The sequence below is a fragment of the Allobosea sp. Root381 genome, from assembly GCF_001429395.1.
In the GTDB taxonomy this organism is placed as follows: Bacteria; Pseudomonadota; Alphaproteobacteria; order Rhizobiales; family Beijerinckiaceae; genus Allobosea.
This window is the reverse complement of the sequence record NZ_LMJT01000001.1, coordinates 558,330-614,242: the sequence shown is the minus strand read 5'-3', so window position 1 is coordinate 614,242 and position 55,913 is coordinate 558,330. Positions and strand designations below refer to the sequence as shown.

Annotated in this window: 52 protein-coding genes (2 of these 52 cut by a window edge); 32 read left to right on the top strand and 20 right to left on the bottom strand. The window is 67.6% G+C overall.

What is annotated here, in order from left to right; translation table 11 throughout:
- On the top strand, positions 1-640 hold the 3' portion of the coding sequence (locus tag ASE63_RS02880; protein WP_056796116.1) for a TetR/AcrR family transcriptional regulator. Its footprint begins 8 nt before the window's first position; the window shows 640 of its 648 coding nt (coding positions 9-648); its start codon lies beyond the left edge, outside the window; its stop codon occupies positions 638-640.
- Between the two features lie 61 nt (positions 641-701).
- On the top strand, positions 702-1,745 hold the full coding sequence (locus tag ASE63_RS02875; RefSeq protein ID WP_056796113.1) for a histone deacetylase family protein: 1,044 nt from the start codon (positions 702-704) through the stop codon (positions 1,743-1,745).
- A 158-nt stretch (positions 1,746-1,903) separates the two neighbouring features.
- On the opposite strand, the gene ASE63_RS02870 is transcribed toward ASE63_RS02875, so the two are convergent.
- Positions 1,904-3,460 (bottom strand): acetolactate synthase large subunit, encoded by a 1,557-nt coding sequence (locus tag ASE63_RS02870; RefSeq protein ID WP_056796110.1) that lies wholly within the window; start codon positions 3,458-3,460, stop codon positions 1,904-1,906.
- 257 nt (positions 3,461-3,717) lie between these two features.
- Here ASE63_RS02870 and ASE63_RS02865 point away from each other — a divergent pair, with 257 nt between their 5' ends.
- From ASE63_RS02865 to ASE63_RS02825, 9 genes are all read left to right on the top strand, one after another.
- Positions 3,718-4,653 carry an ABC transporter substrate-binding protein gene (locus ASE63_RS02865; RefSeq protein WP_056796107.1) on the top strand — a complete coding sequence of 312 codons (936 nt, stop codon included), beginning with the start codon at positions 3,718-3,720 and terminating at the stop codon, positions 4,651-4,653.
- 87 nt (positions 4,654-4,740) lie between these two features.
- On the top strand, positions 4,741-5,274 hold the full coding sequence (locus ASE63_RS02860) for a mismatch-specific DNA-glycosylase (protein WP_244491247.1): 534 nt from the start codon (positions 4,741-4,743) through the stop codon (positions 5,272-5,274).
- Positions 5,271-6,044, top strand: a complete 774-nt coding sequence (locus ASE63_RS02855) for an ABC transporter permease (protein ID WP_056796100.1) — start codon at positions 5,271-5,273, stop codon at positions 6,042-6,044. The genes ASE63_RS02860 and ASE63_RS02855 overlap by 4 nt, the downstream gene beginning before the upstream one ends.
- A complete protein-coding gene (locus ASE63_RS02850) occupies positions 6,041-6,820 on the top strand; it encodes an ABC transporter ATP-binding protein (protein ID WP_056796630.1) in 780 nt (259 codons plus the stop codon). The genes ASE63_RS02855 and ASE63_RS02850 overlap by 4 nt, the downstream gene beginning before the upstream one ends.
- 190 nt (positions 6,821-7,010) lie before the next feature.
- Positions 7,011-7,805, top strand: a complete 795-nt coding sequence (locus ASE63_RS02845) for a FadR/GntR family transcriptional regulator (RefSeq protein WP_056796097.1) — start codon at positions 7,011-7,013, stop codon at positions 7,803-7,805.
- A 62-nt stretch (positions 7,806-7,867) separates the two neighbouring features.
- Positions 7,868-8,854, top strand: coding sequence for a sialic acid TRAP transporter substrate-binding protein SiaP (locus ASE63_RS02840; protein WP_056796094.1), 987 nt, complete (start codon positions 7,868-7,870; stop codon positions 8,852-8,854).
- 142 nt (positions 8,855-8,996) lie between these two features.
- Entirely contained in the window at positions 8,997-9,575 is a 579-nt protein-coding gene (locus ASE63_RS02835; RefSeq protein WP_056796091.1) for a TRAP transporter small permease, read from the top strand.
- A 6-nt stretch (positions 9,576-9,581) separates the two neighbouring features.
- Entirely contained in the window at positions 9,582-10,988 is a 1,407-nt protein-coding gene (locus tag ASE63_RS02830; protein ID WP_056796088.1) for a TRAP transporter large permease, read from the top strand.
- A 155-nt stretch (positions 10,989-11,143) separates the two neighbouring features.
- Entirely contained in the window at positions 11,144-12,394 is a 1,251-nt protein-coding gene (locus ASE63_RS02825) for a cyclopropane-fatty-acyl-phospholipid synthase family protein (RefSeq protein WP_056796085.1), read from the top strand.
- 10 nt (positions 12,395-12,404) lie between these two features.
- Here the strand turns inward: ASE63_RS02825 and hutU are convergent, their stop codons facing one another.
- From hutU to hutI, 3 genes are all read right to left on the bottom strand, one after another.
- Complete coding sequence (gene hutU, locus ASE63_RS02820) at positions 12,405-14,072, bottom strand: urocanate hydratase (protein WP_056796082.1); 1,668 nt, start codon at positions 14,070-14,072, stop codon at positions 12,405-12,407.
- 128 nt (positions 14,073-14,200) lie between these two features.
- On the bottom strand, positions 14,201-15,736 hold the full coding sequence (gene hutH / locus ASE63_RS02815) for a histidine ammonia-lyase (protein WP_056796079.1): 1,536 nt from the start codon (positions 15,734-15,736) through the stop codon (positions 14,201-14,203).
- Positions 15,733-16,956, bottom strand: coding sequence for an imidazolonepropionase (gene hutI / locus ASE63_RS02810; RefSeq protein ID WP_056796626.1), 1,224 nt, complete (start codon positions 16,954-16,956; stop codon positions 15,733-15,735). Before hutI ends, hutH begins: the two co-directional genes overlap by 4 nt.
- A gap of 111 nt (positions 16,957-17,067) precedes the next feature.
- Between hutI and ASE63_RS02805 the strand changes: the two genes are divergently transcribed.
- Both ASE63_RS02805 and ASE63_RS02800 read left to right on the top strand, forming a co-directional pair.
- Positions 17,068-18,435 (top strand): formimidoylglutamate deiminase, encoded by a 1,368-nt coding sequence (locus ASE63_RS02805; RefSeq protein WP_244491246.1) that lies wholly within the window; start codon positions 17,068-17,070, stop codon positions 18,433-18,435.
- A gap of 2 nt (positions 18,436-18,437) precedes the next feature.
- A complete protein-coding gene (locus ASE63_RS02800; protein ID WP_056796076.1) occupies positions 18,438-19,187 on the top strand; it encodes a UTRA domain-containing protein in 750 nt (249 codons plus the stop codon).
- A gap of 46 nt (positions 19,188-19,233) precedes the next feature.
- Here the strand turns inward: ASE63_RS02800 and ASE63_RS02795 are convergent, their stop codons facing one another.
- Positions 19,234-19,497 (bottom strand): glycine zipper domain-containing protein, encoded by a 264-nt coding sequence (locus tag ASE63_RS02795; protein WP_056796073.1) that lies wholly within the window; start codon positions 19,495-19,497, stop codon positions 19,234-19,236.
- 256 nt (positions 19,498-19,753) lie between these two features.
- Here ASE63_RS02795 and ASE63_RS02790 point away from each other — a divergent pair, with 256 nt between their 5' ends.
- From ASE63_RS02790 to ASE63_RS02775, 4 genes are all read left to right on the top strand, one after another.
- A complete protein-coding gene (locus tag ASE63_RS02790) occupies positions 19,754-20,149 on the top strand; it encodes a PRC-barrel domain-containing protein (RefSeq protein WP_056796619.1) in 396 nt (131 codons plus the stop codon).
- Positions 20,150-20,294: 145 nt separating this feature from the next.
- Positions 20,295-21,188: a transglutaminase family protein gene (locus tag ASE63_RS02785; protein ID WP_056796070.1), complete on the top strand. Its 894-nt coding sequence runs from the start codon at positions 20,295-20,297 to the stop codon at positions 21,186-21,188.
- A gap of 77 nt (positions 21,189-21,265) precedes the next feature.
- Entirely contained in the window at positions 21,266-22,165 is a 900-nt protein-coding gene (locus tag ASE63_RS02780; RefSeq protein ID WP_056796067.1) for a diacylglycerol kinase family protein, read from the top strand.
- A 58-nt stretch (positions 22,166-22,223) separates the two neighbouring features.
- The gene (locus ASE63_RS02775; protein WP_156410150.1) at positions 22,224-22,898 is read left to right on the top strand and encodes a phosphatase PAP2 family protein; all 675 of its coding nucleotides are present in this window, start codon (positions 22,224-22,226) and stop codon (positions 22,896-22,898) included.
- A 90-nt stretch (positions 22,899-22,988) separates the two neighbouring features.
- Here ASE63_RS02775 and ASE63_RS02770 read toward each other — a convergent pair whose 3' ends face one another.
- Positions 22,989-23,477, bottom strand: coding sequence for a pyridoxamine 5'-phosphate oxidase family protein (locus ASE63_RS02770; protein ID WP_056796062.1), 489 nt, complete (start codon positions 23,475-23,477; stop codon positions 22,989-22,991).
- A 244-nt stretch (positions 23,478-23,721) separates the two neighbouring features.
- Between ASE63_RS02770 and ASE63_RS27855 the strand changes: the two genes are divergently transcribed.
- Together ASE63_RS27855 and ASE63_RS02765 are read left to right on the top strand one after the other, a co-directional pair.
- Positions 23,722-23,874 (top strand): hypothetical protein, encoded by a 153-nt coding sequence (locus ASE63_RS27855; protein WP_200962512.1) that lies wholly within the window; start codon positions 23,722-23,724, stop codon positions 23,872-23,874.
- Between the two features lie 181 nt (positions 23,875-24,055).
- Complete coding sequence (locus tag ASE63_RS02765; RefSeq protein ID WP_056796058.1) at positions 24,056-25,501, top strand: aldehyde dehydrogenase family protein; 1,446 nt, start codon at positions 24,056-24,058, stop codon at positions 25,499-25,501.
- 89 nt (positions 25,502-25,590) lie between these two features.
- On the opposite strand, the gene ASE63_RS02760 is transcribed toward ASE63_RS02765, so the two are convergent.
- The 7 genes from ASE63_RS02760 to ASE63_RS02730 all read right to left on the bottom strand — a co-directional run bounded on the left by ASE63_RS02760 (position 25,591) and on the right by ASE63_RS02730 (position 36,602).
- On the bottom strand, positions 25,591-27,114 hold the full coding sequence (locus ASE63_RS02760) for an FAD-binding oxidoreductase (RefSeq protein ID WP_056796055.1): 1,524 nt from the start codon (positions 27,112-27,114) through the stop codon (positions 25,591-25,593).
- 89 nt (positions 27,115-27,203) lie between these two features.
- Complete coding sequence (locus ASE63_RS02755; RefSeq protein ID WP_056796052.1) at positions 27,204-27,800, bottom strand: YigZ family protein; 597 nt, start codon at positions 27,798-27,800, stop codon at positions 27,204-27,206.
- 42 nt (positions 27,801-27,842) lie between these two features.
- Positions 27,843-28,310, bottom strand: a complete 468-nt coding sequence (locus tag ASE63_RS02750; RefSeq protein WP_056796049.1) for a GNAT family N-acetyltransferase — start codon at positions 28,308-28,310, stop codon at positions 27,843-27,845.
- A gap of 103 nt (positions 28,311-28,413) precedes the next feature.
- Positions 28,414-29,586, bottom strand: coding sequence for a 4-hydroxybenzoate 3-monooxygenase (gene pobA / locus ASE63_RS02745; RefSeq protein WP_056796046.1), 1,173 nt, complete (start codon positions 29,584-29,586; stop codon positions 28,414-28,416).
- A gap of 117 nt (positions 29,587-29,703) precedes the next feature.
- Positions 29,704-30,582, bottom strand: a complete 879-nt coding sequence (locus ASE63_RS02740; protein WP_056796043.1) for a transglutaminase family protein — start codon at positions 30,580-30,582, stop codon at positions 29,704-29,706.
- A complete protein-coding gene (locus ASE63_RS02735; RefSeq protein ID WP_056796040.1) occupies positions 30,579-33,098 on the bottom strand; it encodes a circularly permuted type 2 ATP-grasp protein in 2,520 nt (839 codons plus the stop codon). The genes ASE63_RS02740 and ASE63_RS02735 overlap by 4 nt, the downstream gene beginning before the upstream one ends.
- Before the next feature lie 18 nt (positions 33,099-33,116).
- Positions 33,117-36,602 (bottom strand): transglutaminase family protein, encoded by a 3,486-nt coding sequence (locus ASE63_RS02730; RefSeq protein ID WP_056796037.1) that lies wholly within the window; start codon positions 36,600-36,602, stop codon positions 33,117-33,119.
- A 273-nt stretch (positions 36,603-36,875) separates the two neighbouring features.
- On the opposite strand from ASE63_RS02730, the gene ASE63_RS02725 reads away from it, so the two are divergent.
- The 8 genes from ASE63_RS02725 to eda all read left to right on the top strand — a co-directional run bounded on the left by ASE63_RS02725 (position 36,876) and on the right by eda (position 45,220).
- Positions 36,876-38,480 (top strand): ABC transporter substrate-binding protein, encoded by a 1,605-nt coding sequence (locus ASE63_RS02725; RefSeq protein ID WP_056796035.1) that lies wholly within the window; start codon positions 36,876-36,878, stop codon positions 38,478-38,480.
- Positions 38,481-38,642: 162 nt separating this feature from the next.
- Positions 38,643-39,689 (top strand): ABC transporter permease, encoded by a 1,047-nt coding sequence (locus tag ASE63_RS02720; RefSeq protein ID WP_056796032.1) that lies wholly within the window; start codon positions 38,643-38,645, stop codon positions 39,687-39,689.
- A 10-nt stretch (positions 39,690-39,699) separates the two neighbouring features.
- The gene (gene nikC / locus ASE63_RS02715; RefSeq protein ID WP_056796029.1) at positions 39,700-40,611 is read left to right on the top strand and encodes a nickel transporter permease; all 912 of its coding nucleotides are present in this window, start codon (positions 39,700-39,702) and stop codon (positions 40,609-40,611) included.
- A gap of 5 nt (positions 40,612-40,616) precedes the next feature.
- Entirely contained in the window at positions 40,617-41,471 is an 855-nt protein-coding gene (locus ASE63_RS02710) for an ABC transporter ATP-binding protein (RefSeq protein ID WP_056796026.1), read from the top strand.
- Positions 41,459-42,220, top strand: a complete 762-nt coding sequence (locus ASE63_RS02705; RefSeq protein ID WP_200962511.1) for an ABC transporter ATP-binding protein — start codon at positions 41,459-41,461, stop codon at positions 42,218-42,220. Before ASE63_RS02710 ends, ASE63_RS02705 begins: the two co-directional genes overlap by 13 nt.
- A 124-nt stretch (positions 42,221-42,344) precedes the next feature.
- Positions 42,345-43,847 carry a glucose-6-phosphate dehydrogenase gene (gene zwf / locus ASE63_RS02700; protein WP_056796020.1) on the top strand — a complete coding sequence of 501 codons (1,503 nt, stop codon included), beginning with the start codon at positions 42,345-42,347 and terminating at the stop codon, positions 43,845-43,847.
- Positions 43,847-44,536 (top strand): 6-phosphogluconolactonase, encoded by a 690-nt coding sequence (gene pgl / locus ASE63_RS02695; protein ID WP_056796019.1) that lies wholly within the window; start codon positions 43,847-43,849, stop codon positions 44,534-44,536. Before zwf ends, pgl begins: the two co-directional genes overlap by 1 nt.
- Positions 44,537-44,575: 39 nt before the next feature.
- A complete protein-coding gene (eda, locus tag ASE63_RS02690) occupies positions 44,576-45,220 on the top strand; it encodes a bifunctional 4-hydroxy-2-oxoglutarate aldolase/2-dehydro-3-deoxy-phosphogluconate aldolase (protein WP_056796016.1) in 645 nt (214 codons plus the stop codon).
- A 3-nt stretch (positions 45,221-45,223) separates the two neighbouring features.
- Here the strand turns inward: eda and ASE63_RS02685 are convergent, their stop codons facing one another.
- The 4 genes from ASE63_RS02685 to ASE63_RS02670 form a co-directional block, all read right to left on the bottom strand.
- Positions 45,224-46,333 (bottom strand): NAD(P)/FAD-dependent oxidoreductase, encoded by a 1,110-nt coding sequence (locus tag ASE63_RS02685; RefSeq protein ID WP_056796013.1) that lies wholly within the window; start codon positions 46,331-46,333, stop codon positions 45,224-45,226.
- Positions 46,334-46,346: 13 nt separating this feature from the next.
- Positions 46,347-47,519 (bottom strand): M20 aminoacylase family protein, encoded by a 1,173-nt coding sequence (locus ASE63_RS02680; RefSeq protein ID WP_056796010.1) that lies wholly within the window; start codon positions 47,517-47,519, stop codon positions 46,347-46,349.
- Positions 47,520-47,650: 131 nt separating this feature from the next.
- The gene (locus ASE63_RS02675) at positions 47,651-48,040 is read right to left on the bottom strand and encodes a cupin domain-containing protein (protein ID WP_056796008.1); all 390 of its coding nucleotides are present in this window, start codon (positions 48,038-48,040) and stop codon (positions 47,651-47,653) included.
- A gap of 35 nt (positions 48,041-48,075) precedes the next feature.
- Positions 48,076-49,044 (bottom strand): pyridoxal-phosphate dependent enzyme, encoded by a 969-nt coding sequence (locus tag ASE63_RS02670; protein ID WP_056796005.1) that lies wholly within the window; start codon positions 49,042-49,044, stop codon positions 48,076-48,078.
- A gap of 158 nt (positions 49,045-49,202) precedes the next feature.
- Between ASE63_RS02670 and argE the strand changes: the two genes are divergently transcribed.
- Positions 49,203-50,348, top strand: a complete 1,146-nt coding sequence (gene argE / locus ASE63_RS02665) for an acetylornithine deacetylase (RefSeq protein ID WP_056796002.1) — start codon at positions 49,203-49,205, stop codon at positions 50,346-50,348.
- A gap of 24 nt (positions 50,349-50,372) precedes the next feature.
- Here the strand turns inward: argE and ASE63_RS02660 are convergent, their stop codons facing one another.
- Positions 50,373-51,611 carry a hypothetical protein gene (locus ASE63_RS02660; protein WP_056795998.1) on the bottom strand — a complete coding sequence of 413 codons (1,239 nt, stop codon included), beginning with the start codon at positions 51,609-51,611 and terminating at the stop codon, positions 50,373-50,375.
- 190 nt (positions 51,612-51,801) lie between these two features.
- Between ASE63_RS02660 and ASE63_RS02655 the strand changes: the two genes are divergently transcribed.
- The 4 genes from ASE63_RS02655 (at position 51,802) to ASE63_RS28695 (ending at position 54,208) form a co-directional block, all read left to right on the top strand.
- Positions 51,802-52,317 carry a DUF2478 domain-containing protein gene (locus tag ASE63_RS02655; protein ID WP_056795995.1) on the top strand — a complete coding sequence of 172 codons (516 nt, stop codon included), beginning with the start codon at positions 51,802-51,804 and terminating at the stop codon, positions 52,315-52,317.
- Between the two features lie 23 nt (positions 52,318-52,340).
- Positions 52,341-53,234, top strand: a complete 894-nt coding sequence (locus ASE63_RS02650; protein ID WP_244491245.1) for a formate dehydrogenase accessory sulfurtransferase FdhD — start codon at positions 52,341-52,343, stop codon at positions 53,232-53,234.
- 150 nt (positions 53,235-53,384) lie between these two features.
- Complete coding sequence (gene mobA / locus ASE63_RS02645) at positions 53,385-54,008, top strand: molybdenum cofactor guanylyltransferase MobA (RefSeq protein WP_056795992.1); 624 nt, start codon at positions 53,385-53,387, stop codon at positions 54,006-54,008.
- 74 nt (positions 54,009-54,082) lie between these two features.
- Complete coding sequence (locus ASE63_RS28695; RefSeq protein WP_280137431.1) at positions 54,083-54,208, top strand: hypothetical protein; 126 nt, start codon at positions 54,083-54,085, stop codon at positions 54,206-54,208.
- 147 nt (positions 54,209-54,355) lie between these two features.
- Here ASE63_RS28695 and ASE63_RS02640 read toward each other — a convergent pair whose 3' ends face one another.
- On the bottom strand, positions 54,356-54,754 hold the full coding sequence (locus ASE63_RS02640; protein ID WP_056796609.1) for a hypothetical protein: 399 nt from the start codon (positions 54,752-54,754) through the stop codon (positions 54,356-54,358).
- A gap of 71 nt (positions 54,755-54,825) precedes the next feature.
- A protein-coding gene (locus ASE63_RS02635; protein WP_056795989.1) for an Mrp/NBP35 family ATP-binding protein crosses the window boundary here: on the bottom strand, positions 54,826-55,913 show its 3' portion. It continues 31 nt past the right edge of the window; only the last 1,088 of its 1,119 coding nucleotides appear in the window; its start codon lies beyond the right edge, outside the window; the stop codon is at positions 54,826-54,828.

The window sequence follows — 55,913 nt, the reverse complement described above, 5'->3', positions numbered from 1 at the left end:
CGCGGTCGACAAAGCTGCGGCAGCGGAAAGCCGCTCGCGCCGCCTCATCCTCGATACGGCGGCCCGCCTGTTGCGCTCCGGCGGCTATCACCAGACGACGCTACGCGAGATCGCCGAGGCGGTCGGCATCCGCAAGGCCAGCCTCTATTACCATTTCGCCTCGAAGGAGGAGATCGTCGAGGCGGTCGTCAACGACGGCGTGCGCTTCGTCCATGAGGCGGTCGTCGCGGCACTCATCGCGACCGAGGGCGCCGCGCCCCATCTCCGGTTGGAGGCTGCGCTTTGCGCCCATCTCGCGGCGCTGCACGGCCATGGCGACTACACCAGCGCCAGCATCAAGGTCTTCAGCTTCGGCGCGAATCCGACGCCGGAAAGCGTGCGCCGGGTGCGCCGCGCCTATGAGGACGTCTGGCGCGGGCTGATCGACGAGATGCAGGCGGCGGGCGCGCTGGCGCCGGAACGCTCGCCCGATACGCTGCGGCTCTTCATCCTCGGCGCTCTCAACGGCTCGATCGACTGGTATCGGCCGGAGCGCTTCGACATCGCGGCGCTGGCCCGCGAATTCGCCGCGCTGATCGCGCATGGCGAGCAGGGCGGTGCGGCGTCGATCGGCGCTGACGCCACGCCCGCGAGCGGCTAGCCTGCCGCCCGGCCGGTGCGCAAGGGGGCGTGCCGGGGTTCAAGAAGGACATGGCTTCAGCATGCGCGCTTTCTATCATCCCGATCAGTCGCTGCACGATCCCCAGCAATATATGCGCTTCGGCCGCGTGGTCGCGCCGAAGGACCTGCCGGAGCGGACGGCGCGGCTGCTCGGTGCCCTGAAGAACCATGGCGTCGAGCCGGAACTGCCGGCCTCGCACGGCACGGCGCCGGTGCTCGCAGTGCATGACGCCGGCCTCGTCGCCTTCCTCGAGACGGCCTGGGCCAAGTGGCAGGAACTGCCGGCCGAGCGCGGCCCCGAGGTCTGGCCCGCGACCTTCCCCTATTGGAGCGGCAGGCCCGACGAGGATGTCCGCCCGCCCTGCCGCCCCACCGGCTTCCTGGGCCAGCTCGGCTGGTATCTCGGCGACATGTCGGTGCCGATCGGCGAGCATTGCTGGCGCTCGACGCTGCTCTCGGCCGAGACGGCTGTGACGGCTGCCGACGCCATCCTCGCCGGCGAGAAGGCGGTCTATTCGCTTTGCCGCCCCTCGGGCCATCACGCCCGTGCCGATCGTTCTTCGGGATTCTGCTACCTCAACAATACCGCGATCGCGGCCCAGCGCCTGCGCTCGAAGTTCAAGAAGGTCGCGATCCTCGACGTCGACGCCCATCACGGCGACGGCACCCAGCAAATCTTCTATCGCCGCGACGATGTGCTGACGATCTCGGTCCATGCCGACCCCGTCAACTACTATCCCTTCTTCACCGGCTATGAGGACGAGCGCGGCAACGGCCCGGGCGAGGGCTTCAACCTCAACCTGCCGCTGCCGCATGGCGGCGGGGGCAAGGAGATGGCGGCTGCCGTCGACAAGGCCGGCCAGGCGATGCGCGACTTCGGCGCCGAGGTGCTGATCGTGGCGCTGGGCTACGACGCCCACAAGGACGACCCGATCGGCGTGCTGAAGCTCGACGCCGCCGATTTCGGCACCATCGGCGAGAAGGTGAAGGGCTTCGGCCTGCCGACGCTCGTCGTTCAGGAAGGCGGCTACGCCATCGAGGCGATCGGGGATTGCCTCGATGCGTTCCTGGGTGGGTTCAAGTAGCGGCGACTTCCTTCTCCCCTCGGGAGAGAAAGTGTCTGCGCAGCAGACGGATGAGGAAAGGGCCGCGGATGCGGCCCTTTCTTGTTTCGGATTACGGTTGCGCCCTCATCCGTCACGGCTTCGCCGTGCATCTTCCCCCCAATGGGAGAAGGAAGAGATCAGATCACCGCCTCGATCAGGAACGGGCCCTTCCGGCCGAGCGCGGCCTTGAAGAGCTTGGTGAATTCCTCGGCCGTCGTGGCGCGACCCGCCTCGACGCCCATTCCGCGCGCCATCGAGACCCAGTCGAGCGCCGGCTGGTCGATGTTCAGCATCATCGTGGCGTTCTTGCCGAAATCGTTGACGCCGACGGCGCGCATCTCGCCATGCAGGATCTGGTAGGTCCGGTTGGCGAAGACCACGGTGACGATGTCTAGGTTCTCGCGCGCCTGCGTCCACAGGCCCTGGACCGTATACATGCCCGAGCCGTCGGCCTGCATGCCGATGACCTTGCGGTCGGGGCATGCCACCGCCGCACCGATGGCGAGCGGAATGCCTTCGCCGATCGCGCCGCCGGTGAGCTGGATGTAATCGTGCTGCGGCGCGCTGTGGCAGTCGGCATAGAAGGTTCGGCCCGACGAGACCGACTCGTCGGCGATAATGCAGTTTTCCGGCAGCAGGCTGGAGACGATGGCGCAGACCTTGTCGGCGTCGAGCGCACCCGTCGGCAGGCCGGGCATCTCGCCGCGCGGCGCCGCGATATAAGCGGGCTTCTCCTTGCTCGCACCCATCTCCTCGGCCAGCGCCGCGATGGTGCCCGGCAGGTCGTCGCCGGGGATAGCCAGCGTCGCGACCTCGCAGCCGTCATGGATCAACCGGCCGGGCTTCCCGGGATAGGCGAAGAAGCCGACCGGGACCTGTGCGCCGACCAGCACGAGATAGTCGATGTCCTCGAGCTGCTTCAGCGCCATGTCGACGGGGTAGAACACCTTCGGCAGCGCGACGCGGCCGGCGCCGCGCTGGACGCGCCCGTTGGACATCTGCCCGAAGACCTGCGCGCCGGTAGCAGTGCCGATACGTGCGGCCATCTCCATCGTCTTCTCGCGCAGGGCGAGGCCCGACATCATCAGGGCGGCACGCTTTCCATGCTTGCGCAGGCCGGCGGCGACCTCGGAGAGCTTCGTGGCGGCGACCGTCTTCAGCGCCGGCACCGGCGTCGCCTTCGGCTCGGTGGGCTCGACCGAGCCCCAGGCGCAATCCGCCGGCAGGATCACTGTGGTGACGCCGGGCAGGGAGAGCGAGGCGGCATAGGCCTCGCCGATGGCGGGGCCTACATCCTGCGGGCTCGTGATCCGCCGCACGAAATGCGACATCGGCCGGGCGAGGCTCTCGATGTCGCTGGTCAGCGGCGCATCATGGACGAGATGGTAGGTCGCATGGTCACCGACGACGTTGATCATCGGCGTCCAGGCGCGCCTCGCATTGTGCATGTTGGCGAGCGCATTCGCCATGCCGGGGCCGCAATGCAGCAGGGTCGCGGCCGGCTTGTCGGCCATGCGGGCATAGCCGTCGGCCGCGCCCGTCACCACGCCCTCGAACAACCCGAGCACGCAGCGCATCTGCGGCTTGCGGTCGAGCGCGGCGACGAAATGCATCTCGGAGGTGCCGGGGTTGGCGAAGCAGACATCCACGCTGTTGGCGAGCAGCGTGTCGCAGAGCAGGTCGGCACCGTTCATTCTGAGGATTCCTGGGCGAAGAAGAGGCGGGTCGTTCGAAGCGGGCTCAAGGGAGAGGATGTTCTCGCGACTGTCAAACAAGAGAATGTCATCGCTGACCCGCGTGGCGGTGATCACCGGCTTGACCGGTTTGCCTATGCATTTAACCTCGGCTGGAACGAAGGTTGCATTCGGATGGCAGAGCGCGTCCGTGCCATGCCGGACAGCAGTTGCAGGGGAACAGTGCCGTGATCACAGCTTTGAAGCGTTTCGGAACGATGGCGGGCCTCGGTCTCGCGGCGGCGCTCGCTGCCGGCGCCGCGCAGGCGCAGACCAAGGTCAATATCGGCATCTCCGGCTGGACCGGCTTCGCGCCACTGACGCTAGCCAAGGAGGCCGGCATCTTCGCGAAGAACGGCCTCGACGTCACGATCCAGAAGATCCCGCAGAAGGATCGCCACCTCGCCATCGCATCCGGCGCCATCCAGTGCGCCGCCACCACGGTCGAGACCTGGATCGTGTGGGACGCAGCCGGCGTGAAGACCAAGCAGATCTTCCAGCTCGACAAGAGCTATGGCGCCGACGGCATGGCGGTGCGCAGCGCCACCGGCTCGATCAAGGACCTCAAGGGCAAGACGGTCGCGGCGTCGGCGCCCGGCACCTCGCCCTATTTCGCGCTCGCCTGGTTCCTCAAGGAGAACGGCATGTCCGTGAAGGACGTGACGGTGGTCAACATGGAGCCCGGCCCGGCCGCACAGGCCTTCATCGCCGGCCAGAACGACGCGGCGATGACCTATGAGCCTTATCTCTCGGCCGTGCGCGAGAAGCCCGAGGCGGGCAAGATCATCGCCACCACCCTCGACTATCCGATGGTGATGGACACGCTCGGCTGCACCCCGGCCTTCCTCGCCGCCAACGATCAGGCTGCTGCCGCGCTGACCAAGAGCTATTTCGAGGCGCTCGACATGATCAAGGCCGACCAGGCCAAGGCCTATGGCATCATGGGCGCCGACGTGAAGCAGACCGCCGAGCAGTTCGGCAAGTCGGCCGGCTTCCTGCGCTGGGCGGATGCGGAGGGGAACAAGAAGTTCTTCTCGGGCGAGTGGCAGGAGTTCACCGCCAAGGCCGCCGATCTGCTGCTCGAGATCGGCCTGATCAAGACGAAGCCGGACATCGCCTCGCTGGTCGAGACGAAATACGTAGCCGGCAAGTGAGGCAGTGGCCCAGGCTGCTTTCGTCATGCTCGCCCTTGTGGCGAGCATCCACGTCTTGAACACCGCCTTCGACGAAGGAAGACGTGGATGGCCGGGACAAGCCCGACCATGACGCCGGAGCAGCCCATCCTCCCCGACATCCTCGTTCCCGGACTGCGCGTCGTGTTCTGCGGGACGCAGGCCGGCGCGGCCTCCGCCCGGCGAAGGGTCTATTATGCCGGGCCCGGCAACAAGTTCTGGAAGACGCTGCACGATATCGGGCTGACGCCGGAACGCTTGGCGCCCGAATCCTTCCAGACGCTGCCGGCCTATGGCATCGGGCTCACCGATGTCGCCAAGCTCACCTCGGGGCCGGACACTGCCCTTCGCAGCGTCCATTTCGACTGCGAGGGTTTCACGGCGCGGATGGTGGCCAGCCGACCGCGCATCATCGCCTTCAACGGCAAGCGCGCCGCTCAAGCGATCCTTGGCCCCGGGCCGAGCTACGGTCTCCAGCCGTCACGGCTGGCGGCCTCTGACATCTTCGTCCTGCCCTCGACATCCGGCGCGGCCAGCGGCTTCTGGTCAATCGAACCCTGGAGAGAGCTCGCGGCCCATCTGGCGCGCGGCGAAACGCGATGAAACCACTTCAGCCCATCTCCGCGCCGTCGCGGATCGCCTACGGTATCGCCTTCTTCGTGCTGTTCGTCGCGCTCTGGTCGGTCGCGACCTTCGGCGGCTATGTCCAGAAGCTGTTCCTGGCCGATCCACTGACCATGGTCGGCGAGGGCTACAACCTGCTGGGGCGATACGGCTTCGCCTTCGACATCATGATGACGGTCTGGCGCGTCGTCGGTGGCTTCGTCCTGGCGGTAATCGTCGCACTGCCGCTCGGTATCATGATGGGCGCCTACAAGCCGGTCGAGGCCTTCCTCGAGCCCTTCGTTTCCTTCGCTCGCTATCTGCCGGCCTCCGCCTTCATCCCGCTGCTGATCCTCTGGGCCGGTATCGGCGAGGCGCAGAAGCTGCTCGTCATCTTCATCGGCTCTGTCTTCCAGCTCATCCTGATGATCGCGGTCGCCGTCGGATCTATCCGGCGCGATCTTGTCGATGCGGCTTATACGCTGGGCGCGACCGACACCTCGGTCGTGCGCCGGGTATTGCTGCCCAATGCCGCCCCGGATATCGCCGAGATATTCCGCCTCGTGCTCGGCTGGGCCTGGACCTATGTCATCGTCGCCGAGCTGATCGGCTCGTCGTCGGGCATCGGCCACATGATCACCGACAGCCAGGCGCTGCTGAATACCGGCCAGATCATCTTCGGCATCATCGTCATCGGCCTGATCGGGCTGATTTCCGATTTCCTCTTCAAGGCGGTCAACCAGCGCCTGTTTCCGTGGGCCAGGCTGTGAGCAAGCTGCTGATCGAGAACGTCGGGAAAGTCTTTCCCGCGCAGCGTGGTGGCCAGCCGACCCGCGCCCTGATGCCGACCGCGCTGAATGTTGGCGACAACGACTTCATCACCATCCTCGGCCCTTCCGGCTGCGGGAAGTCGACCCTGCTGCGCATCATCGGCGGGCTTGAGACGGCGAGCGAGGGCCGCATCCTGCTCGATGGCTCCGCCGTGTCGGGGCCGGGTGCGGATCGGGGCTTCGTCTTCCAGAGCTATACGCTGTTTCCCTGGCTGACGGTGGCACAGAACATCGCCTTCGGCCTGCGCGAGAAGGGCGTGGTCGAGCGCGAACGGCTCGACATCGCCCGCAGCTGGGCCGATCGGGTCGGGCTGTCGAGCTTCGTCGACCATTTCCCGAGGCAGCTCTCGGGCGGCATGCAGCAGCGCACCGCCATCGCTCGCGCGCTGGCGAACGACCCCAAGATCCTGCTGCTCGACGAACCCTTCGGCGCCCTCGACAACCAGACCCGCGCGCTGATGCAGGAGATGCTGCTCGGCATCTGGGAGCGCGACCAGAAGACGGTGCTCTTCGTCACCCACGACATCGAGGAGGCGATCTTCGTCGGCTCGCGCGTCGTGGTGATGAGCGCACGTCCCGGCCGGATCAAGGCCGATATCGCGGTCGATCTGCCGCATCCGCGCCCCTACACGATCAAGACCAGCCCTGAATTCGTGGCGCTGAAGGAGCGCCTCGTCGAGGAGATCCGCGCCGAGGTGATGGCGAGCGGGCAGTAGATCTGGCATCGACTTTTCCCGAAAACCGCATCCCACTTTTCGGGCCGATGCTCTGGCCGGCCTTCCCCAACGACAAGTGGATTGACAGCCCGTCGCCGAGGTGCTTCGTTTTGTCGCAATTGGCCTGACCACATGGCCAAAGCGAGCTCTCGAGCACCGGGGGCCTGGGACGGAAAACCGGGAGCAAGCCGTGCCGCTCGAGGCTGTCGAGTCGCCACGCCTGTATCGTCAGATCGCCGACCAGCTCCGCCACCTCATCGAGCGGCGCGAGTATCCGGCGGGCGGCCGGCTGCCCCCGGAGCGCGAGCTCGCCGAGAAGCTCGGTGTCTCCCGCCCCTCCGTGCGCGAGGCCCTGATCGCACTCGAGGTCGAGGGGCGCGTGCGCATCCGCATGGGCTCGGGCGTCTATGTTGTCGACAGGCCTGCGGACGCGCCGGCCCTGCCTGCGGCGCCAAGCGAGCCACCGGAAGGGCCGTTTGAAGTGCTCAAGGCGCGTGAGCTGGTTGAGAGCGCCGTCTGTGCCGAGGCCGGGAGCGCGGCCGGGCCGCACGATCTGGCGGTGCTCGAAGACATCCTGCGCGCGATGGAGCGGCCGGGCCTGAGCGGCGACGAACTGATTGCGCTGGACCGCTCCTTCCACGTCGCCATCGCCTCGATCCTCGACAATGCCGTGCTGTCGCGCTTCGTCGGGCAGCTCTTCGATCAACGGATCAACCCGTATTTCCGCCAGCTCGCCAGCCATTTCGAGAATGCCGGGTCCTGGCGCGCGGCGGTGGCCGAGCATCGCGCGATCCGGGACGCGATCGCGGCCGGGCAGGGCGAGGCCGCGCGCGACGCCATGCGCCATCACCTGCAGCAGTCGCAGGATCGCTTTTCGCAAAGCTTCGGCGAGCCGCCGGCCATGGCCGGGCGCGGCGGGGGAGCAAACGGGCGGGCAGACAACGGGCGGAAGAGCGTCGCGAGCCGTCCGACGGAAAAGAACTGACGCGGGATATGGCCTGGAAACGAGAACAACCGAGATAACGATCCCAAGGGAGGGATAAAGCAATGAAGACCTATCTCACCATTGCCGCGCTGGCCGCGGGCCTGATCGTCGCCGGCGCCCCCGCGCAGGCACAGACCAAGCTGAAATGGGCCCATGTCTACGAGACCTCGGAGCCGTTCCACACCGAGTCGGTCTGGGCGGCGGAGGAGATCAAGAAGCGCAGCAACGGCAAATACGAGATCACGGTCTATCCGGCCTCTCAGCTCGGCAAGGAGACCGACATCAACCAGGGCCTGACGCTGGGCACGGTCGACATGATCATCTCGGGCTCGAGCTTCGCCGCGCGCGCCTATGCGCCGATCGGCGTAACCTATTATCCCTTCATCTTCCGCGGGCCGGAGCATCTCCTCGCCTATGTGAAGAGCGACGTCTTCAAGGAGATGGCGAAGGGCTACCAAGAGAAGAGCGGTCATCAGATTCTCTCGGTGACCTATTACGGCACGCGCCACACCACCTCGAACAAGCCGATCAAGACCTGCGCCGACATGAAGGGCCTGAAGATCCGCGTGCCCGACGTGCCGGCCTATCTCGCCATGCCGCGCGCCTGCGGCGCCAACACCACGCCGATCGCCTTCGCCGAGGTCTATCTCGCCCTGCAGAACGGGACCGTCGAGGCCCAGGAGAACCCGCTCAACACCATCGACGCCAAGAAGTTCTACGAGGTGCAGAAGCACATCGTCCTGACCGGCCACATCGTCGACCACCTCAACACGGTTGTCGCCAAGCAGCTCTGGGACAAGCTCTCGCCCGAGGATCGCAAGCTCTTCACCGACGTCGCACAGGAGGCGGCCGAGCGTGCGACCAAGAAGATCCAGGCGGACGAGGTGAAGCTCGTACAGGTTTTCAAGGACCGCGGCCTGAGCGTTACCGAAATCGACAAGGCCGACTTCCTCGCCAATGTGCAGAAGAACGTCACCTTCGAGCAGTTCGGCTACCGCAAGTCCGACTGGGAACGCATCCAGGCGATCAAGGACGGCTCCGGCTCCTGAGCCGCAGCGACCGTTCCCCGTCATTGCGAGGAGCGTGAGCGACGAAGCAATCCAGGGGCGGCAGCGCTCTACGTCCTCCTGGATTGCTTCGCTCCGCTCGCAATGACGGCATCGCCGTGATTGACAGCACAACGGATCGACCATGACGCCAGCTCCCGAGATCCACACCCAGGTCACCAGCGACGAGATCGCCCATGTCTTCGACGAGGCGCCGCCGCCAGCCGATCTCTCCGTCTATGGAGTCGAGGACTGGTTCACGCTCGCCGCCTTCTGGCTGATGGTCGGCTGCGTCATCCTGCAGTTCTTCACCCGTTATGTGCTGAACGATTCCTATGCCTGGACCGAGGAGATCGCGATCTATGCGCTGGTCGTCGTGGTCTTCCTCGGTTCATCGCTCTGCGTGCGCATGTCGCGGCATATCCAGGTCGACTTCATCTATCGCTATCTGCCACATGGCGCCGGGCGCGCGCTCTCGACTGGTGTGGACCTGCTGCGCATCGGCTTCTTCGCCTACGGCACCTGGCTCATGCACAAATACGCGGCGCTGATCCCCGACGAGATGATGACGACGGTCGAGCTCCCGAAGTCGATCGTCTTCAACGCCGTCCTCATCGCCTTCGCCCTGATGACCCTGCGCTCGATCCAGATCGCCTGGCAGAATGCCCGCCGGGGCTATTCGGTGCTCGAGCGCCCCTCGGCCTTCGACGGCTCGGAGGCCTGACGCGACATGCTGATTCTGCTCGGTTCCTTCCTCGGCCTGATGATCCTCGGCGTGCCGGTGGCGATCTCGATGGCTCTGGCCTCGCTCGCCTTCATCATTGTCTCGGGCACCGTGCCCGACGTCATCCTGGCGCAGCGCATGATCGCCGGCGTCGAGAGCTTCCCGCTGCTCGCCGTGCCGTTCTTCATCCTCGCCGGCAACCTGATGAACATCGCCGGCGTCACCGGCAGGATCTACTCCTTCGCGGTCGCGCTCGTCGGCTGGATGCGCGGCGGCCTGGCCCAGGTCAACATCATCGGCTCCGTGATCTTCTCCGGCATGTCCGGCACCGCCATCGCCGATGCGGCCGGCATCGGCACGATCGAGATCAAGGCGATGAAGGACCATGGCTATTCGGCCGAGGTCGCGGTCGGCGTCACGGCCGCCTCCGCCACGCTCGGGCCGATCATCCCGCCGTCGCTGCCCTTCGTCATCTACGGCATGATGGCGAACACCTCGATCGGCGCGCTCTTCCTCGGCGGCGTCATTCCCGGCGTGGTGATGACACTGTTCATGATGGCGACCGTCGCCATCTTCGCTCGTATCTACAAATGGGGCTCCGATACCCCGTTCTCGCTGCGCGAGCTCGGCTCGGCCGGCATCGAGGTCGCCGTGGTGCTCGGCTTTCCGGTTCTGGCCTATCTGCTGATCTGGTCCGGACTTTCCGACAATGTCGCGATCGGCCTCGCCCTCGCCGTGCTGCTCGCGCTCGACTATTATTTCGACTTCTCGGCCGTGATGGCGCTGATGACGCCGGTCATCCTGATCGGCGGGATGACCATGGGCTGGTTCACGCCGACCGAAGCCGCGGCCGCGGCGGTGATCTGGTCGCTTTTCCTCGGCCTCGTGCGCTATCGCTCCATGACCATGCGCAGCCTGACCAAGGCGACCTTCGACACCATCGAGACCACCGCCTCGGTGCTGTTCATCGTCACCGCCGCATCGATCTTCGCCTGGCTTTTGACCATCTCGCAGACGGCTCAGCTGCTCTCCGACCTGATCCTCGGCTTCACCCAGAACAAATGGGTCTTCCTGATCCTCGTGAACCTGCTGCTGCTGTTCATCGGCTGCTTCCTCGACACCATCGCGGCCATCACCATCGTGGTGCCGATCCTGCTGCCGATCGCGCTCAAGCTCGGCGTCGACCCGATCCATTTCGGCCTGATCATGACGCTGAACCTGATGATCGGGCTGCTGCACCCGCCGCTCGGCATGGTGCTCTTCGTGCTCTCGCGCGTCGCCAAGCTCTCCGTGGAGCGGACCACCATGGCGATCCTGCCCTGGCTCGTCCCGCTCTTCGCGGCACTGATCGCGATCACCTTCATCCCGGAGCTGACACTCTGGCTGCCGCGGACCATGGGCATGATCCGATAGATTGTTTTGCCATTGGGCTGATCTGATGCCGTCCGCCGGCGCATGGCGCCCGTCATGATCCGGGCGTTGCGCTTCCTCCCACACGGGGGAGTTGCGACGAGGCCGGCGGAGGACCATCTTCTGCGACGAAGGGGTGCTGCCACGAGGTGGAGCCAATGCATGCCTTTGTCGCCAGAATGCTGTCGCGGCTCGTCAAGGAGCCCCGGATCGACGTGGTGTTTCCCGATGGTTCGCTGGAATCCGTGGGGCAGGGTTCCACGCCTGCCGTCCGGATGCGGATCGCCGACAGATCGACCGAACTCAGGCTCGCGCTGAACCCGGAGCTCGCCCTCGGCGAAGCCGTGATGGACGGGCGGGTCGTCATCGAGCAGGGCACGCTCTACGACCTGCTCGATCTCCTGATCGCCGGCATGCACAGGGCACGTCCGGAAGGTTTTGGCAGGAAGCTGGAGGGCCTGCGCACCGCGCTACGCCGCTTCCATCAGCACAACACGCCGACACTCGCCAGGCGCAATGTCGCGCATCACTACGACCTGCGCGGGGACTTCTTCCGGCTCTTCCTCGATGAGGACATGCAGTATTCCTGCGCTTATTTCGCCCGGCCGGACATGTCGCTGGCCGAGGCGCAACTTGCCAAGAAGCGGCACATCATCGCCAAGCTTGCGCTCGAGCCCGGACACCGGGTTCTCGACATCGGCTGTGGCTGGGGCGGGCTCGCCCTTACCATCGCCGGCGAGACGGGGGCCGGCGTGACCGGCATCACCCTGTCGGAGGAGCAGCTTGCGGTGGCGCAGCTGCGCGCCGCGGAAACCGGCCTGCGAGCAGAGTTCCGCCTTCAGGACTACCGGGCCATGACCGGCCGCTTCGACCGCGTCGTCTCGGTCGGCATGTTCGAGCATGTCGGCGTCGGCTATTACCGCGACTATTTCCGCAAACTCGCGGGCCTCCTGACCGACGATGGGGTCGCGCTGATCCATAGCATCGGCCGCTGCACGCCGCCCGGTGCCACCAACCCCTTCATCGCGAAATACATCTTTCCGGGTGGCTATATCCCCGCTCTGTCAGAGATGGCCGCGGCGATCGAGAAGGAGGGGCTGGTCATTACCGATGTCGAGGTGCTGCGCCTGCATTATGCCGAGACGCTGAAGGCCTGGCGCGAGCGCTTCCTCGCCCGCCGGGCCGAGGTCGTCGCGATGTATGACGAGCGCTTCGCCCGGATGTGGGAGTTCTATCTCGCCGCTTCCGAAGCGAGCTTCCGCCACGACGATCTCGTCGTTTTCCAGTTCCAGCTCGCGAAGCGGCTGGACGTGCTGCCGATCACGCGTGGGTATATGGAGCGGTGGGCTCGACCCGAGCATCTCCTGCAGGAGATTCTCGGGTCTTCGCTTCGCTACATCCGAGAATGACGGCCTCCGCTCAGCCCAGAATACCCGGCAGCTTCAGCCCCTTCTCGACCGCGCAATCCCGCGCGATCTCGTAGCCGGCATCGGCATGGCGCATCACGCCTGTGGCCGGGTCGTTCCAGAGCACGCGCTCCAGGCGCTTGGCCGCCTCGGGCGTGCCGTCCGCCACGATCACGACGCCCGAATGCTGCGAATAGCCCATGCCGACGCCCCCGCCATGGTGCAGCGAGACCCAGGTCGCGCCACCGGCCGTGTTGAGCAGGGCGTTGAGCAGCGGCCAGTCGGAGACCGCATCCGAACCGTCCTTCATCGCCTCCGTCTCGCGGTTGGGCGAGGCGACGGAGCCGGAATCGAGATGGTCGCGCCCGATCACGACCGGCGCCTTGAGCTCGCCCTTCGCCACCATCTCGTTGAAGGCGAGGCCGAGCCGGTGCCGGTCGCCGAGGCCGACCCAGCAGATGCGGGCGGGCAGACCCTGGAACTGGATGCGCTCGCGCGCCATGTCGAGCCAGTTGTGCAGGTGCTTGTCGTCGGGCAGCAGTTCCTTCACGCGCTGGTCGGTCTTGTAGATGTCGTCCGGATCGCCGGAGAGCGCGGCCCAGCGGAACGGGCCGACGCCGCGGCAGAAAAGCGGGCGGATATAGGCCGGCACGAAGCCCGGGAAGTCGAAGGCGTTCGCGACGCCCATATCCTTCGCCATCTGGCGGATGTTGTTGCCGTAATCGAGCGTCGGCACGCCCATCGCCTGGAAGTCGAGCATCGCCTTGACGTGCACGGCCATGGAGCGCTTGGCGGCTTCGATGGTGCCGGCCGGATCGCGCTCCTTGCGTTCCTCCCACTCTTCCAGCGTCCAGCCGGCTGGCAGATAGCCGTTGAGCGGATCGTGAGCCGAGGTCTGGTCGGTGACGACGTCGGGTCGGATGCCGCGTTCCACCATATCGGGGAAGATGTCGGCCGCATTGCCGAGCACGCCCACCGAGACGGCCTTGCCCTTGGCATGGGCGGCTTCGACGATCTCCAGCGCCTCGTCGATGCTGTCGGCCTTCTCGTCGAGATAACGCGTGCGCAGGCGGAACTCGATCGAGGAGGGCTTGCACTCGACCGCGATCATCGAGGCACCGGCCATGGTCGCGGCGAGCGGCTGGGCGCCGCCCATGCCGCCGAGACCGCCGGTCAGGATCCACTTGCCCTTGAGCGAGCCGCCATAATGCTGTCGGCCGACCTCGACGAAGGTCTCGTAGGTGCCCTGAACGATGCCTTGGGTGCCGATATAGATCCAGGAACCGGCCGTCATCTGGCCGTACATCATCAGCCCAGCCTTATCGAGCTCGTGGAAATGCTCCCAGTTGGCATAGGCCGGCACGAGGTTGGAATTCGCGATCAGCACGCGCGGCGCATCGGGATGCGTGCGGAAGATGCCGACCGGCTTGCCGGACTGCACCAGCAGCGTCTCGTCTGCTTCCAGCGAACGCAGCGAGGCGACGATGCGGTCGAAATCCTCCCAGGAGCGGGCGGCGCGGCCGATGCCGCCGTAGACCACGAGTTCGCCAGGCTTCTCGGCGACGTCGGGGTCGAGATTGTTCATCAGCATGCGCAAGGGCGCTTCGGTCAGCCAGCTCTTGGCCGAGAGCTCCGTGCCCCTCGGGCTGCGGATGACACGGTTGTTGTCGATGCGGGTCATGTTTGTTGCTCCGTCATGCTCGGGCTTGCCCCGAGCATCTCGTGGCGATTGGATTTTCTAGAAGCTCGACGTTTCCGGGATTCTCGGGTCTGCGCTTCGCTTCGCCCGAGAATGACGCCGTCAACGCCTCACGCTCCGAACTCCGCGAAGCTGTCCAGCCCCGCCGCCCGGCCGATGGCGCCCGAGAGCACGAGCTCGGTTGCCGCCGCCAGGTCCGGCGCCAGATAGCGGTCCTCGGTCAGCGGCGCGATGCGCTCGCGCAGCAGCGCCAGCACCGGCTCCAGCCGCGGACTCGTCTTCATCGGGCGGTGGTGCTCGATTGCCTCCGCCGCCGCCATCAGCTCGACCCCGACGATGCTGGCCGCGTTCTTCGCCATGTCGAGCAGGCGGAAGGCGCCATGCGTCGCCATCGAGACATGGTCTTCCTGGTTGGCGGAGGTGGGGATGGTATCGACGGACGCCGGGTAGGCCTTCTGCTTGTTCTCGGAGGCCAGCGCCGCCGCCGTGACCTGCGCGATCATGAAGCCGGAGTTCAGCCCGGCATCGCGCGCGAGGAAGGGCGGCAGTCCGCTCATGACGGGGTCGACCAGCAGCGCGATCCGCCGCTCGGCCAGGTTGCCGATCTCGCACAGCCCCATCGCCAGCATGTCGGCGGCGAAGGCGACCGGCTCGGCGTGGAAGTTGCCGCCGGAGACGATCTCGCCGGGGCCGAGCACCAGCGGATTGTCGGTGACGGCATTCGCCTCGATCGAAAGCGTTGCCGCGGCATTGGCGAGGAGGTCACGCACCGCGCCCATCACCTGCGGCTGGCAGCGCAGCGAATAGGGGTCCTGCACCTTGCTGTCGCCGATGCGATGGCTGTCGCGAATCTCGCTGTCGGCGATCAGGTCGAGCAGGATCTTCGCGACGCGGATCTGGCCGGGCTGGCCGCGCAGCTGCTGGATGCGCGGGTCGAAAGGCGTATCCGAGCCCTTGAGCGCATCGACCGAGAGCGCGCCAGCGACCAGCGCCGCATCGAACACGCGCGCCATGTCGCTGAGGCCGGCCAGCGCGATCGCGGTCGAGACCTGGGTGCCGTTGATCAGCGCGAGCCCTTCCTTGGCGCCGAGCGCAAGCGGAGCCTGACCGATCCGTGCAAGGCCCTTGTCCGCCGGGATCACGGCGCCGTCGAGCCTGATCTCGCCCACGCCCATCAACGCGGCGGTGAGATGGGCGAGCGGTGCGAGATCGCCGGAGGCGCCGACCGAGCCCTTCGCCGGCACGACCGGCAGCGCGCCCGCCGCCAATGCGCCGACCAGCGCCTCGACCACCACGGGCCGCACGCCGGACGCGCCGCGCGCCAGGCTCGCCGCTTTCATGGCCAGGATCAACCGCACGACGGAATCGGGCAGGGCAGGGCCGGTGCCGACCGCATGCGACAGGATCAGATTGCGCTGGAGCGTGGCGAGATCGGCATCGGCGATACGCACGCTGGCGAGCTTCCCGAAGCCGGTGTTGACGCCGTAGGTCACCGTTCCGGCGGCGACGATCTCGTCGACGATGGCCTGTGCCGCGGCGATGGCGTCGCCGCTCGATGCCGACAGGGCGATGACGGCGCCGTCGAGCACGTCACGCCATTGCGTCAGGGCCGCCTGGCCGGGTTCGATCGCGAGAGGTCTGCTCATTGTCCGTTCCAGATGCGGGCGTGTAGCGGGTTGAAGCCGATGCGGTAGCTGAGTTCCGCCGGGCGCTCGATGTCCCAGATCGCGAGGTCGCAGGCCTTGCCGGCCTCCAGCGTCCCGATCTCGTTCTGCAGGCCGAGTGCGGTCGCGGCATGGCGGGTCAGCCCCGCCAGCGCCTCCTCAGGGGTCAGCCGGAACAGGGTGCAGGCCATGTTCATCACGAGGAGAGGCGAGGTCAGCGGCGAGGAGCCGGGATTGGCGTCGGTCGCGAGCGCGATCGCGACGCCGTGCCGGCGCATCAGCTTGATCGGCGGCTTCTGCGTTTCGCGCAGGAAATAGAAGGCGCCCGGCAGCACGACCGCGACGGTGCCGGCCTTCGCCATCGCGATCACGCCGGGCTCGTCGAGATATTCGAGATGATCGGCCGACAGCGCCCCCATTCCGGCTGCGAGCGCCGAGCCGCCGAGATTGGAGAGCTGCTCGGCGTGAATCTTGATGGCGAGGCCCTTGGCCTTGGCGGCCGCGAAGACCTGCTTCGTCTCTTTGGCGGAAAAGGCGATGCCCTCGCAGAACACGTCGACGGCGTCCGCCAGCCCCTGTTCGGCTACGGCGTCGAGCATCGGTCCGGCGACGAGTTCGGCATAAGCACCCGAGCGGCCCTTGAATTCTGGCGGCACGGCATGCGCGCCGAGGAAAGTTGTGCGGACCCTGACCGGGCGCTCGCGGCCGATCCGGCGCGCCACCGAAAGCTGCTTCAGTTCGGTCTGCTGCTCGAGCCCGTAGCCGGACTTGATCTCGACGGTGGTGACGCCCTCCGCGATCAGTGCGGAGAGCCGCCGGTCGGCGCCGGCGAAGAGCTCGTCCTCGCTCGCCGCCCGCGTCGCCTTCACCGTGGAGAGGATGCCGCCGCCGGCGCGGGCGATGTCCTCGTAGCTCGCGCCCTGCAGGCGAAGCTCGAATTCATGCGCGCGGTCGCCGCCATAGACGAGATGGGTATGGCAATCGATCAGCCCGGGCGTGATCCAGCGGCCGCCGCAATCGGTGGAAATGGCGGCATCAAAAACCGGCGCCTCGCTACGCGGGCCGGCATAGACGATCCGCCCGTCGCGGGCGGCCACGACGCCGTCCTCCACCGCGCCATAGGGTGCATCGATGCGGGGCGACATCGTCGCCAGCCGCGCATTCGTCCAGAGCCTGTCGCAGGCCAGGGGCTCGCTCGGCATCATCGCCACCTTTCTTCCTCCCGGCTATCCTTCGCTTGCGATTATGCTATCTAATTGCATATGCAATTGGCAAGTCTGAATTGCATATGCAATTAGCGATGGAGTGAAGCCGTGACCGTGACCTTGCATCTTGAGCAGGCCCTGCTGCCGGGTGGCTTCGCTGAAAACCTGCGGCTGAGCATTGACGAGGGCACGATCACCGCTGTGGAAGCAGGCGTGCCTGCGGGGGAGGGCGATACGCGCCTTCCCGGGCTCAGCCTCCCCGGCATGCCGAACCTGCACAGCCACGCGTTCCAGCGCGGCATGGCCGGCCTCTCCGAGCGGCGGGGTGCGGGCGAAGATTCGTTCTGGACCTGGCGCGAGGTGATGTACCGCTTCCTTGATCGGCTCGACCCGGACGATGTGCAGGCGCTCGCCGCGCAGGCCTATGTCGAGATGCTGGAGGGCGGCTTCACGGCGGTGGCCGAGTTCCACTACCTGCATCATGATCGCGACGGGCGTGCTTATGCCGGCATCGCGGCGATGGGAGAGGCGATCGCCGCAGCAGCCAATGAGACCGGCCTCGGCCTGACGCTGCTGCCGGTGCTCTATCGCATCGGCAATTTCGGCAGCGCGCCGCCGGTCCATGGTCAGCGCCGCTTCGTCAACGACCGCGACGGCTATGCCCGCCTAGTCGAGGCAAGCGAGAAGGCCGTCGCGGCTCTGCCCGACGCCAGGGTCGGGCTCGCACCGCATTCGCTGCGCGCCGTCGCGCGGGAGGATCTTGGCTGGCTCGTTTCGCTGCGCCCGGACGGCCCGCTGCACATCCATGTCGCCGAGCAGATGCGCGAGGTCGAGGACTGCGTCACGATCACGGGGCGCAGGCCGGTGACGTTCCTCTCCGAGACCGTCGAACTCGGACCGCGCTGGACGCTGATCCATGCCACCCATCTCGACGGCCGCGAACGCGACGCGATCACGGCGAGCGGCGCGGTGGCTGGCCTGTGCCCGATCACGGAGGCGAGTCTCGGCGACGGCATCTATGACGGCGTGCGCTACGCTGGCGCTGGTGGGCGCTTCGGCGTCGGCAGCGACTCCAACATCCAGATCGACGCCGGCGCGGAACTTCGCCTGCTCGAATATTCGCAGCGTCTTCGCGACCGCCGCCGCGCGCGTCTGGCCGAGGCCGACGCGTCCACAGGCGTCGCGCTCTGGCGCACTGCTGCGGCCGGTGGCGCGCAGGCCTGCGGCCGCGCGCTCGGCGCGCTCGCGCCGGGCATGCGGGCCGATCTCGTCACGCTCGACGCCGATCACCCCGCCATCATCGGCAAGACGGGGGAGGCGGCGCTCGACAGCGCGATCTTCGCGACGAATGCTCTGCCGGTGCGGGACGTCTTCGTCGGCGGGCGGCAGGTGGTCGCCGCCGGGCGGCATCCGGCGCGGGAGGCGGTAAGGGCACGCTTCGCGACCGTGATGCGCAAGCTTCTCGCGGCGCTGTGACCATGAGCCAGACGCAGCTCGATGCGGTGAAGCTCGATGGCGCCGGGCCGGTCTACGATCAGATCCGGCGCGCGATCCGCGATCTCGTGCTCGGCGGCACCTGGCCGCCCGGCACGTCGGTGCCGCCGGAGCATGCGCTGATGGAGCAGCTCGGCGCCTCCCGCATGACCGTGCATCGCGCGCTGGTCCAGCTCGCGCGCGAAGGGCTGATCACGCGCCGCCGTCGCTCCGGCACGGTGGTGGCGACGCCGCCGGCGAGCCACGCGATGCTCGACATCCTTTCGATACCGGAGGAGGTCGCGCAGCTCGGGCAGCTCTATGCCCATGAGGTTCTGTCGCGCCGCGACGGGCGCCCGTCGGCTGAGCTGGCGCTGCGTTTCGGCCTCAAGCGCGGCGAGAAGGTCGTCCATCTCGTGACGCTGCACCGCGGCGACGACACGCCCCATGTGCTCGAGGAGCGCGTCATCCATCTGGCGACCGTTCCGGCCGCAGCGGATGGGGATTTCAGCGAGACGCCCGCGGGTGACTGGCTGCTGAAGAACAGCCTGTGGTCGCAGGCCGAGCACGCGATCAGCGCCGTGTCGGCCGAGCCGGAGGACGCCGCTCTCCTCGGCATCGGATCGGGCGATCCCTGTCTGCTGATCGAGCGCCGCACCTGGAACCAGGGGGCGCCCGTTACCGCCGTGCGCCTGCTTTATCCAGGCACACGACATCGCTTCGTCGGCCGCTTCGGGCCGTACGGCCCGATCTGAAGGCGCGAAGCCCGAGCGGGGGCCGTCCCGCTCGGGCTAAAGCCGATCAGCAATCGTAGCGGACGCGGTTGCCCCAGCGATCGCGGCCGACGCAAGTCCGGGTCGGCGAGGTGGCCGAACCGATGATCGCGCCGCCCGCGCCGCCGATGGCCGCGCCGGCCAGCGCGCCGCCGGCGCGGCCCGTCGCAAGCCCACCGATGACGGCGCCGGTGCCCGCACCGATCAGAGCTCCACCCGCCGTACGCTCTTCATGAGCGGTGCAGGCGCCGAGCGATGCGGCAACCGCGGCGATGATCAAGAGCTTTTTCATAGGACCGTTTCCTTGGCGCTGTGAGGTGATAGCGAGGGTCGCCCACCGTCGGATAACGTGAGTTATGCGGCGCGGCCATGGCCGACCGTCCCACAAAAACACGCTCGGTCCCAAAAGGTTCCAGGTCGCCGTGCGGCTCCATGTTTCAGTTGGTAAATGCGAAGAGAAATTGCGTCGACCGGGGAACCTTTCCGGTCGGCCCAGGTTGCTCCGACAAATCCGCAGCGAACGGCTGCTCCTGTTGGAGGAATCCTTCATGACCCTGCAAGACAAGTTCGCGGATTCGGACCCGAGGGCCTCGTCCAATCCGTTGATCGCCGGGGCCCGCGTTGCCGGGACCGATGTCTACAACACGTCCGGCGAGCATCTCGGTGAGATCTACGACGTGATGCTCGACAAGCAGTCCGGAAAGGTCGCCTACGCCATCATGTCATTCGGCGGCTTCCTCGGACTGGGCGAGAAATACCATCCGATACCCTGGAGTGTGCTCGATTTCGATCCGGATCGTGGCGGCTACGTCGTTCCGCTCACCAAGGAGAAACTCGAGGCCGCGCCCATGTACGACAGCCAGGGCGAGCCCGACTGGGACGACAGGGCCTACGGCAAACGGGTCCATGATTATTACGGCACGATGCCGTACTGGATGATGTAGCTCGCCCAGTTGCTGGTCGCGGCGGTTGCTATCCCCCCAGCCGAACCGTCGTGGCGGCGGGATGCGGGCCGAAAGGCCCGCATCTTCCGTTTTATGAGCATGCAGGGATGGCGCCATGAGCGCCTCACGAGGATCAAAAGGCGTCATGCGCATCCGTTGCGGATACAATATCGAGATCGCCTGCCAGGAGGAGCTGCCGCTCATCACGCTTCTGGATGTCAGCCCCTCTCGCCGGGGCGATCTCCTGACGCCGGATGAGATGACGGTGACGTCGCTGCGCGATCCGGCCCTGAAGATTCCCACGCGGCGCCATCCCGATGCCTTCGGCAATATCTGCCGCCGCATCACCGCGCCGCCCGGAGGCATTGCGCTGCGGGCGGAAAGCATCGTCCACGATGCAGGGGAGTTCGACCCGGTCGATCCGGCCGCGGGCGAGGTTCCGCCCTCGCGCCTGCCGGACGAGACGCTGGTCTATCTGCTGGGCAGCCGCTACTGCGAGACGGATTTGTTGGCCGGCCGAGCCTGGGGCCTTTTCGGCCAGATTCCGCCGGGCTGGCAGCGCGTCCAGGCGATCGTCGACTTCGTCCACAACCACCTCTCCTTCGGCTACCACTTCGCGCGCAGCACGCGCACCGCGGCGGAGGCGTTCGAAGAGCGCGTCGGCGTCTGCCGGGACTTCGCCCATCTGGCGATAACCTTGTGCCGCTGCATGAACGTGCCTGCCCGCTACTGCAACGGCTATCTCGGCGATATCGGCGTGCCGCCGAATCCGGCGCCGATGGACTTCAACGCCTGGTTCGAGGCCTTCATTGGCGGGCGCTGGTACACGTTCGATGCCCGCCATAACCAGCGGCGCATCGGCCGCATCGCGATCGCGCGCGGGCGTGACGCGACCGATGTCGCGATGCTGAGCTCCTTCGGCCCTCACACCCTGCAACGCTTCGAGGTGATCACCGAAGAGGTCGAGGAAACGAAATCCTGGACGCCGGCGCAGATGGCTCGCGCACATTCGCAGATTTCGGCCACGGCAGCGCTATAGTACGACGGGTCGGTCCGGCTTCCCGCCGACCGCGCACCTTGTCTTAGTGCGGATCGGTGTCCATCTTGCGGTGCAGCATGCATCATGTCGTCGTCGTCAATGCCCGCGCCGGAACCGTGCTGGAGGCTGGCCCCGAGGCTTTCGCCGAGCGCATCGTCGCTGCCTTCGTGGCGAGCGGCTCGACCGCCGAGGTCCGGCTGGTGCATCCCCGCGAGGTGGACGACGCCTTGTCGCTAGCGATCGAGGAAACCGATAGCATGCCGGTCATCGCCGGCGGCGACGGCACGATCAACGGCGTGCTGCCGGTGCTGCTGCAGGCTTCGCGACCCGTCGCCATCCTGCCCCTCGGGACGGTCAATGTGCTGGGGCGCGATCTCGGCCTCGCCGGTGAGCTCGAGCTCCAGATCGCCGCTCTCTGCCAGGGCCAGCCGGTCGTCATGGATATCGGCAGCGTCAATGACCGGCTGTTTCATTCCCTGTCCGGCATGGGGTTCTTCAGCCTGATGGCGCGGCACCGCGAATATGCGCGCCGACGCTTTCCGTTCAGCCGGACGGTGGCCTTCATCGTCGCCGCCACGCGCTCGATCCTGTTCACCCGCGCCATCACCGTCGACATCCAGACGGATGGCGGCCGCCGCGTGGTCGAGGCCGATGCGGTGCTCGTGACGGTCAACAGCTTCGAGGGGGCGGAGTGGCGCCGAAGCCGGCTGGATGGCGGCGTCTTCGAGGTCCATATCCTGAATGCGGGCGGTCTCTATTCGCGCTCCAAGGCGGCGCTCTCGGTCGTTTCCGGCAAGTGGCGCACCTCTCCTAACCTCACCTCCTTCACGGCCTCGGAGGTGACCTTGACGCGCCGCGACAAGCGGGGCGGCCATATCACCTTCGACGGCGAGGTCGAGCGCAAGGCCGGGCCCCTCGTCTACAAGCTGCTGCCGGCGGCGGTCCGGCTGCTCGCGTCGCGCGAGCGGTCTCTTTGACAGGGGAGGGGTAAGAGCTGTGTCGGATGCGGTTCGATCCGTCGGGAGTCCGGTCAGCTTGCTTCATCCTCGCATACTCGTGCCCGTCGCCGCCGCCTTCGCCTTCCTGGGGTTGGCGCTGTTCATCGCGTCGGGTCGCAGTTTCGCCTTCGACCAAAGCCTCGTGCTTCTGTTCCGGGAAAGCGACGATCTCGCGACGCCGATCGGACCGGCTTGGTTTCGCGAGGCGATGCGGGACGTCACCGCGCTCGGCAGCTTCGTCGGGCTGGGCATGATGACGATCACGGCGAGTCTGACGCTCTGGCTCTGCCGCTACCGCCATCTCGCGGTCGGGCTGGCGGTCACGGTCGTCTCCGCGACCATCGTCAGCACCGGACTCAAGATCGCGATCGGCCGGGAGCGGCCGGATATCGTCGAGCACGCGGCCCTCACCTTCACGGCGAGCTTTCCGAGCGGGCACGCTTTCCTCTCCGCGGTGACGATGCTGAGCATCGCCGGCTTCGTCGGCCTCGCCTCGCGCCGGGACGACATCGCCCGGCTCTGCATCGTCCTCGCCTGGTTGATGATCGTGCTGATCGGGGTCAGCCGCATCTATCTCGGCGTGCATTGGCCGACTGACGTGATCGGCGGCTGGTGCCTCGGGATCGCCTGGTCGAGCCTCGCGACAGCCGTGCTGGGCCGCAGGATGGCCGAAGCCGATCCGCCGGACGCTGGCAGCGTCGCTGCGCGCTGAGGTTGTTCAACGAACTCGCGCCATCTTTCCGGGGCAGGCCGCAGGCCTGAGCCCGGAATGACGGCGCGGTTCCGGTGCGTTTCGTGCCGTTCAGCGCATGTCGATCGTGGCGTTGACGCCGAGGTCCGGCTGCCGCCCGAGGATTTTCGCCGTCGCCAGCTTGTACGCGACGAGCACTCCGCTGGAGGGGCCGTTCCAGATCTCGGCCGAGACCGGCGTCAGAGACAGAAGCAGTGCGTCGGGGTCGTCCGGGCCGCCGGGGAACCAGGCGCCGGTCATCGGCGTCCAGATCTGCGCGATGAGGTCGCGATCGTCGATCTCGGCCGCCTCGCAGGAGATCGCCGCATAGAAATTATGCCCCTCCTCGTTGATCGCGATCGAGACGCTGGGCGAGCGCAACGCCTCGCCGAGCGCGCCCGTGTGGCGATGCGCGACGAAGAGGATGCGGTGGTTGTCGCGGTCGATATGGCCCGACATCGGCCGCGTCTTGATCGCGCCGTCGGCCGCCGTCGTCACCATGCAGACCGGGTGCCGGTCGAGCGCGGCCCATATCGTCTGCTGAAGATCGGTTTCTGCCATGGCAAGCCCTTTCCTTCGGAATGTCGCTTCGGGCTCCATCAGGCAAACGCCGGTGGACATGCGGCGTTCCAGTTTATTCTACCGATCGGCGGGGCCGCCCTGCAATCGGCAGGGCGTATCGCCTCCCATGCCGGTTTGGCATATCGGCTCGTCGTGGACGAGCTTGCTGCGCCGCGGGAACATCCGGCCGCAATGCGGGTTTTGGTCGGGCGCCTCTTAAGGTGGCCATCCATTGGAAAGTCTCATGCTCGCATCCCGCCAACTGCTCGTCGCGCTCGTCGTGGTCCTCGTCGCCGGTCTCGCCGCTACCGGATACGCCCTCTATCAGGAGAAGAAGCAGCCCGAGGGCGTCGAAATCTCCGTCGGCAAGAACGGCCTGTCGATCAAGGAGAAGTAGGCGGCGTCCGCCGTCCGGGGCCAGCCTGCGCCCTTCGGCGGCGTGAAGTTCCGGCCGGACGGTGGGCGCAGACGGCGCCAATATGCACAACGGGACTTGTGCGATCCCGCAACGGCATTGGCCATCCAGCGGCAAAGACGCTAAACCCCCCACGAGTTTTGGATCGCCGTGGGAGCCGCATATGACCGAGATGTTCAAGAACCTGATCGCTGGTGAGTGGGCCAGTGCCGGCAACGCCTCGCGCAACATCAACCCCTCGAATACCAACGACGTCGTCGGTGAGTACGCGCAAGGGTCCGTCGAGCAGCTCAACGATGCGGTCGCCGCCGCCAAGGCCGCCTTTCCGGCGTGGAGCCGCTCCGGTCCGCAGGAGCGCTACGAGATCCTGAAGAAGGCCTCGGACGAGATCCTCGCCCGCAAGGAGGAACTCGGCAAGCTGCTCTCGCGTGAAGAGGGCAAGACGCTCGCCGAGGGTATCGGCGAGGCCGGCCGCGCCGGCCAGATCTTCGCCTTCTTCGCCGGCGAGTGCCTGCGCCTCGCGGGCGAGACGCTGCCTTCGGTGCGCCCCGGCGTCGGCGTCGAGGTCACCCGCGAGCCGGTCGGCATCATCGGCATGATCACGCCGTGGAACTTCCCGATCGCGATCCCGGCCTGGAAGATCGCCCCGGCACTCGCCTACGGCAACTGCGTCGTCATCAAGCCGGCCGATCTGGTGCCGGGCTCGGCCTGGGCGCTGGTCGACATCATCCAGCGTGCCGGCCTGCCGAAGGGTGTGCTCAACCTCGTCATGGGCCGGGGCTCGGTCGTCGGCCAGGCGCTGCTGAACCATAAGGACGTCCACGCCATCTCCTTCACCGGCTCGGTCTCGACCGGTCGCAAGGTGGCGGAGGCTTGCATCGCCTCCTCGCCGATGAAGAAGGTGCAGCTCGAGATGGGCGGCAAGAACCCGCTCGTCGTGCTCGACGACGCCGATCTCAAGGTCGCGGTCGAGGCCGCCGTCCAGGGCGCCTTCTTCTCCACCGGCCAGCGCTGCACGGCGTCCTCGCGCCTGATCGTCCAGGCCGGCATCCATGACCGCTTCGTCGAGGCCTGCATCGAGCGGCTTAAGGGCGTCGTCGTCGACGATGCGCTGAAGGCCGGCACCCATATCGGCCCGGTCGTCGACCAGAGCCAGCTCGACCAGGACCTGAAATACATCCAGATCGCCAAGGACGAGGGCGGCAAGCTTGCCTTCGGCGGCGAACTCCTGAAGCGCGACACCCCCGGCTTCTATCTCCAGCCGGCGCTCTTCACCGAGACGACGAACGCCATGCGCATTTCGCGCGAGGAGGTCTTCGGACCGGTCGCCAACATCATCCGCGTCAAGGACTATGAGGAGGCGCTCAGCCTCGCCAACGACACCGAGTTCGGCCTGTCGTCCGGCATCTGCACGACGTCCCTGAAGCATGCGACGCATTTCAAGCGCAATGCCGAAGCCGGCATGGTGATGGTCAACCTCGCCACGGCGGGCGTCGACTATCATGTGCCCTTCGGCGGCCGGAAGGGCTCGAGCTACGGCCCGCGCGAGCAGGGCGCCTACGCGAAGGAGTTCTATACCACGGTCAAGACGGCCTACACGCTCGCCTGAGCGGGGCGCGCACGAAGATCGGAAAGGGCCGCGCCGGAAGGCGCGGCCCTTTCTTTTTCCGCAGGAGGGCGGCCGCCTGCCGGCCGGGCCTACAGCGATTGTTCGTGGCGGAAGAGGCCGAACGGGTCGACCGTCGCCTTGACCCTTTCCAGCCGGGAGAGATTGGCGCCGTAATAGGCCTCGCGCCAGTTGACCAATGAAGGGTCGGGAAAGTTCTGGTAGGCAGCCCTGCCGCAGAGCTCCCGCATCTCGGCGTAGAAGGCATCCTGCCAACGGCGAGCGGGTGCAATCGCTTCCGGCGTGACTTGATCGCGGGCGCTCCACTCCAGGCCGATCGAGAACAGCCAGGCGCTGTCGCGGTGGACGAAGGCGGTCGCGTCCGGCGCCATGCGGTTGACCGCCCCTCCGGTCTGGAAGAAGCGCAGATCGGCGCCGACCTCCGTGCCCGGCCAGTCGCGCAGCTGGCGGAAGCCGCATTCGAGGATGCGATCGTCGAGCCGTTCGCGGACGAAGCCGGAGCGTTCCTGATAGAAGCCCGGTTCCCCGGGCTCGGCCAGGAAATCCTGCCCCCGCCAATAGGAGCGTTCCTCGATGACGGAGCGTTCCGGCTGCGCGATCGCCAGCACCGGCGCCAGAATGTCCAGCAGCTCCGCTTTCGGCCCGGCATGCTGGCCGAGCAGGTCGAAATGCACCTCCTGCCCCTTGCCGCGCTGCGCCGGGCTGGCCGCGCCCAACGAGAACCGGCTGGCAAAATGGTCCGGTGCCCGCTCTGCCGCAGCAATGAAGGCGCGCGCGACGGCCTCGCTCTTCATGTTCCAGCGGAGCGAGAACACGGTGATCGAGCGATCCACGGGATGGGTCGCGAGCGTGAAGCTGGTCGCGACGCCGAAATTGCCGCCAGCCCCGCCGCGCAGCGCCCAGAACAGGTCGGGCTCGCTGCTGTCGGAGACGTTCCGCACGCGGCCGTCTGCGGTCACGATCTCGGCCGCGCGCATCAGGTCCGAGCCCATGCCGAAGCGGCGCATGTTGAAGCCGATGCCGCCGCCGAGCAGGAAGCCGGCGATGCCCACGCTCGGGCAGCGGCCATGCGTGATCACGGCGCTGGCCCCCTCCAGCCCGCGGGCGACGTCCACATTGAGCGCGCCGGCTTCGACGGTCACCTGTCCGGTGGCCGCATCGTGATGAACCCGCTTCATCGGCGAGAGATCGATCAGGATGCCGGCCGAGCTCGAATGCCCCGCATAGGAGTGGCCGCCTCCGCGGATCGCGAAGGGCATGTCCATGGCCTGGCACCAGTCGATGACGGAGGCGACGATCTCAGGCGAGGTGCAGCGGGCGATGGCCTGGGGCTGGACGCGGCGATAACGCAGGTTCTGCGGCACCGCGCGCTCGAGGAAGCCGGCTTCGCCCGGCCGCAGCACCTGCCCGCCTGCGCGCTCGCCGAGATCGCGCCAGGCCGCCTCGCTCGGCGCGCACCAGCCGCATTCCGGCGATAGCGGCGCGCGCGCCAGTGCCAGCCCCGGTGCGCCGAGGCCGAGAGCCGTCGCACCCAACAGGAAGCCGCGCCGGCTCGGAATGCCTGTGCGGCCGGAACGGGGGAGGGGCTCAGCCATGGTCTTGCTCTCGCAGCAGATGTCTCACTGCTGCCTAGCCGAGGCATGGTTTCCGATTGCTGAAAGGCGCCTGTTCGGCGATCGGGATGCTATTCGCTCCAGTTGATCGCCGCCCGTCCGCTGGTGAGATCCATCACCAGCAGCGTCACCGCGTCGATCTCATGCTTCGGAACCGACACCGACAGCACCGCGCCGGCTTCGGTGAAAGCCTGTTCGCTGACCGTTGCTCCCGGCCGGCCAGAAAGCCGTGCCTGGAGGCGGGCCAGATCGCCGAACGAACATGCGATCGTCGCCGCTGCCGTCTCGACCAGCTCCACCTTTTCGCTCCCGCGCAGACAGAGCGCCGCCGTGCCGCCATAGGCGCGGATCAACCCACCGCTGCCGAGCAGCACGCCGCCGAACCAGCGCGTGACAACCACGGCGACGCGATCGAGCACCTGCCCGTCGATCGCCGCGAGGATCGGCTTTCCCGCGGTACCGCTCGGTTCACCGTCATCGTTGAAGCGATAGCTCGGTCCGCAGCGCCACGCCCAGCAATTGTGATTGGCCGCAGGATCGGCGTGAGCGGCGATGAAATCCTTGGCCGCCGCTTCGTCCGCGACCGGGCCGGCGACCGCGATGAAGCGGCTCTTCCTGATCTCTTGCCGGAAGGTGGCGAGCCCGGGGAGCGTGAAGCGCGTAGCCATGCGCCCCCTGTAGCATGGCGTGTTCCAGGCGAAAGGCGGCCGCTACGCGTTATCGTCCGAGCCGAGCGGCTTGAGCATGTAGATGCGCCGCAGCCCCTTCTCCTCGATGCGATGGGTTTCCGCGTAGCCGATGCGCGAATACAGCGCGATGTTCTCCGTCATCATTTCGTGGGTGTAGAGCTTGATCGAACGGTAGCCGGTTTCCTGCGCCGCATGTTCTGCGAATTCCAGCAGGGCACGTCCGAGACCGAGTCCCTGGGCGCGCGGCGAGACGGCGATGTTGTCGAGCAGCATCGCGTCGGGCTGCGGGATCAGGACGAGCAGTCCCTGGACGACGCCGTCATGCTCGATGACGCTGACGCGACGCTCGGTGATCAGCGCGCCGTAATCGTCCAGCATCGGCCCCGGCTCGCGCCCGATGCGGGCGATGTAGTGGGTATAGGCTTCCCGGACGATCTGCCTGATGGCGTCGAGATCGGCGGCGGTAGCGGGGCGAATGGTCCGGCTCATGGCGATAGGTTGCCATAGGCGCGACCCGTGAGGAACAATGTCTGTGGGTTGATGCCCTACGATCCGGCCAGCTCAAGACGCCGCGGCTGACTACAAACCCGCCTCAATACGGCAGCCCGACATAGTTCTCCGCCAGCGCGGCCATGGCATGGTCGGACGACACGAGATAATCGAGCTCCGCCTGCTGCATGCGCTGCTCGAACGGGCCTTGATCCGGAAACCGGTGCATCAGCGAGGTCAGCCACCAGGAGAAGCGCTCGGCCTTCCAGACCCGCGCCAGCGCCTTCTGCGAATAGGCGTCGATGCCCGCTTCCGAGTTCTCGATGAAGAGCTCGCGCAATGCCTCGAACAGGTAATGCACGTCGCTCGCCGCGAGGTTGAGCCCCTTCGCCCCGGTCGGCGGCACGATATGGGCGGCGTCGCCCGCCAGGAAGAGGCGTCCGAAGCGCATCGGCTCGGCGACGAAGGAGCGCAGCGGCGCGATCGATTTTTCGATCGACGGCCCGGTCGTGACGGCCTCCGCCGTGGCCGGATCGAGCCGGCGGCGCAGTTCGTCCCAGAAGCGCTGGTCAGACCAGTCGCCGGCGTGTTCGTCGAGCCCGCATTGGACGTAGTAGCGGCTGCGCGCATGCGAGCGCATCGAGCACAACGCGAAGCCGCGCTGGCTGCGGACATAGATCAGTTCGTCCGAGACCGGTGGGACCTCGGCGAGCAGGCCGAGCCAGCCGAAGGGATAGACGCGCTCGAAGATCTGCCGTGCACCGGCGGGGACGCTGGCGCGGGAGACACCATGATAGCCGTCGCAGCCGGCGATGACCTCGCAATCCAGCCGGCGGCAGGAGCCCTCAGCCATATAGGTTACATATGGGCGCTCGCCGTCGAAGCCGTGCAGCACCACGTCGTCCGCCTCGAAGATCGTCCGGCCGCCTTGCGCCTCGCGCTGATCCATCAGGTCGCGTGTCATCTCGGTCTGGCCATAGATCGTGACGTGCTTGCCGCCGGTCAGCCGGTCGAGCGCGATGCGGTGGCGCTGCCCGCCGAACAAAAGATCGACGCCGGAATGCGGCAGGCCCTCGGCATGGAGCCGCGCGCTCGCCCCGAGCTTGTCGAGCAGGCCGACCGTGCCCTGTTCCAGCACGCCGGCCCTGATCCGCGCCAGGACATAGTCGCGGCTCCTGCGCTCCAGGATGACGGTGTCGATCCCCGCCTGATGCAGCAACTGGCCGAGCAGGAGGCCAGAGGGCCCGGCTCCGATGATGGCGACCTGTGTCCGCAAGGCTTCCTCCGGCTACGCTCTCTGCGGCAGCGCGGCTGCCGATGGCGTTTCGGATAACAAGTTGCCACCGCAACCAAACGAAGGGAAGCGTTCTGGAACCCGGAGCGTACCCTGCTTTCAGCCGACCGGAATGACGTCGACCGCGACGGCGATCTTCTGCGAGCCGGGGCCGACCAGCACGCCGTCGAGCGGCGAGACGTCGGCATAGTCCCGGCCGAAGGCGGTGACGATGTGGTCGTCGGCGACGATCAGGTCGTTGGTCGGGTCTAGGCCGATCCAGCCGGTCTCCGGCCCGCACCAGAGCATCACCCAGGCATGGCTGGCATCGGCGCCTTCGAGCCGCTTCTCGCCCGGCGGCGGGATGGTCCGGATATAGCCGCTGACATAGGCCGCTGGCAGGCCCAGGCCCCGCAGGCCGGCGATCATGACATGCGCGAAATCCTGGCAGACGCCGTGGCGTTGGCGGAAGGCCTCTTCCAGCGGCGTCGAAACCTCGGTCGCCTCGGGATCATAGGTGAAGTCGCGGCGGATGCGCGCCATCAGCTCGCTTGCCGCCTCCAGCACCGGGCGCTGCGACGCAAAGCTCTGCCGCGCATAGTCGGTCACCGCGGCGACGGGCGGCACCAGCCGGCTCGGATAGAGGTGATGGGCCGGCGAATCCGGCGCCAGGCTGTCAGAGGCGAGCGCCAGCCCGGCGACGCCCTCCCATGCCCGCGTCAGGCCCGGGAAGGGCGCCGGTGCCCGCCGCACCTCGACGCGCGCCCGCATCTCGACCTTGAGTTCGCGATGCGGTTTCGCGATCGAGACGGTCGTCATGCGGTTGCCGAAGAAGCAGGTCCCGTCGGCGCGCTCCGCCGGACGCGGGCTCACGCTGATCGTGCTGGCGGTGATGCTCTGGCCGCCGTCGCTGCGCGGCTGCAGCTTCAGGATGCAGCGTGCGAAGGGCACGGGCCGGCTGTAGCCGTAGGTCGTGACATGCCGAACGTCGTAGATCACGCGATACCCGTCAGCCGGGAGCCTTCCGGCCCGCTGTTCTGGAGGAAGTAGCGGTCGGCGATCGCGCTCGAAAGCCCCATCAGGAGCTGCTCGAACAGCAGGATCGAGGTGCGGTCGAGCCTGGCCGCCTCCGCCGTGCGGCATTCGGCGGCGAGTTTCAGGATCAGCCGGCGCGGCGCCTCGAGCATGCCATCCTCCGTCAGTGACGGCAGCTCGCGGATCTCGGCGTCGAGCCGCTCGACCTGGAAGGCGACGGAGCGGGGATTGTACGGATCGAGCATGACGAGATCGAGTACCGGCTGCAGGCTGGCGCCGAGGAGATAGCGCGAGCGATAGGTGATCTGCGAATCGGTCAGGTCGAGCAGGGCGTCGAGCGAATCGGTCGGCGCCGAACCCTCGGCGAAATGGCGGGCGAAACGGCAGATCGCGACGCCGCGCTCGAGTCTGCGCCCGATGTCGAGGAAGCGCCAGCCGGAGCCGCGCACCATGTTTTCCTGACTCAGGCCGGCGAAGGCGGCGAGCGATTTCAGCGCCTCGTCGGCGATCTCATAGGCCTCGCCCTCGCTGGGGTCGCGGCCCGGGGCGAGGCTGAGCTGGTCCTGCATGTCGCCAAAGAGCCGCCACGCATCGAGCGAAAGGCGTTCGCGGATGACGGAGGCCGTGCGCCGCGCCTCGCGCACCGTGGCGATGGCTGAGCCGTACTGGTCGAGCCCATGCAGGGCCGCGGAGGCCTGCGCGGCGTGGGTCTGGTCGCGTCCGCCGGGGCAGGCGCCCCAGGCCACCAGCAGGTTGGCGAGGCGGCGCAGCGTCTCGTTGCGCCCCTGCGTCTGGTCGGTGTCGATCAGCCTGCCGAGCAGCGCCCGGACCAGCCGCAGGGTCGCCTCGGTCCGCTCAAGGTAGCGCCCGAGCCAGAACAGATTGTCGGCGGCGCGGCTCGGCAACGTGCCGGTGATGCGGCGGATCGCGATGCGGTCCGGCGCCGGCAGCAGCGTGACATGTTCGACCGGCGCGTCTGAGGTCACCCAGACGTCGCTGGAGCGCACGCCGCTGCGCATCTGGACGGCGCGCGCATCGGGCTCGTCCGAGATCCGGCAGAAGCCGCCGGGCATCACCTTCCAGCCCTCCGGCGTGGCCGCGGCGAAGACTCGCAGCGTCATCGGGCGCGGCTGCAGGCGGCCATTCTCGAAGACCGGCATGGTCGAGAGCCGCACAACCTCCTGCCCGACATAATCCATGCCCCGCGCCTCGACACGGGCACGCAGCGCCTCGCGCTCGGCGGCCGGCAGGTCTGCCGCGATCACCGGTCCGGTATCCCGGCCGCCTCCGGCGCTGCGAAAGGCAGGCGCGATGCTGAGCTCGTCGAGGCGGTCGAGCACGGCGGCGCGCGCCTTCGGCTGTCCGCACCACCACGTCGCGACATGGGGCAGGATCAGGTCCTGACCGAGCAGGTTCCGGGCGAGGGCGGGCAGGAAGCCCATCAGCGCGCGCGCCTCGACGGCGCCCGAGCCCAGCCCGTTCGCGATGTGGACATTGCCCTTGCGCACAGCCTGGACGAGGCCGGGCACGCCCAGCGCGGAGGAGGCGTTCAGCTCGAGCGGATCGGCGAAGTCGCCGTCGATGCGGCGCCAGATCACGTCAGCCCGCTTCAGCCCCGCGATGGTGCGGACATGCACGCGCTCCTCGCGCATCGTCAGGTCGCCGCCCTCGACGAGCAGGAAGCCGAGATAGCGGGCGAGATAGGTCTGCTCGAAATAGCTCTCGTTGAGCGGCCCCGGCGTCAGCAGGCAGATGCGCGGCTCGATGCGCTGCGAGCGCGAGACCAGCCCGGCGCGGAAGCCCTGGAAGAAGGCGGCCAGCCGCTCGACATTCATCGCCCTGAACAGGTCGGGGAAGGCGCGCGACAGGGCGAGGCGGTTCTCCAGCGCATAGCCGGCGCCGGACGGGGCCTGCGTGCGGTCCTGCAAAACCCACCAGCGCCCGTCCGGGCCGCGCCCGAGATCGGCGGCGTAAAGCTGCAGCGAACCGCCGCCGGGGGCATCCTGCAGCGGACGCAGATAATCGGGGCTGCCCGCTACCACCGACGCGGGGACCAGCCCCTTGGCGATGGTCTCGGCCGGCCCGTAGATGTCGTCGAGCAGCGCTCCGAGCAGTTCTGCCCGCTGCGCTACCCCGGCGGCGATCGTCTCCCATTCCGCGCCGGTGATGACCAGAGGCACATGCGAGAGCGGCCAGGCCCGCTCACCGGCCGAGGGATCGCGCTCGTCGAGGTCGCCATGGACGCGATAGGACACGCCGGTATCGTGGACATGCCGGTCCGCGAGGCCGAAGCGCTGGTTCAGCTCGGCCGGCGAGAACGCGCACCATTCTTCCAGGAACGGCTCCCATTGCGGGCGCACCGCGCCATCCGGGCCGATCAGCTCGTCATGCACGCCTGCCAGCGGTCGATAGCCCGCCAGCAGAGCGTTGCGCCGCTCCGTCCTGGTGCGCGCGGATGGTGATCGACCCTGCAATGCCATCGCTTGCGTCTAGAAACCTCAGAGCCCGGGAGGACGCCGCAGGTCCAGGGTGAACGGGAATTCGGCGCTGCGCTCTTCCGGCGGAATCGCAAGCGCGCCGGGAGTATGCCCGATTGCCTCGAAACGTGCGAGCCGCCGCGCCTCCGCCTCGTAGGAATTCACCGGCGGCGTCTCGTAGTTGCGGCCGCCCGGATGGGCGACATGGTAGACGCAGCCGCCGAGCGAGCGCCCGACCCAGGTGTCGACGATGTCGAAGGTCAGCGGCGCATGCACCGGAATCGTCGGGTGGAGGCCGGAGGCCGGCTGCCAGGCCTTGAACCGCACCGCCGCGACATGCTCGCCGGCCGCGCCGGCCGCCGTCATCGGCAGGCGCCGGCCGTTGCAGGTCACGAGATGGCGCCCCGGCACCAGCCCCTTGGCCTTGACCTGCAGCCGCTCCACCGAGGAATCGACATAGCGCACCGTGCCGCCGATCGCGCCTTCCTCGCCCAGCACATGCCAGGGTTCGAGCGCCTGCCGGATCTCGATCTCGACGCCGCCATGCTCGACCTTGCCGAAGAACGGGAAGCGGAACTCCGCCTGCGCCTCGAACCAGGCTGGGTCGAAGGCGTAGCCGGCGCGGCCGAGATCGGCGAGCACCTCGGCGAAATCGCTCCAAACCAGCTCCGGCAGCATGAAGCGGTCATGCAGCGCGGTGCCCCAGCGCACGAGCTTGCCCGTCTGCGGCTCGCGCCAGAGCCAGGCGATCAACGCGCGCAGCAGGAGTTGCTGAGCCAGGCTCATCCGCGCATCCGGCGGCATCTCGAAGCCGCGGAATTCGATCAGCCCGAGCCGGCCGGTCGGCCCGTCCGGAGAGTAGAGCTTGTCGATGCAGATTTCGCTGCGGTGGGTGTTGCCGGAGACGTCGACCAGCAGGTTCCGCAGCAGCCGGTCGACCTGCCAGAGCGGGATCGGCGCATCGCCGGGCCCGGGGATGTTGGAAAGCGCGATCTCCAGTTCGTAGAGCGCGTCCTGCCTTGCCTCGTCGATGCGCGGCGCCTGGCTGGTCGGCCCGATGAACAGGCCGGAGAACAGGTAGGACAGGCAAGGATGCCGATTCCAGTAGAGCACGATGCTTTTGAGGAGGTCCGGCCGGCGCAGGAAGGGCGAGTCCGGCGGGGTGACGCCGCCGAGCACGACATGGTTGCCGCCGCCGGTGCCGGTGTGGCGCCCGTCGATCATGAACTTCTCGGCGCAGAGCCGCGACAGCCGCGCCTCCTCATAAACGCCGCGCGTGATCTCGACGGCCTCGCGCCAGTCGCGGGCCGGATGGATGTTGACCTCGATCACGCCGGGGTCGGGCGTCACCTTGACCACGTTGAGGCGCGGATCATGCGGTGGCGCATAACCCTCGATATGGACCGGCTGGCCGCGCTCGCGCGCCACCTCCTCGACGCTGGCGACGAGGTCGAGATAATCCTCGAGCCGCTCGACCGGCGGCAGGAAGACGCACAGCACCTTGTCGCGGATCTCGAGGCTCAGCGCAGTGCGGACATGCTCGCCGCCGATCTCCTGCTCGACGCGTTCTTGGGATCCGGAGCCGGCCGGCGCCTCACCTTGCAGCGACATCTGGGCGTGAGCGCCAGCTCTACCCCCGGAGCCCTCATCCTGAGGAACGCCCGCAGGGCGCGTCTCGAAGAATGTTCCAGTGGACTCGGAGCCTTCTGGAGCATCCTTCGAGACGCCGCTTCGCGGCTCCTCGGGATGAGGGGTCGCGTGGGACGACCGGCCGGCAGAGGAGGGCGGCAGCGGTCCGCGCGGCTCCATCGGATCCTGCGGATGGATATGCGGATACTCCGCCTTGGGCACATCCGGCAGCGAGCCCAGCGGCAGGCGGTAGCCCACCGGCGAGTCGCCGGGCACCAGGAAGAGCTGGCCCCGCCGCAGTGTCCATTTCTCCGAGCGCCAGCGCCGGTCTCCGGCCTGGGCCTGCCAGCGCTGCACCGGGATGACATAGCCGCGCGGCTTGCCGAGGCCGTGGCCGAAGACCTGCTGCATCCGGGCCCGCTCCTCGGGATCGGCCAGGCGCGGGTCGAGCGGATCGACATTGTCGGGAAGCTGAGCCTCCTTCAGCAGCCAGTAGCCGGTGTCCTCATAGGCCGGCACGACATGGTCGGCGCCGAGCCCGAGCTTCTCCGAGAGCCCGGCCGCCAGCGCTTCGGCGTCGGCGATGGTGGCGCCGGCCTCGAGCTCGCGGTCGCGGCCGGTGGAGGCGCCGGGCTCGCGCGCGATCAGGCCGGCATCGCGCCAGATCGGCTCGCCGTCCTGCCGCCAGTAGAGCGCGAAGGCCCAGCGCGGTAGGCTCTCGCCCGGATACCACTTGCCCTGCCCGTAATGCAGCATGCCGCCCGGCGCGAAGCGCTGGCGCAGGCGCCGGATCAGGTCGTCGGCTCGCGCCCGCTTGGTCGGTCCGACGGCGGCGGTGTGCCATTCCTCACCCATCTGGTCGTCGACCGAGACGAAGGTGGGCTCGCCGCCCATGGTCAGGCGGACATCCTGCGCCTTGAGGTCGGCCTCGACCTGCTCGCCCAGCGCGTCGAGCTTCTGCCAGGAGGCGTCGGAGAAGGGCAGGGTGATGCGCGGCACCTCGTGGACACGGGCAACGCTCATGTCGAAGTCGAAGCGCGTCTCGGCATAGCTCGCGACGCCCGAGACGGGCGCTGCCGAACGGTAATGCGGCGTCGCCGCCAGCGGCAGGTGGCCCTCGCCGGTCAGCAGCCCCGAGGTTGGGTCGAGGCCGATCCAGCCGGCGCCGGGGATATAGACCTCTGCCCAGGCATGCAGGTCGGTGAAGTCCTTGGTCGTACCGCGCGGTCCTTCCAGCGGGTCGATATCCGCCTTCATCTGGATCAGGTAGCCGGAGACGAAGCGGGCAGCGAGGCCGAGATGGCGCAGGATCTGGACGAGCAGCCAGCTCGTGTCGCGGCAGGAGCCGGACTTGATCGAGAGCGTCAGCTCCGGCTCCTGGACGCCGGGCTCCATGCGGATGCCATAGGCGATCATGCCGGCGAGCCGCGCATTCAGGTCGACGATGAAGTTGACGGTGCCGGTCGGCTCGCGCGGGATCGTGGCGAGGAGGGCCTGGAGCCCGGGCCCGGCTGGCTCGGTGACGAGATAGGGCGCCAGCTCCGCCCGAAGCTCTTCCGGATAGGCGAAGGGGAAGCTCTCGGCCTCGCTTTCGACGAAGAAGTCGAACGGGTTGATGATCGACAGCTCGGTGACGAGGTCGACCTCGATGCGGAATTCCGTGACCGGCTCCGGGAAGACGAAGCGCGCCAGCCAGTTGCCGCTCGGGTCCTGCTGCCAGTTCACGAAATGCTGGGCCGGCGTCACCTTCAGCGAATAGCTCCTGATCGCGGCGCGGCAGTGCGGTGCCGGCCTGAGCCGGATGATCTGCGGCCCGAGCGTGACCTGCCGGTCATAGGCGTAATGGGTGAGGTGATGGAGCGCGGCGATGATGGCCAAGGGCTGACACCTGCTTGTGCTTGCGAGCGCCGGGCGGAGCGGCCGGCCGCGTCAGGTTAGCTGTGCCTGAAAACCCCGCAAGCGGGCTCTCGCCCCGGTCTGCGCCGCAGAAACCGGCTTGTGCCCAATAATCGGGCAGGGCTTGGCCGAAAGTCGGGAGTGTGGACCTCTGGACTCTTGCACGGCACTGCTGGACAGAGGCGCCCGAACGGGACCACATTCCAGCCAATCGGCCGGAAGCGCGGCCGCAAACCCGAACAGATGGGAATTTCCATGCGTCACATTGCCAAACTGATGGTGGCGTCGGCCTTCACCGCGCTGCTGGCGACGACCGCCCAGACCACTGTGTCCCTGGCGCAGACGCCGAAGGACACGGTCGTCATGGCCAAGCAGATCGACGACATCATCTCGCTCGACCCCGCCGAGGCCTTCGAGTTCTCCGGCGTCGAGGTCGGCGCGAACGTCTATGACAAGCTGGTCGGTGTGAACCTCGCCGATGGCAACAAGATCGTCGGCGAGCTCGCGGAGAGCTGGACCGTCAGCCCCGACCAGCTGACCTACACCTTCAAGCTGCGGCCGGGCGTCAAGTTCCACTCCGGCAACGCCCTGACCGCCGAGGATGTCGTCTACTCGATCCAGCGCGCGGTGACGCTGAACAAGTCGCCGGGCTTCATCCTGGCGCAGTTCGGCCTGAACAAGGATACGGTGCTGGACAAGGTCAAGGCGACGGATGCCGGCACGGTCGTGATCACCGTCTCGCAGCCTTTCGCGCCGACCTTCTTCCTCAACTGCCTGACCTCCGGCGTCGCCTCCGTGGTCGACTCCAAGCTGGTCAAGGCCAACGAGAAGGACGGCGACTGGGGCAATGGCTGGATGAAGCTGAATTCGGCCGGCTCGGGCGCCTACAAGGTCCGCGCCTACCGCCCGAACGAGCAATATGCGCTCGACGCCAATGAGAGCTGGTACAAGGGCGCGCCGAAGAACAAGCGCGTCATCGTCCGCCACGTCGCCGAGCCCGCCTCGCAGCGCCTGCTCCTCGAGAAGGGCGACGTCGACATGGCCCGCAACCTCTCCAAGGACCAGCTCGCCGGCGTCAAGGACAACAAGGACGTCGAGATCGTCCAGGGCACCAAGGGCTACATCCTCTATCTCGGCCTGAACCAGAAGAACCCGAACCTCGCCAAGCCCGAGGTGCGCGAGGCGCTGAAATATCTCGTCGACTACAGCGCGATCGAGAAGAACATCGTCGAGGGCACCTACAAGCACCACGAGTCGTTCCTGCCGAACGGCTTCCTCGGCGCGATCGACGACAAGCCTTACAAGTTCGACGTCGCCAAGGCCAAGGAGTTGCTCGCCAAGGCCGGGCTGCCGAACGGCTTCACGGTCACCATGGACACCCGCTCGGTCAACCCGATCACCGACATCGCCCAGGCGATCCAGTCGAACTGGGCGCAGGCCGGCGTCAAGCTGGAGCTGATCCCGGGTGACGGCAAACAGACCCTGACCAAGTACCGCGCCCGCACCCACGATATCTATATCGGCCAGTGGGGCCCGGACTATCTCGACCCGCACACCAATGCAGAGACCTTCGCGATCAATGCTGACAATGGCGAGGATGCGAAGTCGAAGACGCTGGCCTGGCGCAATGCCTGGGACATCCCGGAGATGACCAAGAAGACCCAGGCCAATGTGCTTGAGTCCGATGCGGAGAAGCGCGCGGAGATCTATGGCGATCTCCAGCGCGAGCACCAGAAGGTCTCGCCCTTCGTCATCATGTTCCAGCAGATCGAGGTCACGGCCGAGCGCAAGAACGTCAAGGGCTGGGTCATCGGCCCGAGCTCCGACACGAACTTCTACGCGCCGATCACCAAGGGCTGAGGCGCGCAAGCGCGATGAGACCCCGCCGTGGCCATCCGGTCGCGGCGGGTTTTTGCTTTTTCCAGAGGAAATCTGCCGCTGCCGCTGCGTCCCGGGCCTTGCGTTCCGCTACGGGCTCATATTTCGCAAGGCAGGACAGTTTCGTACGAAGTGACGGGTTGAATGGCGGCAGCGGGCAAGAGTTGGGCCGGGCACGGCATCCATTGGGGGCGGATCGCGACGCGCGAGCTCTCGACGGTCGCGATCACCATCTTCGGGCTTCTGCTCGTCACCTTCCTGATCGCGCGCGTCATGCCGATCGACCCGGTGCTGGCTGTCGTCGGCGATCGCGCGCCGGCCGATGTCTATGAGAGGGCGCGGCTCGACCTCGGCCTCGACAAGCCGCTCTGGCACCAGTTCGCGATCTATATCGGCAAGGTCTTCTCGGGCGATCTCGGCACCTCGGTGCTGACGGCGCAGAAGGTCACCGACGACATCAAGACGGTCTTCCCCGCGACGCTGGAGCTCGCCACGCTCGGTACGCTGATCGGCGTGCTGATCGGCGTGCCCTTCGGCATCATCGCAGCGGTCTACCAGGGCCGCTGGCCCGACCAGATCGCGCGCGTCGTCGGCCTGCTCGGCTATTCCGTCCCGGTGTTCTGGGTCGGGCTGATGGGGCTGCTGCTGTTCTATGCCAAGCTCGGCTGGGTCGCGGGGCCGGGCCGCATCTCGGTGGTCTGGCAGGATTACGTCACGCCCGTCACCGGCATCATCATGCTCGACGCGGCGATGCAGGGCGAATGGGACGCCTTCTGGGACGCCTTCTCGCACCTCGTGCTGCCGGCCTCGGTGCTGGGCCTGCTCTCCATCGCCTATATGAGCCGCATGACCCGCAGCTTCATGATCAACGAGCTGCAGCAGCAATATGTCATCGCCGCGCGCGTGAAGGGGCTGTCGGAGTTCCGGGTGGTCTGGCGCCACGCTTTGCGCAACGCCATCGTCCCGCTGGTGACGGTGATCGCGCTCTCCTACATGCACCTGCTCGAAGGCTCGGTGCTGACCGAGACGATCTTCGCCTGGCCCGGACTCGGCCGCTACCTCACCAACGCCCTGCTGAACGCCGACATGAACGCCGTGCTCGGCGGCACGCTCGTCGTCGGCGCGGTCTTCATCGCCGTCAACCTGTTCTCCGACATGATCGGCCGCCTCGCCGATCCGCGCACCCGCTGAGGAGGGCAGGATGAGCGACACCACCACCGCCCGGACCGGCTGGCACGACTGGCTGATCACCAACGAGCCGGCCTCGCGCCGGCAGGCGCGCCTCGGCCAGACCTACCGGCAATGGCTGGCCTTCCGCCGCAACCCGGCCGCGATGATCGGGCTTGCGATCGTGCTGTTGCTTCTGCTGGTTGCGGCCTTCGCGCCGCTGATCGCCCCGCATGACCCGATCGCCCAGGCGCTCGACCAGCGCCTGTTGCCGCCCTCGGCGACCTACTGGTTCGGCACGGATTCGCTCGGCCGGGACATCTTCAGTCGCGTCGTCTATGGCACGCGGGTGACGCTCGTCATCGTGTTGCTGGTGGTCGTCACCGTCGGCCCAATCGGCCTGCTGATCGGCTGCGCCGCCGGCTATCTCGGCGGCTGGGTCGATGTCGTGCTGATGCGCATCACCGACGTCTTCCTGGCCTTTCCCCGCCTCGTGCTGGCGCTCGCCTTCGTCGCGGCGCTCGGCCCCGGGCTGGAGAATGCGGTCATCGCCATCGCCTTCACCGCCTGGCCGCCTTACGCCCGCGTCGCCCGGGCCGAGACGCTGGTGATCCGCAATGCCGACTACATCGCCGCGGTCCGCCTGCAGGGCGCCTCGCAATGGCGCATCGTCTGGAAGCACGTCGTGCCGATGTGCATGCCCTCGCTGATCGTGCGCTCGACGCTCGACATGGCGGGCATCATCCTCACCGCCGCCGGCCTCGGCTTCCTCGGCCTCGGCGCCCAGCCGCCGATCCCCGAATGGGGCGCGATGATCTCGGCCGGACGCGAGCAGATCTTCGACCAGTGGTGGGTCGCGACCTTCCCCGGCATCGCGATCTGCGTCGTCGCGCTCGGCTTCAACCTGCTCGGCGACGGCCTGCGCGACGTGATGGACGCAAGGTGAGCGCGATGAGCGACCAACCCCTTCTCGAAGTCGACAACCTCCGCGTCAACTTCCACACGCCGACCGGCATCGTGCGTGCCGTGCGCGGGCTCTCCTTCGCGCTCGGGCGCGAGCGGCTCGGCATCGTCGGCGAATCGGGTTCCGGCAAGTCGATGACCGGCCGCGCCATCCTCGACCTGATCCCGCATCCCGGCGAGGTGCTGGCGGATGGGATGCGCTATCGCGGCCAGGACCTCCTGACCATGGACAAGCGCGCCCGGCGCAAGCTGCGCGGCCGCCACATCTCGATGGTGATGCAGGACCCGAAATTCTCGCTGAACCCGGTGCAGACCGTCGGCCAGCAGATCGCCGAAGCCTATCGCGTCCATCACAAGGCGAGCAGCCGCGAGGCGAAGGAGCGCAGCCTCGCCATGCTCGAGGCCGTGCAGATCCGCGAGCCGGCCCGCGTCTACGAACTCTATCCGCACGAGGTCTCGGGCGGCATGGGCCAGCGCGTCATGATCGCGATGATGCTGATCGCCGAGCCCGACGTGCTGATCGCCGACGAGCCGACCTCGGCGCTCGACGTCACCGTCCAGCTGCAGATCCTCAAGATCATGGACGACCTCGTCACCAGCCGCGGCATGGGGCTGATCTTCATCAGCCACGATCTGCATCTGGTGCAGTCCTTCTGCGACCGCGTCATCGTCATGTATGGCGGCAAGGCGATGGAGACCCTGCCGGCGGCCGAGCTCGCCGACGAATCCGCCCGCGCCCGCCGCCACCCCTATACGCTCGGCCTGCTCGGCTGCCTGCCGGACCTCGACCATCCCAAGGCCGAGCTCGCCACCCTGAAGCGCGATCCGGCATGGCTGGCATGAGCACGAACCCCGCCATCCTCGTCGACAAGCTCAACGTCTCCTTCGCCGACAACCATGTCGTCAGGGACCTCTCCTTCTCGGTCGCTTCGGGCGAGAGCTACGGCATCGTCGGCGAATCCGGTTCGGGCAAGTCGACGGTCCTGCGCGTGCTCGCCGGGCTGAACCGCGACTGGAGCGGTTCGATCGCGATCGAGGGCCAGGCCCAGCCGAAACACCGCGACAAGGCCTTCCATCGCAACGTCCAGATGGTCTTCCAGGACCCTTACGGTTCTCTGCATCCGAAGAAGACCGTCGACGATACGCTGGCCGAGCCCCTCGCCATCCACGGCCTCGGTGATGCCGAACGGCGGATCGGCCGAGCGATGTCCGAGGTCGGCCTGCCGACCTCGTTCCGCTTCCGCTTTCCGCACCAGCTCTCCGGCGGTCAGCGCCAGCGTGTCGCGATCGCGCGCGCGCTCGTGCTCGAACCCTCGATCCTGCTGCTCGACGAGCCGACCTCGGCGCTCGACGTCTCGATCCAGGCGGAGGTGCTGAACCTGCTCTCGGCCCTGCGCAAGGAGCGCAGGCTGACCTACATCCTCGTCAGCCACGATCTCGCGGTCGTCGCCCATATGTGCGAGCGCCTGCTGGTCATGCAGTTCGGCCGCGGCGTCGAGGAGATGTCGGCAGCAACGCTCGCCGCGCGCGACCCCAAGACGGCCTATGCCCAGCAGCTCCTCACCGCCAGCGAGGGCTTCAAACGCGGCTGAGGGCAGCGGCCCTGCGCGCAAAGCGTTTGGCAAATCGGGCCGCTTGGTCGCATTCTCGTCGCAAGCCCGGCGTTCATGACGGTGCGATCGTGGAATCGCAGCCCGGGCATGGAGCACGAGACCTATGGATGCCATCGCCGACGGAGCCCTCCGGCCCGAATCCATTCCGGAGCGGACCCCGGTTCCGCCCTTCGATCTGGTGATCTTCGGGGCTGGCGGGGATCTCGCCATGCGCAAGCTCTTTCCGGCCCTCGCCCAGCGCAGCCGCGAAGGCGTCCTGCCCGATGAGAGCCGCATCCTCGGCATCGTCCGCAAGCAGGAGGATGTCGAGGGGCTGCCGAAGCAGATCGCCAAGCGGCTTGCCGACGAGGGCCTCTCGAAGAGCGACGTGCAGGCCTTCCTGCATCGCGTCACCGTGGTCATGCTCGATGCGGTGAAGCCGGAGACCTATGGGGCGCTGAAGCAGGCGCTCGGCGGCAATGGCCGCGTGCGCTCCTTCTATCTCTCGACGCCGCCGGACCTCTTCATCCCGATCTGCGAGAACCTGGCCGCCGCCGACATCCTGACGCCGACCTCGCGCGTCATCCTCGAGAAGCCGCTCGGCCGCGATCTCGCCTCGGCCCGCGAGATCAACGATGCCGTCGCGCGCATCCTGCCGGAGGACCGCACCTACCGGATCGATCATTATCTCGGCAAGGAGACGGTCCAGAACCTGCTGGTGCTGCGCTTCGCCAACACCCTGTTCGAGCGCTCCTGGTCGAGCCGCGACATCGACAACGTCCAGATCACGGTCGCCGAGACGGTCGGTCTCGAAAGCCGCGCCGGCTATTACGACAAGGCCGGCCATATGCGCGACATGGTGCAGAACCATCTCATGCAGCTGCTGACGCTGTTCGCGATCGAGCCGCCGAACATGCTGGAGGCCGGCGCCGTTCGCGACGAGAAGATCAAGGTGCTCAAGGCGCTGCGCCCGATCGTCGGCCCCGATGTCCAACGCTATACGGTGCGCGGCCAGTATGTCGCCGGCCAGATCGACGGCCAGCGCGTGCCGGGCTATGCCGAGGAGCTTGGCCATCTCAGCTCGACCGAGACCTTCGTCGCGCTCCGCTGCGAGATCGACACCTGGCGCTGGGCCGGCGTGCCGATCTATCTGCGCACCGGCAAGCGCATGGCGCAGCGCTATTCCGAGATCGCGGTCACCTTCAAGCCGGTGCCGCATTCGATCTTCGGCGCGGGCTCCTGCGACCGGCTTGACGCCAACCGCCTCGTCATCCGGCTCCAGCCGAATGACGGCGTCCAACTCCAGCTGATGATGAAGGTGCCGGGTTCAGGCCGCCTCAAGGTCGTGCCGCGCCAACTCGACCTGCGCTATTCCACCGCCTTCGACGAGCGCACGCCGGATGCCTATGAGCGGCTGCTGACCGACGTGATCCGCGGCGACCAGACGCTGTTCATGCATCGCGACGAGGTCGAGCAGGCCTGGACCTGGGTCGATCCGATCATCGCCGGCTGGCACGATTATTCGCCGCATCCGCATCGCTATGCCGCGGGCTCCTGGGGGCCTTCGCAGGCGATCGGCCTGATCGAACGCGAAGGCCGTTCCTGGGCCGATCCGGATCTCGTCTGATGGAGCCGCGCGGCACCGTCGCCTGGCATCGCTTCGCCACGCTGGAAGACGCCTCGGAGGCGCTGGCCGAGGCCGTCACTGTCCGCCTGGGCACCTTGCTGGCGCAGCAGGGCAGGGCGTCGCTCGCCGTTCCCGGTGGCACGACGCCCGCACGTTTCCTCGCCGCGCTCGGCCGGCAGGACCTGCCATGGGAAAAAATCGTGCTGATGCCGACGGATGAGCGCTTCGTCGCGGCCGACGACACGGCCTCGAACGAGCGCATGATCCGCGAGCAGTTCGCGCCGCTGGCTGCGGGGCGCGTCGGCTTCCTGTCCTTCCATGGCCATGGCAGCGACATTGAGGCCGCAGCGTCCGCTCTCTGTGCGAAGCTGGCCGAGGCGCCGCCGCTCGATCTCCTGGTCAGCGGCATGGGCACGGATGGTCATGTCGCCTCGCTCTTCCCGGGCGGGGAGGCGGCGTTCCTTGCGGCGCCGGACAGCGGCATCGTCGTCGCGCGGCCGCCCGGCCTGCCGCCGCGTCTGTCGCTGTCGCCGGCGCGGCTGACCGGGGCCGGCTGGGCGAGCCTCCTGGTTTCCGGTGCGGCGAAGGAGGCGGTGTTGAAGGACGCCGCCGAACGCAGTGCTCCCCTACCGGTGGACCTGCTTCTCGGTCGCGAGCGGGGGCTCGACGTCTATTGGGCAAAAGGCTAGACCCGCCAGATTGGTCAAATCGATTGAAAGACGGGAACCATGGACGAAGCCGCTGTTCTTGAGCGCCTGAAGGCCTGTGGCGTGATCCCCGTGGTGGTGATCGAGGACGCCTCGCTTGCCGTTGATCTGGCCCATGCGCTGGTCGAGGGCGGCATCGACGTGGTCGAGGTGACATTGCGTCGCCCGGCCGGCCTTGCGGCGCTTGCTGCCATCGCCGAGGAGGTGCCGGCCGCGCTGCCGGTGGCCGGAACGGTGGTCACGCCGGCCCAGGTCATGCAGGTCAAGGAGGCCGGGGCCAAGGCTGTGGTCAGCCCGGGCTTCAGCGAAAGCGTCGATGTGGCATTACGCGAAGCCGGTTTGCCTTGGCTCCCCGGCGTCGCGACGGCTTCCGACTGCATGCGCGCCGTGGCCGCCGGCAGGACGGTGGCGAAGTTCTTCCCGGCCGAGCAGGCCGGCGGCCCCTCGGCCCTGAAGGCGCTGTCGGGCCCGTTCCCGCAGATGAGCTTCTGCCCGACCGGCGGCGTCGGCCTCGCGAACCTGTCGTCCTATCTCGCCTTGCCGCAGGTCATCTGCGTCGGCGGTTCCTGGCTGGTTCCCGCCGATGCCATCGCCACCGGCGACTGGAAGCGCGTCACCCAACTCGCGAGGGAGGCCAACGAGGCCTTCAAGGTGCTGCGCGGCTGAGGCTCAGGCCGCCGCCAGCCGCTCCACCACCAGATCGGCGATCGCGAGAGAGCTGGTCAGCCCCGGGCTCTCGATGCCGAGCAGGTTGACCAGTTCGGTAACGCCATGGACCTGCGGCCCGTCGATGCGGAAATCCGGCATCGGCTCGGTCGGCCCGTGCAGCTTCGGGCGGATGCCGGCATAGTCGGCGACCAGCGCGTTGTCCGGAAGCGCCGGCCAATAGGTCCGGATCGCGGCATAGAAGCTTTCGGCCCGCGCCGCGTCCACGACCAGGTCCTGATCGTCCTCGACCCATTGCACGTCCGGCCCGAACTTGACCCGCCCGCCCATGTCGATCGTGGCATGGATGCCGAGGCCCGCCGCCTCCGGCACCGGATAAACCAGGTGCGCGAAGGGCTGCTTGCCCAGCAGCGCGAAGTAATTGCCCTTGGCGTAGTGCTGCTGCGGGATGTACTGCGCCGGGAAGCCCTCGAGCCTGCCGAGCAGTCGCGGCGCACCATGGCCGGCCGAGTTGACGATCGTCTTCACCGAATAGGTCGCGGGCTCGTCGCCGCCGAAATCGACGCTGAAGCCTTCCGCCTCGCGACGCCAGCCGGCGATCGGCGTGTTGAGCGCCAGCGATCCCCCGGCAGCTTCGCACTCGCCGAGCAGCGACAGCATGTAGGCGTGGCTGTCGATCACGCCGGTCTCGGGCGAGAGCAGCGCGATCTCGCAGCGCACCTCCGGCTCGAGCGCCTTCGCCTCTCCGGCATCGAGCCAGCGCAGCGTATCGACGCCCGAGGCCTGCGCCCGCGCCATGATCGTCTCCAGCGCCGGCTTCTGCGCGGCGCTGGTCGCGACGATGAGCTTGCCGCAGGCCTTGTGGGGCAGGCCGCGCTCGCCGAGATAGGCGTAGAGCTTCTTGCGTCCTTCGACGCAGACATGCGCCTTCAGCGAGCCCGGCGGATAATAGATCCCAGCATGGATGACCTCGCTGTTGCGGGCGGAGGTCTGCGTGCCGATGCCCTCGGCCGCCTCGGCGATCACCACCTCGCGGCCGGCCAGCGCCAGGGCGCGGGCCGTCGCGAGGCCGACCACGCCGGCGCCGATCACGAGGCAGTCGATGTCATGCATGCGCGGGCTGCCGTCAGGCCTGGCGCGGCAGCGCGGTCTCGATGAGGTTCGCCCAGTAGGTCACGCCGACCGGGATCACCTCGTCGTTGAACTCGTAGGCCGGGTGGTGGAGGCCGGCCGAGTCGCCATTGCCGATATTGATGAAGGCGCCGGGGCGCTCCTCCAGCATGTAGGAGAAGTCCTCCGAACCCATCGTCGGCGGCACGCTGGTGTCGACCTTGCCCTCGCCGAACGCGGCATCGATGGTGCCCACCACGAATTCAGCCTGGGCGGCGTGGTTGAAGGTCACCGGATAGCCGCGGTGATACTCGCAGGAATAGGTCATGCCGAAGGCCGTCATCAGCCCCTCGGTGATCTCGGTGACGCGCTTCTCGGCGAGGTCGCGCATCTCCGGGGTCAGCGTGCGGATCGAGCCCTTGATCTCGACCGTCTGCGGAATGACGTTGAAGGCCTCGCCGGCATTCAGCGCCGTCACTGAGACGACGATCGAGTCCAGCGGATCGGCATTGCGCGACGAGATCGTCTGCAGCGCGGTGACGAGCTGGCAGGCTGCGACGATCGGGTCGTTGACGCGATGCGGCGCGGCGGCATGCCCGCCCTTGCCCTCGATCTTGATGTGCAGGCGGTCGGCGGCCGCCATGGTCGGGCCCTTGCGGACATCGAACTGGCCGATCGGCAAGCCCGGCTTGTTGTGCATGCCATAGACCTCGTGCACGCCGAAGCGGCTCATCAGCCCGTCGTCGATCATCGCCTTGGCGCCGGCCCCGCCTTCCTCCGCCGGCTGGAAGACGACGACGGCGGTGCCGTCGAAATCGCGCGTCTCGGCGAGATACTTCGCGGCGCCGAGCAGCATCGCGGTGTGGCCGTCATGGCCGCAGGCGTGCATCTTGCCCGGAATCGTCGAGCGATGCTCCAGATTGGTTTCTTCGTGGATCGGTAGCGCGTCCATGTCGGCGCGCATCGCGATCACCTTGCCGGCACCCTGGCCCTTGCCCTTGATGACGCCGACGACGCCGGTCCGGCCGATGCCCGTCACGACCTCGTCAACGCCCCATTCGGTCAGCTTCTGCGCGACGATACCGGCGGTCCGGTGGACGTCGTACATCAGCTCGGGATGGCGGTGGAGGTCGCGGCGGATGGCGGTGATCTCGGGAGCGAGCGCGGCAATGACTTCGGCTTTGGGCATCGTGTCCTCGAATGAAGGGAGGCGGCGAACTCCGCAGGAAACGGGTTGCCACGGATAAGCTAGCGGGGGCGTGCGCTCCTGTCCAAGCCGGTGACGGCGGGCAGGGTGGACGCCCGGACATGGCGGGCGCCTCAGGCCTCGGTCGGAACGTAGCGGCGGGATGCCTCGCTGCGGTCGTCATAGGCGGCCTCGAAGATCGCCGCCGCGACCGTCGCGCGCACATGCAGCGTGCCGGTCCCGATGTTCCGGAAGCCGTGGCGGGCACCTGCCGGGATCACCACGGACTGGTTGGCGGTCAGCACGATCCTGCTGTCGCGCAGCAGGATCTCGGCCGTTCCGGCGATGACCTCCAGAACCTCCTCGACCGCATGCAGATGGATTGGGGCGCCGAGACCGGGCTCGCAATACTGCTCGAAGATGCAGATCTGGCGGCTCTGGACCAGCGCCGAAACCCGCATCTGGGTCATCACGCCGTCGCGCCATTTTTCCTGCGGCTGCGTGTTGTGGTCGAGGATATCCATCGTGTCTCTTCCTATCGGGGCGATGCGGCGGGGCCTCAGACGCCGAACTGCGTCCGCCAGGCCGCGATGTCCTCGAGCGCGACATTCGAGCCGCAGAGCACGAGGCCGACCCGCTCGCCCGGCTTGAACATCTCCTTGCGCGCCATCGCCGCCGCGACGACGCAGGCGGCCGCCGGCTCCAGCAATACGCGCCCGTTCTGCAGCACCCAGTCGATCTCGCGCACCGCCTCGGCATCGGGTACGACCACGATATCCTCGACGAACTGCCGCGCCGCCGCCATCGTGCGTTCCGTTGCGAAGGGCGCGCCCAGCGTCCGCGCGATTGAGGTCGGCCTGATCGACACCGGCTTGCCGGCAGCCAGAGCCTGCGACATCGTCGTCGCGCCTTCCGTCTCGACGCCGTGGATGCGCAGCGCCGGGTCGAGCCCCTTCATCGCCGCCCCGACCCCGGCCGCAAAGCCGCCGCCGCCGATCGAGATGAAGACATGGTCGAGCCGGCCGCCGGCATCGTTGTTCATTTCGAGGCCGAGCGAGCCGTGCCCGGCGATGATCGCCGGATCGTCATAGGAATGAACGTTGGTCATGCCCTTCGCGGCGTAGTCCTCGGCCTTGGCGAAGGCTGCGACCGAATCCTCGCAGAGCTCGACCTCGGCACCCAGCGAGCGCGCCATCTCGACATTGAAGGCGGCCGCATTCTGCGGCATCAGCACGAGGGCGCGGCAACCCATGCTTTTCGCCACCAGCGCGACCGCGATGGCATGGTTGCCGCCCGAGACCGTGACGACGCCGTTCGCCAGCTCCCGGTCGCTCAGGCTCATCAGCTTGTTGAAGCAGCCGCGCACCTTGAAGGAGCCACCGAGCTGGAGGCTCTCGACCTTCACCACCGTCTCGACGCCGAGCCGGGCTGAGAGACCGGGGCTGTGATAGGTCGGCGTCCGCCGGATCTTGCCGGCGATGCGTGCTGCGGCCGCCTGGATGTCGCCGAGTGTGACGTCGAATGTCATGCATGCGCCTCTTGCTTCGTCCCGGTTCTTATAGGGCGCGCGACCGCGGACGGAAACGCAACCGTTGGCATGGCCGGCGCAGGCGCCTACTACAGGCCAAGGCCGCCCGGCACGAAACCTGCCTTGCCCGAATTTTTCTGGAGAACCGCCTCGTGACGATGACGCCCAAGGAGATGCTCGCCAAGCTGGTTTCGTTCAACACGGAATCGCATCGCAGCAATCTCGAACTGATCCATTTCTGCCGCGACTACCTTGCGGGCCTCGGCGTCGAGAGCACGCTGGTCCATAATGAAGACGGGCAGAAGGCCAATCTCTACGCCACGATCGGCCCGAAGGTGGATGGCGGCGTCGTCCTGTCCGGCCATACCGACGTCGTGCCCGTCGCGGGGCAGGAGTGGAGCTCGGATCCCTGGACGCTGACCGAGCGCGACGGCAAGCTCTACGGCCGCGGCGCCTGCGACATGAAGGGCTTCGACGCCCTGGCGCTCGTTGCCGTGCCGAAGATGCTGGCCGCTCCGCTGAAGCGCCCCGTGCATATCGCGCTATCCTATGACGAGGAGGTCGGCTGCGTCGGCGCGCGCGTTCTGATCAATGCGATGGTCGCTGCCGGCATCCGTCCCTCCGCGGTGATCGTCGGCGAGCCGACGATGATGCAGGTCGCGACCGGCCATAAGGGCGTGATGCGGATGCGCACGACCGTGCACGGCCATGCGGTGCATTCGAGCCGCGTCGATATCGGCGTGCCGGCCATCATGGTCGCGGGCGAGCTGATCCACTGGTCGAACGAGGTGATGGCGGAGAACAAGGCCAAGGCCGCAGCCGACAGCATTTTCGAGCCGCCCTATTCGACGCTGCATGTCGGCACGGTCGAGGGCGGCACGGCGGCCAACATCACGGCCGAATACTGCTCCTTCGTGCATGAGGTCCGCTGCGTTCCCGGCGAGACGCCGGCGCAATACGAGGCGCGCTATCGCGAGAAGCTCGCCGAGACCGAGGCGCGGATGAAGGCGATCGCGCCGGCCGCCCGCATCGAGTTCCAGATCTCCTCCAATACGCCCGGCACCTCGCCGGAGACCGACGGCGCCGCCGAGGCGTTGGCGCGGCGCATCACCGGCGACAACGGCACCCATGTCGTCGCCTTCGGCACCGAAGGCGGTCTGTTCCAGGGCGTGGAGTGGTCGACGGTGATCTGCGGGCCGGGCGACATCGCCCAGGCGCATCAGCCTGACGAGTTCATCGCGATCTCGCAGCTCGAGGCCGGCGAGCGCTTCATCGACGGCGTGATCGCGGAACTGTCTCGTTAGAGCGAGAATTGGCGGCCGCTCGCCTCAGGCGGGCGTGCCGCCTGCCTTGGGGCGGTGGTTGGCCGGCTTGAGCAGGGGCGCGACGGGCCGGTCGGTGCGGTACTGGCCGCGCGCGATGGCGCCGAACATCAGCACGACCGCTGTCAGCGTCATCAGCCACCAGGTCTGGAAGGTGGCGAAGCCGAGCGCGCTCAGGGCGAAGGCCGTGCTGAAGGCGGCCACGCCGCCGGCTGCCAGCGCGCCCGGCATGCGGGCGGCTGCGCGGATGGCGAAGTAGAGGCTGGCGGCGCCGGCCACCGCGCCGACGAGGCCGAGCTCGTACCAGACCTCGAAGAGCAGGGTCACCGGTGCCGGTTGCGGCAGCGCGCCGGTCACGCGCCCGCGCAGCACGGTGTCGAGCCCATGCCCGGTCACGAGCTTGACCGGATCGGCGCTGATCACATCGGCCCAGACCGCCAGAGACTGCGCAGCCTCGCCCTGGGCAAAGGCCGCGACGAGCGGGATCAGCAGGAAGGGCAGCAGCGGCGCGATCAGCATCAACCCGGCGATGATCGCGGCGATGATGGCGGAGGCTGAGCGACGTTCGGCGCTGACGGCGCCGAAGGCGGCAGCGCCGCAGACCATCGCCACCGCCTCGCCGTCGTCGAATCGCGTCAGGGCGAGCAGGCCGACCACGAGCGCAAGCCCCAGCGCGCTCAGTCCTCGCTCGCGCGAGAGCAGCCAGGCCAGCGCCGGCCAGGTCATGATCAGGATGACGCTGATGGCGCGCTCGACGCCGGCGTCGGTATCCTCATGGCGGAACTCCGCGATCACGACGAGCGCGAGCGCGAAGGCCCCCGCGATACCGGTGCCCAGCGCCACGAGGTTGAGGTTGGAGGCACGCATCCGCTCCGGGAGGGCGGCCATGCCGGCGAAGCCGAGCGCGATGGCGAGCACGAGATTGCCCGCCTTTTCGGTCGCCGAAGCCGTATAGGGGCTCCAGACCAGCGAGAGCAGCGCCCAGGCCACGAGCCCGATCAGGATCATGCCCGGAAGGCTGAGCACGCCGCGCCGCAGCATCGCGATGAAGCGGCCGGGCTCCTCGATCAGGGCGGCGATCACCAGCAGGACGACGCCGATCGGCGCCAGCACCACGGCTGCGCGGCGCGAGACCAGCGCTGCTAGCGGCAGGGCGAGCGCCAGCGTGCCGAAGCCGATGCGGCGCAGCAGCCTTGCCGCATCGGCAGAGGGGTCGAGCAGGGCGTGGGAACGTCGATGAGGCATCGATCTGCGAACCGCGAAATGATCTCCGCCGGAGAGGTGCCGGAGAGGGAATTGCCCTTACCGTAGCGGCCCGGTGCGGCAGAGACTGTAGGTGCGGTGCAACACCTGCGCACATCTTGATCGCGGCAGGCGTCTCGCCTGCGACCAAAGCCCTCTGGCAGCGGGCCGGCTTTCGTGGGATGACTTCGCCATGACGCTGCTGGCCGCCATTCCCTATTCTTCCGGTTTCAGGATCGACGGATTCATGGCCGATCTCGCGCTGCGCCTGAGGGGGCGTGGCCTGCGGCTCGGCGGCGTCGTGCAGCACAATGAGGGCGCGTGCGAGCAGGGCTGCCTGTCCATGGCGCTGGAGGATCTCGCCAGCGGCGAGCGTTTTCCGATCAGCGAGGATCGTGGCGCCGCGTCCTCCGGATGCCGGCTCGATGCGGCCGGCCTCGCCGCTGCCGGTGGCGCGCTCGCCGCCGCTCTGGCGGGGGGGGCCGAGCTCGTCATCGTCAACAAGTTCGGCCGCCAGGAGATGCTCGGCCAGGGCCTGCGGCAGGAGATCGCCGCCGCGCTGATGGCAGGGCTGCCGCTTCTCATCGCCGTCAGGGAGGATTTCCTGCCGGGCTGGCGCGACTTCGCCGGAGAGGACTGGACCGAGCTGCCGCCGCAGCTGGACGCCATCGAGGCCTGGGCGCTGTCGCAGGCGCGCCTTCCCGCCTGAACGCCGCCGGAGGAGCAGCCGCGATGGCGCAGGATATGAGCTTTCTCGACGATTATCTCGTGCGGCCGGACCCGCAGGCGCCGCGCCTCGGTGCCACCGTCTCCGGCATCGACCAGACGGGGGCGAAGGTCGAGACCCGAGTCGTCACGGAACGGGCCCTGACGCTCTACCTCAACGCCCAGGAGATCGTCACGATGATGACGATCGGCGATCATCCGGATTATCTCGCGCTCGGCTATCTGCTGAACCAGAACATGCTGAAGCGCGGCGATGTCGTCGATGCGGTCGATTACGACGAGGAGCTCGAGGTCGTCGTCGTCCGCACGCCCGAGCGCACGAATTTCGAGCAGAAGCTCAAGAAGAAGACGCTGACCTCCGGCTGCGCCCAGGGCACTGCCTTCGGCGACCTGATGGAGGCGATCGACGAGATCGAACTGCCCAAGGCCGAACTGCGCACCAGCTGGCTCTACGCGCTGACGAAGAAGATCAACACCACGCCTTCGCTCTACCTGGAAGCCGGCGCGATCCATGGCTGCGTGCTCTGCGAGGGCGACAAGCCGCTGGTCTATATGGAGGACGTCGGCCGCCACAACGCCGTCGACAAGGTCGCGGGCTGGATGTTCCGGCACGATGCCGATCCGGCCAGGATGATCTTCTACACCACCGGCCGCCTGACCTCGGAGATGGTGATCAAGACCGTCCGCATGGGCATTCCGGTCCTGGTCTCGCGCTCGGGCTTCACCGAATGGGGCGTCGAGCTTGCCCGGAAGGCTGGCCTCACTTTGATCGGCCGGGCCCGCGGCAAGCGCTTCGTGGCGCTGGCCGGCGAGGAGAACATCGTCTTCGATCAGGATCCGGATACGGTCGAGGAGGAGGGCGGCAAGAGCCGGCGCAAGGGGGCAGAGCGTGAGGACTGAGCCGCGCTGTCATTCCGGGGCTTCGCGCAGCGAAGAACCCGTAACCCACGACCGGGCGAGCGCTTTGCAACGCCGTCGGATGGTCGAGCCCGGTCGTGGATTCCGGGTTCGGCAATCGGGGTCGCCCCGGAATGACAAGGTGGGGTTGGAATGAACGCCCCAACCCTCGGCCTGCTGCTTGCCGGCGGCCTCGCCCGCCGCATGGGCGGTGGCGACAAGCCGCTGCGCCTGATTGCGGGCCGCAGCATCCTGGCCCATGTGATCGAGCGGCTCGAGCCCCAATGCGATGGCTTGCTGGTCAACGCCAATGGCGATCCGGCCCGCTTCGCCGATTACGGCCTGCCGGTCGTCGCCGACAGCGTGCCTGATTTCGCCGGTCCCCTCGCCGGCATACTCGCCGGGCTCGACTGGATGGCCGCCAACCGTCCGGAGCTGGAATGGCTCGTCAGCGTCGCAGCTGATACGCCCTTCATCCCGCGCGATCTCGTCGCTCGCCTGCATGCGGCCCGCGAGGCCCGACGAGCGCCGCTCGCCTGCGCCGCGTCGGGCGGCTGGACCCACCCCGTCATCGGTCTCTGGCCGGTCTCGCTGCGCGAGGAACTGCGCCACGCGCTGACGGTCGAGGACGAGCGCAAGATCGACCGCTGGACCGCGCGCCATGGCTGCGCCTCGGCCGAATGGGAGACGGCTCCGGTCGATCCTTTCTTCAACGCCAACAGGCCCGATGATCTCGCCGAGGCCGAGCGGCTCTTTGCCGCCCTGCCGCGCGCTTGATCCGCTTAGCTGCCCTCGCTATCTCTCGTGATAAGAGCGGCTTATCGCTGCCGCGCCGACCGGGGGAGAAAACCATGAAATCATTCGTCGCAGCCGTTGCCGTTGCCGCAATCCTCGCCTTCGGGGCGAGCTTGGTGCTCAACGATTATTTCCAGAAGCCCGTCGAGGTCGCCTTCAGCACCGGCGGCGTGCGGCTCTAAGCAGTCCTCGAACGGCTGATCCGCCAGTTTCGTCATTGCGAGCGTAGCGAAGCAATCCAGGGGGGCGTAGAGTGCTACCGCTCCTGGATTGCTTCGCTACGCTCGCAATGACGGTGAGAGGCGCCCGAGGTTGCCCGCAAAAGCGCTCTAACCCTCCAGCAGCGCCTTCAGCGCCGCCAGATCGCGCGCCACCATCCCGGCATCGCGCGCCATATCGTCGTCGGACATGTCGCGCTGGAACAGCGTGAAGACGACCTCGCTGCCGCTGCCGTTGGCCATGACACGCAGCGGGTTGTGCATTGCCGGCCCGTTCGGCGGGATCACGGCATGGTCGAGGATGCCATGGGCGTTCGGCTCGCTGAAGGCGATGCGCATCGGCCCCATCGGCGTCTGCGCCGCCCAGACCATGCCCTCGACATGGCGGAAGTCGCGGCCGAGCCCCTCCGCCCATTTCGGAAAGTTCTGCGGCTCGGCCATGAAGGCATAGACCTCGTCGGCCGGCCGCTCGATCGTGATCCCGATATGGCGCGCTCTGCTCGTCGACATCGCCTGCTCCATCGTGTTCACGAACAAAATAGGAACAAGCGCGCGGCTGGGTCAAGCCGACCCCTTGCCGGTCACTCGATGACGATGCGCGGCGCAGCCCTGACACTCCCGCCCGCGAGCGAGGCCATGACCTGCCGGGCGATCATCAGATAGGCCTTCGCATGGGCGGAATCCGGGTCGCTCGCCACGATCGGCCGGCCGGAATCGGAAGTCTCGCGGATCGGCATGGCGAGCGGAACCTCGCCAAGGAAGGGTACGCCGAGCCGCTCGGCCTCGTGGCGCGCGCCGCCATGGGCGAAGATATCGGAGCGGTGGCCGCATTCCGGGCAGATGAAATAGCTCATGTTCTCGACGAGGCCGAGGATCGGAACCTCCACCTTCTTGAACATGGCGACGCCGCGCCGCGCATCGAGCAATGCGAGGTCCTGCGGCGTCGAGACGATCACGGCGCCGGCCAGCGGCGTCTGCTGGGCCATGGTGAGCTGGGCGTCGCCGGTGCCCGGCGGCATGTCGACGACGAGCACGTCGAGCTCGCCCCAGGCGACCTCGCGGAGCATCTGGGTGATCGCCGAGATCACCATCGGCCCGCGCCAGATCATCGGCGTCTCCTCGTCGATCAGGAAGCCGATCGACATGATCTTGAGCCCGTAGGCCTCCATCGGCGCCAGCGTCCGGCCGGAAACGAGCCGCGGCTTGCCGGTGACGCCGAAGATCTTCGGCACGGAAGGCCCGTAGATGTCTGCGTCGAGCACGCCGACCTTGAGGCCGAGCGTCGCCAGCGCCACGGCGAGGTTCGCGGTAGTGGTCGATTTGCCGACGCCGCCCTTGCCCGAGGCCACGGCGATGATCTGCTTCACGCCCGGCACGCCGGCGGCCTTCGGCGTCGGCCCGCCGGGCGCGGGGCGGTGCGCCTGCTGGCGCGCCTGTGCGGCGGCGGAGGAGGGCGCCTTGTCGGCCGTCAGCCCGACTAGCACCTGCGTCACGCCGGGCAGCCCGGAAACGGCGCTTTCCGCCGCTTTGCGGACCGGTTCCATCGTGCCGGCCTCATTGGGATCGATGCCGATGGCGAAGATCACCTTGCCGCCGTCGATCAGGATGTCCCCGATGCGGCCGGAGGCCGAGAGCGATTGCCCGGCCGGCAGCTTGACCAGTTCGAGGG

Bases quoted from the DNA above. Each gene is read 5' to 3' on its own strand.
- ASE63_RS02875 (WP_056796113.1), top strand. From the start codon at position 702: ATGCGCGCTTTCTATCATCCCGATCAGTCGCTGCACGATCCCCAGCAA.
- ASE63_RS02870 (WP_056796110.1), bottom strand. From the start codon at position 3,460: ATGAACGGTGCCGACCTGCTCTGCGACACGCTGCTCGCCAACAGCGTG.
- ASE63_RS02865 (WP_056796107.1), top strand. From the start codon at position 3,718: ATGGCGGGCCTCGGTCTCGCGGCGGCGCTCGCTGCCGGCGCCGCGCAG.
- ASE63_RS02860 (WP_244491247.1), top strand. From the start codon at position 4,741: ATGGCCGGGACAAGCCCGACCATGACGCCGGAGCAGCCCATCCTCCCC.
- ASE63_RS02855 (WP_056796100.1), top strand. From the start codon at position 5,271: ATGAAACCACTTCAGCCCATCTCCGCGCCGTCGCGGATCGCCTACGGT.
- ASE63_RS02840 (WP_056796094.1), top strand. From the start codon at position 7,868: ATGAAGACCTATCTCACCATTGCCGCGCTGGCCGCGGGCCTGATCGTC.
- ASE63_RS02835 (WP_056796091.1), top strand. From the start codon at position 8,997: ATGACGCCAGCTCCCGAGATCCACACCCAGGTCACCAGCGACGAGATC.
- ASE63_RS02830 (WP_056796088.1), top strand. From the start codon at position 9,582: ATGCTGATTCTGCTCGGTTCCTTCCTCGGCCTGATGATCCTCGGCGTG.
- ASE63_RS02825 (WP_056796085.1), top strand. From the start codon at position 11,144: ATGCATGCCTTTGTCGCCAGAATGCTGTCGCGGCTCGTCAAGGAGCCC.
- hutU (WP_056796082.1), bottom strand. From the start codon at position 14,072: ATGACCCGCATCGACAACAACCGTGTCATCCGCAGCCCGAGGGGCACG.
- hutH (WP_056796079.1), bottom strand. From the start codon at position 15,736: ATGAGCAGACCTCTCGCGATCGAACCCGGCCAGGCGGCCCTGACGCAA.
- hutI (WP_056796626.1), bottom strand. From the start codon at position 16,956: ATGCCGAGCGAGCCCCTGGCCTGCGACAGGCTCTGGACGAATGCGCGG.
- ASE63_RS02800 (WP_056796076.1), top strand. From the start codon at position 18,438: ATGAGCCAGACGCAGCTCGATGCGGTGAAGCTCGATGGCGCCGGGCCG.
- ASE63_RS02795 (WP_056796073.1), bottom strand. From the start codon at position 19,497: ATGAAAAAGCTCTTGATCATCGCCGCGGTTGCCGCATCGCTCGGCGCC.
- ASE63_RS02790 (WP_056796619.1), top strand. From the start codon at position 19,754: ATGACCCTGCAAGACAAGTTCGCGGATTCGGACCCGAGGGCCTCGTCC.
- ASE63_RS02785 (WP_056796070.1), top strand. From the start codon at position 20,295: ATGCGCATCCGTTGCGGATACAATATCGAGATCGCCTGCCAGGAGGAG.
- ASE63_RS02780 (WP_056796067.1), top strand. From the start codon at position 21,266: ATGCATCATGTCGTCGTCGTCAATGCCCGCGCCGGAACCGTGCTGGAG.
- ASE63_RS02770 (WP_056796062.1), bottom strand. From the start codon at position 23,477: ATGGCAGAAACCGATCTTCAGCAGACGATATGGGCCGCGCTCGACCGG.
- ASE63_RS27855 (WP_200962512.1), top strand. From the start codon at position 23,722: ATGCTCGCATCCCGCCAACTGCTCGTCGCGCTCGTCGTGGTCCTCGTC.
- ASE63_RS02765 (WP_056796058.1), top strand. From the start codon at position 24,056: ATGACCGAGATGTTCAAGAACCTGATCGCTGGTGAGTGGGCCAGTGCC.
- ASE63_RS02760 (WP_056796055.1), bottom strand. From the start codon at position 27,114: ATGGCTGAGCCCCTCCCCCGTTCCGGCCGCACAGGCATTCCGAGCCGG.
- ASE63_RS02755 (WP_056796052.1), bottom strand. From the start codon at position 27,800: ATGGCTACGCGCTTCACGCTCCCCGGGCTCGCCACCTTCCGGCAAGAG.
- ASE63_RS02750 (WP_056796049.1), bottom strand. From the start codon at position 28,310: ATGAGCCGGACCATTCGCCCCGCTACCGCCGCCGATCTCGACGCCATC.
- ASE63_RS02735 (WP_056796040.1), bottom strand. From the start codon at position 33,098: ATGGCATTGCAGGGTCGATCACCATCCGCGCGCACCAGGACGGAGCGG.
- ASE63_RS02725 (WP_056796035.1), top strand. From the start codon at position 36,876: ATGCGTCACATTGCCAAACTGATGGTGGCGTCGGCCTTCACCGCGCTG.
- ASE63_RS02720 (WP_056796032.1), top strand. From the start codon at position 38,643: ATGGCGGCAGCGGGCAAGAGTTGGGCCGGGCACGGCATCCATTGGGGG.
- nikC (WP_056796029.1), top strand. From the start codon at position 39,700: ATGAGCGACACCACCACCGCCCGGACCGGCTGGCACGACTGGCTGATC.
- ASE63_RS02710 (WP_056796026.1), top strand. From the start codon at position 40,617: ATGAGCGACCAACCCCTTCTCGAAGTCGACAACCTCCGCGTCAACTTC.
- ASE63_RS02705 (WP_200962511.1), top strand. From the start codon at position 41,459: ATGGCTGGCATGAGCACGAACCCCGCCATCCTCGTCGACAAGCTCAAC.
- zwf (WP_056796020.1), top strand. From the start codon at position 42,345: ATGGATGCCATCGCCGACGGAGCCCTCCGGCCCGAATCCATTCCGGAG.
- pgl (WP_056796019.1), top strand. From the start codon at position 43,847: ATGGAGCCGCGCGGCACCGTCGCCTGGCATCGCTTCGCCACGCTGGAA.
- eda (WP_056796016.1), top strand. From the start codon at position 44,576: ATGGACGAAGCCGCTGTTCTTGAGCGCCTGAAGGCCTGTGGCGTGATC.
- ASE63_RS02685 (WP_056796013.1), bottom strand. From the start codon at position 46,333: ATGCATGACATCGACTGCCTCGTGATCGGCGCCGGCGTGGTCGGCCTC.
- ASE63_RS02680 (WP_056796010.1), bottom strand. From the start codon at position 47,519: ATGCCCAAAGCCGAAGTCATTGCCGCGCTCGCTCCCGAGATCACCGCC.
- ASE63_RS02675 (WP_056796008.1), bottom strand. From the start codon at position 48,040: ATGGATATCCTCGACCACAACACGCAGCCGCAGGAAAAATGGCGCGAC.
- ASE63_RS02670 (WP_056796005.1), bottom strand. From the start codon at position 49,044: ATGACATTCGACGTCACACTCGGCGACATCCAGGCGGCCGCAGCACGC.
- argE (WP_056796002.1), top strand. From the start codon at position 49,203: ATGACGCCCAAGGAGATGCTCGCCAAGCTGGTTTCGTTCAACACGGAA.
- ASE63_RS02660 (WP_056795998.1), bottom strand. From the start codon at position 51,611: ATGCCTCATCGACGTTCCCACGCCCTGCTCGACCCCTCTGCCGATGCG.
- ASE63_RS02655 (WP_056795995.1), top strand. From the start codon at position 51,802: ATGACGCTGCTGGCCGCCATTCCCTATTCTTCCGGTTTCAGGATCGAC.
- ASE63_RS02650 (WP_244491245.1), top strand. From the start codon at position 52,341: ATGGCGCAGGATATGAGCTTTCTCGACGATTATCTCGTGCGGCCGGAC.
- mobA (WP_056795992.1), top strand. From the start codon at position 53,385: ATGAACGCCCCAACCCTCGGCCTGCTGCTTGCCGGCGGCCTCGCCCGC.
- ASE63_RS28695 (WP_280137431.1), top strand. From the start codon at position 54,083: ATGAAATCATTCGTCGCAGCCGTTGCCGTTGCCGCAATCCTCGCCTTC.
- ASE63_RS02640 (WP_056796609.1), bottom strand. From the start codon at position 54,754: ATGTCGACGAGCAGAGCGCGCCATATCGGGATCACGATCGAGCGGCCG.